At 69.9% G+C, this 52911-nt stretch carries 42 protein-coding genes and 3 pseudogenes; 20 read left to right on the top strand and 25 right to left on the bottom strand.

All coding sequences use genetic code 11. The annotated features are described in order from the left end of the window. Positions 1 to 220: 220 nt before the first annotated feature. Positions 221 to 331: pseudogene (locus ACZ4WS_RS34765) on the bottom strand (DUF779 domain-containing protein); the annotation flags it as partial. Positions 332 to 625: 294 nt separating this feature from the next. After that, positions 626 to 775, bottom strand: a pseudogene (locus ACZ4WS_RS34760) (DUF6336 family protein); the annotation flags it as partial. Positions 776 to 1138: 363 nt separating this feature from the next. Between ACZ4WS_RS34760 and ACZ4WS_RS34755 the strand changes: the two are divergent. Then, positions 1139 to 1495 carry a response regulator transcription factor gene (locus ACZ4WS_RS34755; RefSeq protein ID WP_467986781.1) on the top strand — a complete coding sequence of 119 codons (357 nt, stop codon included), beginning with the start codon at positions 1139 to 1141 and terminating at the stop codon, positions 1493 to 1495. A gap of 17 nt (positions 1496 to 1512) precedes the next feature. Here ACZ4WS_RS34755 and ACZ4WS_RS34750 read toward each other — a convergent pair whose 3' ends face one another. Next, positions 1513 to 2535, bottom strand: a complete 1023-nt coding sequence (locus tag ACZ4WS_RS34750; protein ID WP_467986780.1) for a LacI family DNA-binding transcriptional regulator — start codon at positions 2533 to 2535, stop codon at positions 1513 to 1515. Positions 2536 to 3024: 489 nt separating this feature from the next. Between ACZ4WS_RS34750 and ACZ4WS_RS34745 the strand changes: the two genes are divergently transcribed. From ACZ4WS_RS34745 to ACZ4WS_RS34725, 5 genes are all read left to right on the top strand, one after another. Continuing rightward, positions 3025 to 4293, top strand: coding sequence for an ABC transporter substrate-binding protein (locus ACZ4WS_RS34745; RefSeq protein ID WP_467986779.1), 1269 nt, complete (start codon positions 3025 to 3027; stop codon positions 4291 to 4293). A 91-nt stretch (positions 4294 to 4384) separates the two neighbouring features. Then, positions 4385 to 5257, top strand: a complete 873-nt coding sequence (locus ACZ4WS_RS34740; RefSeq protein WP_467986778.1) for a carbohydrate ABC transporter permease — start codon at positions 4385 to 4387, stop codon at positions 5255 to 5257. Between the two features lie 29 nt (positions 5258 to 5286). Continuing rightward, positions 5287 to 6213: a carbohydrate ABC transporter permease gene (locus tag ACZ4WS_RS34735; RefSeq protein ID WP_467986776.1), complete on the top strand. Its 927-nt coding sequence runs from the start codon at positions 5287 to 5289 to the stop codon at positions 6211 to 6213. Between the two features lie 683 nt (positions 6214 to 6896). Beyond that, positions 6897 to 7754, top strand: a complete 858-nt coding sequence (locus ACZ4WS_RS34730; RefSeq protein WP_467986775.1) for a glycoside hydrolase family 43 protein — start codon at positions 6897 to 6899, stop codon at positions 7752 to 7754. A gap of 211 nt (positions 7755 to 7965) precedes the next feature. Beyond that, complete coding sequence (locus ACZ4WS_RS34725; RefSeq protein WP_467986774.1) at positions 7966 to 10446, top strand: carbohydrate binding domain-containing protein; 2481 nt, start codon at positions 7966 to 7968, stop codon at positions 10444 to 10446. Between the two features lie 533 nt (positions 10447 to 10979). On the opposite strand, the gene ACZ4WS_RS34720 is transcribed toward ACZ4WS_RS34725, so the two are convergent. The 5 genes from ACZ4WS_RS34720 to ACZ4WS_RS34700 form a co-directional block, all read right to left on the bottom strand. Continuing rightward, complete coding sequence (locus tag ACZ4WS_RS34720; RefSeq protein ID WP_467986773.1) at positions 10980 to 11900, bottom strand: carbon-nitrogen hydrolase family protein; 921 nt, start codon at positions 11898 to 11900, stop codon at positions 10980 to 10982. A 14-nt stretch (positions 11901 to 11914) separates the two neighbouring features. Further along, positions 11915 to 12301 carry a hypothetical protein gene (locus ACZ4WS_RS34715; protein ID WP_467986772.1) on the bottom strand — a complete coding sequence of 129 codons (387 nt, stop codon included), beginning with the start codon at positions 12299 to 12301 and terminating at the stop codon, positions 11915 to 11917. 83 nt (positions 12302 to 12384) lie between these two features. Beyond that, positions 12385 to 12627: a hypothetical protein gene (locus tag ACZ4WS_RS34710; RefSeq protein ID WP_467986771.1), complete on the bottom strand. Its 243-nt coding sequence runs from the start codon at positions 12625 to 12627 to the stop codon at positions 12385 to 12387. 279 nt (positions 12628 to 12906) lie between these two features. After that, positions 12907 to 13272, bottom strand: a complete 366-nt coding sequence (locus ACZ4WS_RS34705; RefSeq protein ID WP_467986770.1) for an MBL fold metallo-hydrolase — start codon at positions 13270 to 13272, stop codon at positions 12907 to 12909. Positions 13273 to 13600: 328 nt separating this feature from the next. Next, complete coding sequence (locus ACZ4WS_RS34700) at positions 13601 to 15046, bottom strand: purine-cytosine permease family protein (RefSeq protein WP_467986768.1); 1446 nt, start codon at positions 15044 to 15046, stop codon at positions 13601 to 13603. A 312-nt stretch (positions 15047 to 15358) separates the two neighbouring features. Between ACZ4WS_RS34700 and ACZ4WS_RS34695 the strand changes: the two genes are divergently transcribed. Beyond that, complete coding sequence (locus ACZ4WS_RS34695) at positions 15359 to 15943, top strand: TetR/AcrR family transcriptional regulator (RefSeq protein ID WP_467986766.1); 585 nt, start codon at positions 15359 to 15361, stop codon at positions 15941 to 15943. Positions 15944 to 16016: 73 nt separating this feature from the next. Continuing rightward, entirely contained in the window at positions 16017 to 17537 is a 1521-nt protein-coding gene (locus tag ACZ4WS_RS34690; protein ID WP_467986765.1) for a PucR family transcriptional regulator, read from the top strand. A 3-nt stretch (positions 17538 to 17540) separates the two neighbouring features. Here ACZ4WS_RS34690 and gabT read toward each other — a convergent pair whose 3' ends face one another. After that, complete coding sequence (gene gabT, locus ACZ4WS_RS34685; RefSeq protein ID WP_467986763.1) at positions 17541 to 18920, bottom strand: 4-aminobutyrate--2-oxoglutarate transaminase; 1380 nt, start codon at positions 18918 to 18920, stop codon at positions 17541 to 17543. Between the two features lie 176 nt (positions 18921 to 19096). Here gabT and ACZ4WS_RS34680 point away from each other — a divergent pair, with 176 nt between their 5' ends. The 6 genes from ACZ4WS_RS34680 (at position 19097) to ACZ4WS_RS34655 (ending at position 25290) form a co-directional block, all read left to right on the top strand. Next, entirely contained in the window at positions 19097 to 20605 is a 1509-nt protein-coding gene (locus ACZ4WS_RS34680) for an aldehyde dehydrogenase family protein (protein WP_467986762.1), read from the top strand. Continuing rightward, positions 20602 to 21759 (top strand): CaiB/BaiF CoA transferase family protein, encoded by a 1158-nt coding sequence (locus ACZ4WS_RS34675; protein ID WP_467986761.1) that lies wholly within the window; start codon positions 20602 to 20604, stop codon positions 21757 to 21759. The genes ACZ4WS_RS34680 and ACZ4WS_RS34675 overlap by 4 nt, the downstream gene beginning before the upstream one ends. 75 nt (positions 21760 to 21834) lie before the next feature. Next, on the top strand, positions 21835 to 23013 hold the full coding sequence (locus ACZ4WS_RS34670; protein ID WP_467986760.1) for an acyl-CoA dehydrogenase family protein: 1179 nt from the start codon (positions 21835 to 21837) through the stop codon (positions 23011 to 23013). Between the two features lie 47 nt (positions 23014 to 23060). After that, on the top strand, positions 23061 to 23960 hold the full coding sequence (locus ACZ4WS_RS34665) for a 3-hydroxybutyryl-CoA dehydrogenase (RefSeq protein ID WP_467986758.1): 900 nt from the start codon (positions 23061 to 23063) through the stop codon (positions 23958 to 23960). 251 nt (positions 23961 to 24211) lie between these two features. Continuing rightward, positions 24212 to 24952, top strand: coding sequence for a VOC family protein (locus ACZ4WS_RS34660; protein WP_467986757.1), 741 nt, complete (start codon positions 24212 to 24214; stop codon positions 24950 to 24952). Positions 24953 to 25167: 215 nt separating this feature from the next. Then, positions 25168 to 25290 (top strand): hypothetical protein, encoded by a 123-nt coding sequence (locus ACZ4WS_RS34655; protein ID WP_467986756.1) that lies wholly within the window; start codon positions 25168 to 25170, stop codon positions 25288 to 25290. Positions 25291 to 25589: 299 nt separating this feature from the next. On the opposite strand, the gene speB is transcribed toward ACZ4WS_RS34655, so the two are convergent. The 3 genes from speB to ACZ4WS_RS34640 form a co-directional block, all read right to left on the bottom strand. Next, positions 25590 to 26576, bottom strand: a complete 987-nt coding sequence (gene speB / locus ACZ4WS_RS34650) for an agmatinase (RefSeq protein WP_467986755.1) — start codon at positions 26574 to 26576, stop codon at positions 25590 to 25592. A gap of 277 nt (positions 26577 to 26853) precedes the next feature. Beyond that, entirely contained in the window at positions 26854 to 27678 is an 825-nt protein-coding gene (locus ACZ4WS_RS34645) for an MBL fold metallo-hydrolase (protein ID WP_467986753.1), read from the bottom strand. Further along, on the bottom strand, positions 27675 to 29087 hold the full coding sequence (locus ACZ4WS_RS34640) for a purine-cytosine permease family protein (protein WP_467986752.1): 1413 nt from the start codon (positions 29085 to 29087) through the stop codon (positions 27675 to 27677). Before ACZ4WS_RS34640 ends, ACZ4WS_RS34645 begins: the two co-directional genes overlap by 4 nt. A gap of 205 nt (positions 29088 to 29292) precedes the next feature. Between ACZ4WS_RS34640 and ACZ4WS_RS34635 the strand changes: the two genes are divergently transcribed. Continuing rightward, positions 29293 to 29910: a TetR/AcrR family transcriptional regulator gene (locus ACZ4WS_RS34635; protein ID WP_467986750.1), complete on the top strand. Its 618-nt coding sequence runs from the start codon at positions 29293 to 29295 to the stop codon at positions 29908 to 29910. Positions 29911 to 30310: 400 nt separating this feature from the next. Here the strand turns inward: ACZ4WS_RS34635 and ACZ4WS_RS34630 are convergent. Continuing rightward, positions 30311 to 30502, bottom strand: a pseudogene (locus ACZ4WS_RS34630) (transposase); the annotation flags it as partial. On the opposite strand from ACZ4WS_RS34630, the gene ACZ4WS_RS34625 reads away from it, so the two are divergent. After that, on the top strand, positions 30416 to 31072 hold the full coding sequence (locus ACZ4WS_RS34625) for a hypothetical protein (RefSeq protein WP_467986749.1): 657 nt from the start codon (positions 30416 to 30418) through the stop codon (positions 31070 to 31072). The pseudogene ACZ4WS_RS34630 and the gene ACZ4WS_RS34625 overlap by 87 nt on opposite strands. Positions 31073 to 31234: 162 nt before the next feature. On the opposite strand, the gene exaC is transcribed toward ACZ4WS_RS34625, so the two are convergent. The 7 genes from exaC to xylB all read right to left on the bottom strand — a co-directional run bounded on the left by exaC (position 31235) and on the right by xylB (position 40596). After that, positions 31235 to 32758: an acetaldehyde dehydrogenase ExaC gene (gene exaC / locus ACZ4WS_RS34620; protein ID WP_467986748.1), complete on the bottom strand. Its 1524-nt coding sequence runs from the start codon at positions 32756 to 32758 to the stop codon at positions 31235 to 31237. 338 nt (positions 32759 to 33096) lie between these two features. Further along, a complete protein-coding gene (locus ACZ4WS_RS34615; protein WP_467986747.1) occupies positions 33097 to 34398 on the bottom strand; it encodes a GAF domain-containing protein in 1302 nt (433 codons plus the stop codon). An 89-nt stretch (positions 34399 to 34487) separates the two neighbouring features. Further along, a complete protein-coding gene (locus ACZ4WS_RS34610; protein WP_467986746.1) occupies positions 34488 to 35087 on the bottom strand; it encodes an N-acetylmuramoyl-L-alanine amidase in 600 nt (199 codons plus the stop codon). A gap of 44 nt (positions 35088 to 35131) precedes the next feature. Next, positions 35132 to 36145: an acetamidase/formamidase family protein gene (locus tag ACZ4WS_RS34605; protein WP_467986745.1), complete on the bottom strand. Its 1014-nt coding sequence runs from the start codon at positions 36143 to 36145 to the stop codon at positions 35132 to 35134. Next, on the bottom strand, positions 36142 to 37626 hold the full coding sequence (locus ACZ4WS_RS34600) for an APC family permease (RefSeq protein WP_467986744.1): 1485 nt from the start codon (positions 37624 to 37626) through the stop codon (positions 36142 to 36144). Before ACZ4WS_RS34600 ends, ACZ4WS_RS34605 begins: the two co-directional genes overlap by 4 nt. Positions 37627 to 37894: 268 nt before the next feature. Beyond that, positions 37895 to 39103, bottom strand: a complete 1209-nt coding sequence (locus tag ACZ4WS_RS34595; RefSeq protein WP_467986743.1) for an ROK family protein — start codon at positions 39101 to 39103, stop codon at positions 37895 to 37897. A 47-nt stretch (positions 39104 to 39150) separates the two neighbouring features. Then, positions 39151 to 40596 carry a xylulokinase gene (gene xylB / locus ACZ4WS_RS34590; protein ID WP_467986742.1) on the bottom strand — a complete coding sequence of 482 codons (1446 nt, stop codon included), beginning with the start codon at positions 40594 to 40596 and terminating at the stop codon, positions 39151 to 39153. A 164-nt stretch (positions 40597 to 40760) separates the two neighbouring features. On the opposite strand from xylB, the gene xylA reads away from it, so the two are divergent. Both xylA and ACZ4WS_RS34580 read left to right on the top strand, forming a co-directional pair. Then, entirely contained in the window at positions 40761 to 41927 is a 1167-nt protein-coding gene (gene xylA / locus ACZ4WS_RS34585) for a xylose isomerase (protein WP_467986741.1), read from the top strand. 560 nt (positions 41928 to 42487) lie between these two features. Continuing rightward, positions 42488 to 43099: a hypothetical protein gene (locus ACZ4WS_RS34580; protein WP_467986740.1), complete on the top strand. Its 612-nt coding sequence runs from the start codon at positions 42488 to 42490 to the stop codon at positions 43097 to 43099. Positions 43100 to 43154: 55 nt separating this feature from the next. Here the strand turns inward: ACZ4WS_RS34580 and ACZ4WS_RS34575 are convergent, their stop codons facing one another. The 3 genes from ACZ4WS_RS34575 to ACZ4WS_RS34565 form a co-directional block, all read right to left on the bottom strand. Beyond that, positions 43155 to 44498, bottom strand: coding sequence for an esterase-like activity of phytase family protein (locus ACZ4WS_RS34575; RefSeq protein WP_467986739.1), 1344 nt, complete (start codon positions 44496 to 44498; stop codon positions 43155 to 43157). Positions 44499 to 44586: 88 nt separating this feature from the next. Beyond that, positions 44587 to 45879 carry an SWF or SNF family helicase gene (locus tag ACZ4WS_RS34570; RefSeq protein ID WP_467986738.1) on the bottom strand — a complete coding sequence of 431 codons (1293 nt, stop codon included), beginning with the start codon at positions 45877 to 45879 and terminating at the stop codon, positions 44587 to 44589. Then, positions 45876 to 48728 carry a DEAD/DEAH box helicase gene (locus ACZ4WS_RS34565; protein WP_467986736.1) on the bottom strand — a complete coding sequence of 951 codons (2853 nt, stop codon included), beginning with the start codon at positions 48726 to 48728 and terminating at the stop codon, positions 45876 to 45878. The genes ACZ4WS_RS34570 and ACZ4WS_RS34565 overlap by 4 nt, the downstream gene beginning before the upstream one ends. A 213-nt stretch (positions 48729 to 48941) precedes the next feature. On the opposite strand from ACZ4WS_RS34565, the gene ACZ4WS_RS34560 reads away from it, so the two are divergent. Next, the gene (locus tag ACZ4WS_RS34560; RefSeq protein ID WP_467986889.1) at positions 48942 to 49028 is read left to right on the top strand and encodes a DUF7144 family membrane protein; all 87 of its coding nucleotides are present in this window, start codon (positions 48942 to 48944) and stop codon (positions 49026 to 49028) included. 156 nt (positions 49029 to 49184) lie between these two features. Here the strand turns inward: ACZ4WS_RS34560 and ACZ4WS_RS34555 are convergent, their stop codons facing one another. Continuing rightward, positions 49185 to 50801, bottom strand: a complete 1617-nt coding sequence (locus ACZ4WS_RS34555) for an MFS transporter (RefSeq protein WP_467986735.1) — start codon at positions 50799 to 50801, stop codon at positions 49185 to 49187. Between the two features lie 817 nt (positions 50802 to 51618). Then, positions 51619 to 51765 (bottom strand): hypothetical protein, encoded by a 147-nt coding sequence (locus tag ACZ4WS_RS34550; protein WP_467986733.1) that lies wholly within the window; start codon positions 51763 to 51765, stop codon positions 51619 to 51621. A gap of 337 nt (positions 51766 to 52102) precedes the next feature. Here ACZ4WS_RS34550 and ACZ4WS_RS34545 point away from each other — a divergent pair, with 337 nt between their 5' ends. Beyond that, entirely contained in the window at positions 52103 to 52435 is a 333-nt protein-coding gene (locus tag ACZ4WS_RS34545; RefSeq protein WP_467986732.1) for a carboxymuconolactone decarboxylase family protein, read from the top strand. The last annotated feature ends 476 nt before the right edge of the window (positions 52436 to 52911 follow it).

The raw sequence follows: 52911 nt of genomic DNA, 5'->3' as shown, positions 1-52911 counted from the left end.
AACCCAGGGGGGCGGCTGCTCCCCCCCCCCCCCCCCCCCCCCCCCCCCCCCCCCCCCCCCCCCCCCCCCCCCCCCCCCCCCCAGCGCACTCCATGCCGCGACAACCGTCAATACCGTTCTGAACCGTCCGCTGCGACGCGTCACCGTGCCTCCTGATGTCTCGTCAGCTCTCATAGGACTCAAGGGGAGTGCACCAGATGACCGATGGCCATCGCGATGGCTAGGCGCCGACGAGACGGGAACGGATGAGGAAACGCACTCCTTCGGGTGCTTCGAGCGAGAAACCGCTGCCCCGGCCCGCCACGACGTCGACGATCAGCCGGGTGTCGCTGGAAGTGGTTGCGCAACCGCCGTCCGCGCCTGGCTGCGCACGTGCCTCTCCCTCGGTGCGCACGAGCAACAGCCCTCACCCTGCAACCCGGAGGCGGTTGCGTACGAGGGCCGCGCACAGCTGCGGGGTGGGGCCGGGGGTGCGTGGTCGGGGCCGACCACAGACCCGACCACGGCAGTCCGGAGGCCAGTGCCGCGGACGCACAGCCACTGCCGCCCGGCGACGGCCAGCTGCCCCGCTCACCTGGCGCGCATAAGAATCTCAAGTGGAGCCGGCACCCCTACTTCGCGGTGCTTACCTCCCATACAGGCAGCTGTCGTACGCAGCGTTGTCGACCAGGTGGTGGAGCCCGAGGGCGCCGAGAAGAGCACAAGGGCGATGGCGCAGAGCCCATATGAGAACTGGCGCATTCATCGTGACGCCGTCCGTCTGACCGGTGACTGTGTGCCAGTCGCGTCAATACCTGATGCCACCCGGGCAAGCCGTCCTCGGCTCCACGCCCCACAGACGAAGAGACAACACCGATGCGGCGGCCGCCGGTCTCGTCCTCGAGCAGAGGCATCGCGGCCAGCCGCGGTGCCCGTCGACGTCCTTTCGCGCACGGCGCCCGGAAAGCCGACGGCCGCTCGCCAGCGAGCCGCCGCACAGCACATCTCGTGCAGCAAGGGATGCGCCATCTCTTGCGGCAACTCCTTCGACTTCGGTTGCCCTCACCAGAATTTGCCCTCTGCATCACTGCTGGTCACGACACGAAATACGCGTGGTCGGGGGCCTGACTACTCCGACAGCAGCGCGGATCACAACGCGATGACCGGCCGTCCCAGCCATGGCCGCACCCGGTCGAACATCGCCGAAGCCGTCCGACGCGGTATCCCCCTGCGCGTCGGGGTGACCGCAGGCAGCGAAGCGCAGCGCGTCAGCGAGGCACAGCAAGACCTGACCATGCGCGAACGAGAGGTGCTTGCGCCGGCCACCCAGGGTCTGCCCTCCAGCGAGATCGCCTCCCGCCTGTTCACCGCGGGGGCGGCCGTGAAGACCCACTTCGGAAAGGCCCTGACCAAACTGGGCCTGTGTGACCGTGTGAAGGCGGTCGTATTGCCTACGACTCGGGCCTCACGAGCCCCGTCGGCTGCCCACTTGTCAGGACTGCGACTGCGGTCGTAGTCCCGCCCTCACGTAGGTCACGCCGCACCGCCGCCGGGTGGCGGGGCGGTCGAGTTGCGTACCACGAGATGGGTGCCCACCTCCATGTGCTCCATGAGCAACCGCTGCCCTTCGATGACGGAGAGCAGCGCTCGGGCTGCCTTCTGGCCCATGTCGTGCAGCGGCTGATGCACGGTGGTCAGACCGGGGAAGCTCTGCGCCGCTTGCGGGAGGTCGTCGAAGCCGACGACCGAGAAGTCAGTGGGCACCGTGAGACCGCACGCCCGTGCGGCGTCGATGGCTCCGAGCGCCATCAGATCGGCACCGGCGACGACAGCCGTCGGACGGTGATCGGCGATCAAGCGAGAGGCGGCGCGGAAGCCGCTGGCATAGGAGAAGTCGCACGAGGCGACCAGCTGCTGGTCGACTTTCAGCCCGGCCAGCCGCATCGCGTCCTCGAAGCCCTGGAAGCGGATGGACGTGCTCTCGAGGTCCTCCTCGCCGCGGAGGTAGGCGATCCGGGTGTGCCCCAGGTCGATCAGGTGCTGCGTGCCCTGGCGCATCCCGTGGTAGTTGTCGACGCTCAGCCGAGGCAGTGGTACGTCCAGGCGCCGAGGATCGATGATGACGCAGGGCAGTTTCTGCCGGCGCAGCAGCTCGACCGTCTCGTCCTCCAGGACGGGCGCGATCATGAGCACACCGTCGACGAGGCCACGCGCCAGGAACTCGATCCGGTCCTTCTCCCGCACCGCGTCGTGGTACGAGGCGTTGACGAGTAGCTCTTGTTCGGCACCGGCCAGTTCGTCGGCGACGCCGCGGAGGATCTCCAGTCCGTACTGGCTGGTCAGATCCAGGGCAATCAGGCCGACGAGCCCGCTGCGGCCGGCCTTGAGATTACGGGCCGAGACGTTCGGCCGGTATCCGAGCCGCCCGGCCACCTCCATGACGCGGCGCCGGGTCTCCTCGGAGGCCCCCGGCTTGCCGTTCATGACATTGGACACGGTCATCGCGGAGACGCCGGCCTCCTCGGCCACCTGCGCGATGGTCACCCGCCCTGCCACCCAAACTCCTTCTGCCTGCCGACTTCGGTCGAACCGAAGGCCGTTCATCGAATCCCCGGGCGAGGTGCCGCCTCGTCGAACCGCGCTCGGCCGCTCGGAGCCCGGCACGCGAAGACCTTAGGGCCTGGTCTTCCTCCGTCGTCGCCACATACTCAGGGAAACTTTAACGATAACGCGAGTGGGGCGTCAACGAGGCTTCTGTGGGCGCGAGCCTCAGCCCCGCCATCAGGGAAGGCGTGAGGGCTGCGCGGGGAGCCCGGAAGGGCGCGGCGACTTCAATCGGCGAGTCGGCCACGGAAAGTTACGTATAGATGTCCTCTAAGTTTTGCGTTACAGTCCCCGCCATCGGCACGCAACGTTCGCCGCAACTCGGGTCGACCGGCCCCTTTTCCACACGTATCAGCGCTGTACCCACACGGCACAGGCTGATCGATTCAAAAACCCCTTCAGACATGACAAGTCGGTCCGTACCGACGGGTGAGGTGTGCAATGAAGCGTTCTGGGAGATGTCTCGCGGTCGCCACCACGGTCGCCGCCATGGCGATGTCGCTGGCCGCGTGCGGAGGCGGGTCGTCCGGTGCCGCCGCCGACGGCACGGTGACCATCCACGTGGAGGCGTGGAAGGGCGGCGGCGCGGAGCCGGCGAATGTCGCGGAGATCAACAAGGCGTTCGAGAAGGCCCACCCGAAGATCAAGGTCGACTTCGAGTACATCACCGCGAACGACACCTACACCCAGAAGCTCCAGCCCGAGCTGCTGGGCGGCAAGGCCGGCGACGTGATCATGGTCGACACGGACAGAATGAAGAAGTGGGGTGCCTCCGGGTACCTGGCCGACCTGTCCGGGGAGTCGTGGGCGAGCAAGATAGCCCCCGACGCCAAGCCCTTCGCGCAGTCCGACGGCAAGACGCTCGCCATGCCGATGGAGCTGATCGGCATCGGTCTGTACGCCAACATGGACCTGCTGAAGAAGGCGGGCATCACCGAAGTCCCCGCCGACTGGCCGACGTTCCTCGCGGACCTCGCCAAGGTCAAGAAGGCCGGCATCAACCCCATCGCGCTGCCCGACAAGTCCGGGTGGACCGGCAGTTCCGTCTTCCAGGCGAGCGGATCGACCCTCGTCTACGACAAGAACAAGCAGTGGGACGCCGACTTCCTGGACGGCAAGGCGTCCTTCGACCCGGACTGGAAGAGCTCGCTGGAGCAGTTGAAGACCCTGGAGGACAAGGGGTACGTCGACTGGAAGAACCAGATCGGTGTCGACGAGTGGTCGCAGGGCCCGCAGGACTTCAGCGCGGGCAAGAGCGCCTTCTGGTACCAGGGCGCGTGGCAGGTCTCCAACGTCAAGAAGGCCGGCTTCCCGGTCTCCTTCGCGCCCTGGCCGGGCGGTGCCGCGGGCACCAAGCCCAACAGCATGCTGTTCTCCGGCACGATGTGGGCCGTCAACTCCCAGTCCGAGCAGGGTGACGCGGCGCGCGAGTACGTCAAGTTCTGGTCGCAGAGCGAGAACCTCGCCAAGTACCTCGAGGCCGAGCACGCGGAGTCGCCGTTCACGGGCGGCACGACGCCGGAGAGCACCGAGACGACGGCCTTCACCACGGCCTTCAAGGACGGCCGTTACCGGATCCTCCCGTCCAACTCCTGGTACGCCGCCGCGGCCGAGACCACGACCGGCTCCAAGCTCCAGGCGTACCTGCTGGGCAAGGCGTCCGCCGCGCAGACCCTCAAGGACATCCAGACCGCGGCGTCCGCCAAGTAACCCGGCCACCCCCGGTCAGCCGTGGTGCGGGCGCGGTAGACGGCTCACGACCCGCCCCACCACGGCCGTTCCCGGCAAGAGGAGGATCCCCGTGTTCCACCGACGGCGCGCCACCATGGCCGCCTTCCTGCTTCCGGCGATCGTCGTGTACGGCGTGTTCATGCTGTATCCGCTGGCCCGAGGCGTCTATCTGAGCATGACCGACAGCCTCGGCGGCCCGATCGCGAACTTCGTCGGCACCCAGCAGTACCGTGCCATGGTCGACGACCCGACCGTCACCGACGCCCTGTGGCACACCGTCCTGTACGCGGCGGTCGTCGTGGTCGTACAGAACGGCCTCGGGCTGCTCTTCGCGAGCATGCTGTTCCGCCGCCCCGGGGTCCGCAAGGTGCTCAACGTCGTGCTGCTCACGCCGACGCTGATCTCACCGGTGATGGCCGCCTTCATCTGGTCGTACCTGTTCGCCCCGACCGGCGGCATCAACGCGCTCCTCGACATGGTCGGCCTGCACAGCCTCAACCACGTCTGGCTCGGCGACACCTCCACCGCCCTGTACTCGGTGGCCGCCGTCAACATCTGGATGTTCACCGGCTACTCCTGCGCGATCTTCCTCGCCAGCTACATGAGCATGCCGACCGAACTGCTGGAGGCGGCCGCGCTGGACGGCGCGAGCGGCTGGCGGCGCTTCCTCAGTATCGAATGGCCGCTGCTCGCCCCCGCGCTCACGGTCAACGTGACGCTCAGCCTCATCGGTTCGCTGAAGGTCTTCGAGTTCCCCCTGGTCCTCACCAACGGCGGCCCCGCCGGAGCCACGGACACACTGACCCTGCTCGTGTACCGGAACGTCTTCGGCGGCGGGAAGTTCGCCTACGGCGTCGCGCTGTCGGTCGTCCTTCTCGTGACCGTGGTCGTCCTGTCCAGCGCCACCTCCTCCCTGCTCCGGCTCCGCGAGCGACGAATCTGAAATCTGACGGAAGCTGACGGATCGCCACCATGACTTCAGACATCACCTCGCCGCCGATCGGGGCCCAGCCCTCTCCCGTCGGCAAGCCCCGGGTCCCCACCCGTCCTCGTACGACATCCGGGACGTCCCGCAACCCGCTGCGCCGGCTGACCAGTGGCCTCGGCACGGTCCTGCTGTGCCTGGGCACGCTCCTGTTCGTCCTGCCGTTCCTCTTCACGGTCGTCACCTCGCTGCGCACCGCGGCCGACGTGGCCCGCTCCCCGCTGGGCATCCCGCACTCGCTGACCCTGAAGAACTTCTCCGACGCCTTCAGCCAGATCCACTACGGGCGCAGCACCCTCAACACCCTGCTCATCACCAGCCTTTCGTGCGTGGCCGTCACCGTGATCGGCTCGCTCGCCGCCTATCCGCTGGCCCGGATCACCCGGCACTGGTCCACCGCGGTGTACCGGCTGTTCATCCTGGGCACGTCCGTCCCCGTGTTCGTCGTGGCGGCGCCGCTGTACCTGCTGATGCGTGACCTGAACCTGCTCGACACCTATGCGGGAGTCATCCTCATCTACACGGCCCTGAACCTCCCGGTCGCCGTGTTCTTCTACACCAGCTTCATCCGCTCGGTCCCGACGGACCTGGAGGAGGCGGCGGCACTCGACGGCTGCGGCGCCTTCCGTACGTTCTTCACGATCATCCTGCCGCTGCTGCGACCGGTCACCAGCACGCTTCTGACCTTCGTCTCCCTGCAGATCTGGAACGACCTGCTGGTTCCCCTGGTGTTCCTCCAGGACCCGGGCAAGCGGACCGTCATGGTGAACGCGTACTCCTTCATGGACCCGCATACCGTGCAGCCGACCACCCTGTTCCCGGCCGCCCTGCTCGGTGTCCTGCCGCTGCTGCTCATCTTCGTCTTCTTCCAGCGCCAGGTGGTCGCCGGCATGTCCGCCGGCGCGGTCAAGTGATGAACCCGGGCACGTCCATGTCCCTTGCCCGGTGCCCAAGACGAAGCCGGGCCATGGCCGTCGGCCGGTCCCACATCGCTTTGGGCCCGGCAGACGTCCGGTCCCCACGCCGAGCGCGGAGTCAGCGCCATGACCACCGCCGACCGGGTACGGAACGCCCTCTCGGCCGTAGCCGCACTCGATCCAGCGGCGGGGATCGTCAAAGGACGGCGCGTTCTGCCGCCCCTGCGGATCAGCGTCCAGGTGTCCGCTCCGGAGCCGGATGACCGGCCGACACGCCTCGAGCCCAGGGGTCCGGGCAACTCGCCCAGGGATCCGCGGCCCGGAACTCGGCGGGCCGGGATCACACCGGGCACCGCAGGCACCTCCGCCCTCTGCCACGGATGGCCGGACCGGCATCACGATGCGCCGGTCGGCCTGCACACGGTGGGAGCAGGACACGCCTCTGCCGCCCTACACCGGGCCGGACCACTCGCGGGCGACCCACAGGATCAGCCATTGAGAAGAGCGGCCCCGCTCAGCGCCGGCGTCCTCGACACCGGCCCCTCAACCGGCCTGTCCGATCGCACCCGTTCCCCCGGTCATCCACACAACTGCTGTTGATCCGCGGGTTCGAAGGCACACGACGACCTCACCGTCCAGGGGCACCCCCTGCCCCGATGTCCCGGAAGGACCATCCACCGATGTACGTGGTCTCATACTTCACCGACGCCGACGAGGCGCTCCACCTGGCCTACAGCCACGACGGCGAGGAATTCGCGACGGTGAACGGCGGCCGGCCCGTGCTGCGAGGCACGGTCGGCACCGGCAGACTGCGGGATCCGTTCATCGGGATGGGCCCCGACGGCCTGTTCCATCTGCTGGCCACCGACGGCTGGACGAGCCCCCGCATCGTCCACGCCACCTCGGCCGACCTTCTCACGTGGTCGGCTCAGGAACTTCTCCCGGCCATGGCCGACGTGGAGGGTGCCCTCAACGCCTGGGCGCCGGAGTTCTTCCTGGACCGCAGGACCGGGCTGTACCACCTCATCTGGTCCTCGGTCGTCGAAGCCGGAAGCACAGCCGAGGGCCGCGACTTCGAGCACGTCGGCCAGAACCACCGCATCTGGCACTGCACCACCGAGGACTTCAGAACATTCTCGGCCCCCGGTCTCTTCTTCGACCCCGCGCACTCGGTCATCGACGCCACCGTGCAGGAACTGGACGGCGGCGGATTCCTCATGGCCTACAAGGACGAACGCGGCACCAATGACCTCGCCACCGCTCACAAGGACATCCACCTGACCACCTTCGAAACCCCCGGTGGTCCGTACACCTCCCTGACAGGACCGGTCACACCCTCCGTGGTGGAAGGACCGTCGATCTTCCACCGCGGAGACGAGATGATCATGATCTTCGACCACTTCCTCGAAGGGAGGTACGGAGCGACCCGCAGCAAGGACGGCGTGGACTGGGAGCCCGTCTCCCTGGCTCTGCCGCCGGGCATGCGACATGCCTCCGTCCTCGAAACGCCCCTCCTGACATCACTCCCACCGCGGTAAGGCGACCGCTCATCGCGGTCGGGGCGAGTCCCGCGCGATCTGCCGGGGCTCAGCTCCTCCTGCCCCATGAGCCGCTCGCGCAGGGCCGACCACCGCGACGGCCGCGCCACAGACTCCGGGCGTAACCGCTTCGGGCGGCCCGCCCGGTGCAGGAAGATCCGCTTCGCATCCCGCGGCGCGGAGGACACTTCACCCACCAAGGAGCGTCGCAATGAAGCGTCGCAGAACGGACCGCCCGGTCCTCAGGGCGTCCCGGATCCTCACCCTGCTCGCCACCCTGGCGGGCGTCCTGCTCCTCCCGGCCCCCGCCGCCCTGGCCGCAGGCACCTCCTACTACGTGAACTGCTCCGCCGGGACCAACGGCACCGGCACCCAGTCCAGCCCCTGGAACTCGGTCGGCAGCGTCAACAGCGCCACCTTCGCCGCCGGCGACAGCATCCTCTTCGCCGCCGGCACCACCTGCACCGGCCAGCTCACCCCCGCCGGCTCGGGCACCTCCGGCAGCCCCATCACCATGGGCGCGTACGGCAGCGGCGCCAAGCCGGTCATCGACGCGAACGGCGCCACCGGTCCGGTCATCCACCTGCTCAACCAGCAGTACTGGGAGATCGGCGGCCTGGAGCTGACCAACGCGGCGTCCTCGCCCGCCTACCGCTCCGGCGTCCTCGCCGAGAACAGCTCAGGCGGCGTCCTGCACCACATTCGGGTGCACGACATGAACATCCACCACATCAGCGGCTGGGCGGGCGGCTGGTACGGCACCAACGCGGGCGTCGGCGTCCAGACCGACCACACCACCCCCCTTTCCACCTGGGACGACGTGGTGGTCGAGAACAACATCTTCGACCACGTCGACCGCATCGCCGTCGCCGTCACCCCGGACGGGGACGGCCAGGGCACCGGCCTGACCACGGGCACGGTCATCCGCGGCAACACCATGACCTATGACGGTGCCGACGACATCCTCGTCGTGAAGAACGACGGCGCCCTCATCGACGGCAACAAGGCCGGCTACGGCGGCGCGAAGAACACCTGCCCGCCCTCCGGCCAGTACTGCAACGGAGCCTCCGCCGGCATCTGGATGTCCGGCAGCTCCAACACCGTGGTCCAGAACAACGAGGTCTACTGCCACGTCAACGGCGCCGACGGCACCGGCTACGACGTCGACTGGGGCAACCACAACACCACGTTCCAGTACAACTACAGCCACCAGAACCTCGGCGGCTTCATGCTGGTGATGCCGCCCTTCACCATCGCCAACGAGCCCACCTCGACCGTCCCCAGTGACGGCACGGTGATCCGCTACAACATCAGCGAGAACGACGGCACCAACGCGGGCTGCCCTGCCGCCGGCACCCCGACCCACGGCACCGGCGTCTTCCACTTCGTCGGCAACATCCCCAACCAGAGCGGCAGTTCGGTCGCCGTCCCGCTCATCTACAACAACAGCGTCTACGTCAACAAGAGCGGTCTGAACACCCCCATCCTGTACTCGCGCCGGGGCGGGAGCGTCACCGGAACCCTCTCCTTCCGCAACAACGCGGTCTTCAACTACGGCACCGGCGGCTACTTCACCACCAGCTCAGGTTCCGTCTACTCCAACAACCTCTTCTACGGCACCCACCCGTCCTCCGAGCCCGCCGACTCGGCCAAGGTCGTGACCGACCCCGAGTTCCGCAACCCCGGCAACGCGGACACCTCCTCGTCCTTCACCGGCACCAACGCCTACCAGGTCCACCCCTCCTCGCCCGTGATCCGGGCCGGAGCGGTCATCAGCGACAACGGTGGCAAGGACGCCTTCGGCAACACCGTCTCCGCGACGGCCGCGCCCAACATCGGCGCCTACAACGGCACCGGCGGCAACCTCGTCTCCAACGCCGGCTTCGAGACCGGCTCGATGAGCCCCTGGACCAACAGCGGCGCCGCCCCCTCCGTCACCTTCTCCGGTGCCCGCACCGGCGGCTACGCGCTGACCACCCAGGCCAGCGGCAGCGGCGCCAACCAGAACCTGACCGGCCTCAGCCCGAACACCACCTACCTCCTCACCGGCTGGGCCAAGGTCGCGAACGCGGGGGAGACCCTCGCCATCGGCGTCAAGAACTACGGCGGTACGGAGACGTTCACCAACGTGGCGACGACGTCGTACTCCCAGGCCGCGGTGCTGTTCACCACCGGCAGCACCAACACCTCGGCCCTCGTCTACTGCTGGAAGAACACCGGCGGCACCGGCACCGGCAACTGCGACGACCTCGCGGTGGAACGGATCTCCACGCCGTCCAATGTCCTGACCAACGCGGGCTTCGAGACCGGTTCCCTGAGCCCGTGGACCCGCAGTGGCAGCGGCGCCCAGTCCGACGTGGTCGCCTCCAACGCCCGCACCGGCACCTACTCACTGCAGACCGGCGCCGCCACGAGCGGTGTCGAGCAGTCCGCCACCGGTCTCGCGTCCAGCGGTACCTACCTTTTGGCCGGCTGGGCCAAGGTGGCCAGCGGCAGTGAGCAGGTCGCCGTCGGTGTGAAGAGCTTCGGCGGCACCGAGACCTACCTGCGCACCTCCACCACCGCCTACTCCCAGCAGCCCGTCTTCTTCACCACCGGGAGCACCAACACCTCGGCCGCCGTCTACTGCTACAAGGACGCGGGCGCCTCGGCCGGTTACTGCGACGACTACACCCTGATCAAGCTTTCCTGACCACGACCGATTTCCTGGAAGGAAGGTTTCAGCGAAGGTGGGCGGGTCGGTGCATCCGATCCGCCCACGGGCCGTCCGAGGGCGGACGCGCAGGTCGTTCTCCGCAGCCGCTGCCGCGGCCCATCGATCTGGCGATCGCGGCACTGCTGTTGGCGCTCGCCGAGAGCACGACCGAAGGCAGCTGCCGGTGTCGGGGTCGGAACCGGGCGGCGACAATGCCCGTGGCGTCGGCGCCCCGCACGATGAGCGAGGAGCCCCCGCGTCGGCGGGGAGGACCTGCACCGCGGTCACGCGTACAGCGTGGGGCTCGGCGCACCCCCGCGCCGACGGGGACGAGCTCGCCGGCGCGGTCACCCTCGCCTGGGTCGGGGAACCACCCCCGCGGGTGCGGGGACGAGTTCCTCGTGGTGGGCGCGGTTCTGCGCCGTGATGTCCGTGCGGACGGTCGGTGGTACGCAGCGTGGCCTCTTCAAGGATGCGCCGGTGTGTGCTCGGCGAGCCGGTGGTGTTCCTTTTTGGCGCGGGGCATCCGGTCAGCGCATCCGCGCGTCCTGGATCGACCATTGGAGAAGGTCGGGCCGGTCGTAGTGTCCGGTGACATCGAGGTCGTGCTTGTAGGCGACGGTCTCCGCGAGGTCGATGTCCGCTACGACCATGGCGGGGCCGAGGACCGGCCCTGTGCGCCACTCACCGTCGGGACCTACGACGCCTGATCCGCCCGGGAACATCGTTTCGCCGTCGAAGTCCGGGCCGACCCCTCGGGCGTACGCTTCCCTGATCTCTTCCGGTACGTCGTCCACCGGCAGCCAGGTCGCGGCGCAGGCCACGAAGCAGCGGCCCTCGAAGGCGTACGAGCGGGAGGCCAGTTGGTGTGCGCCGGGCATGTCGGGCCAGAGCGCGACGTGGATCTGCTCATCGCTGTGGTGCATCGCGTGCCGGGCGATGGGGTGCCAGTGTTCCCAGCAGACCAGGTTGCCGACCCGGCCGGCCGATGTGTCGTACGCACGCAGGCCGTGAGCGTCGCCCGGGGTCCACACCAGGCGTTCGGTGTGCGTGGGGAGCATCTTGCGGTGCACACCCAGGAGTTCCCCGTCGGCGCTGATGGTGGCGCTGCTGTTGTACAGGGTGGCCGAGTTGGGTCTGCTCCGTTCGTTGAAGCCCATGACCACGTTGATGCCGTGGGTGGCGGCGGCTTGGCGCAGGGCCTGCATGTGGTCGCCCTCGGCTGTGGCGCTTGCCGTGGCCAGCCGCTGGAACCAGTGGCGGGCTTCGGCGTCGTTCCAGCCGGCGAGCGTGAACACCCAGGCGGGGTAGCCGCCGAGCCAGGTTTCGGGAAAGACGGCGAGGTCCGCGCCGAGCGCCGCTGCTTCGGCGATGTGCCGTACGGCGGCCTCGGTACCGGCGTCGAGGTCGAGGATGTGCGGGGGCTGCTGGACGATACAGATACGGGTCATGGGAAGAAGGCTCCTTACCAGTCGGCGATGGTGCGCACGGCAACCCAGGTCAAGGCGATGGCGAATGCGGTGAGGCAGGCGAGATCGACGCGGGCGGCCCAGGGGCTGCGGACGGGCAGGTCCGGCCACCAGGCCAGTGCACCGGTGGAGATCGCGATGTAGTACCCGGAGACCAGCAGGGCTGCCGAGGTGACGGGCCCGGTCGTGGAGAGGGCGTCGGTGGCCATGAAGACGGCGCCGATGACCAGGGCGTCTACGTGGCCCTGCCGCAGCCGGGTCCACTCCTTGATGCGGGCCCAGCCCTTCGGCTTGCCGAGTGAGACGGAGAGGAAGAGTCCGGACCAGTCTCCGATGACGAGCAGGAGCATGCCGCCCGCTCCGAGGATGCCGATGTCGTTCACAGAACGCTCCCGGCAGGTGTATCGCGGAGAGGGCGGGCGATCGTCAGGTAGAGCCCAGCGAGGACGGCGAGGACGGCGAAGACTCAGACGACCGCCCTGACCTGCCACGTGGGCGCGCCGGGTGGAGCGAGGCTTGTGCGGGGCCAGGCGATGTTGCCGGTCTCGAAGGTGAGCCGGCAGAAAGCCAGTCCGTTGACGGGCATGCCCTTGCGACCGGGTTGCAGGGTTCCGCCCGGCTGCCATCGGCCGGTGAGCAGGGCCGACAGGGCCGCGGCGACCACGAGGAGGAACGTGACATACGGTCCACCGGTACCGAAGGTGATCATGGCGCCGATCGCGCCGTCGTCCCAGCCGAGCAGGTGCCGGAGTCCGTCATGCCATCACTGACCGCGAGTGACGCTCCATCAGATCTTTCCCGGGCGGGCTGAAGGCTCTCGCGGATGTCGACGTCCTGGGCATGAACGGTTCCGAAGTGTCCTGGCAGGACCTGACTCTTCGCGGGAATCATGGTGTTCGTCGAGTCGGCTCTGCACGGTGCGCGAGTCGACGTAGGCGTGGAGCAGTTCGAGCAGGCGCCGGCGGCCGAAGGGTTGGCCGTGTCCGGGTTAGACCACGGAGACGGGCAGGTCGCCGAGCCGGGTCAGTGAGTCGACGTAGTCCGGCACGTTCGCGCCGCTGATCGCGTCGAGGAGTTCCGCGCCCTCACGGAGGTCGTAGACCACGTCTCCGGAGAACAGAGCACCCTGGTCCGGCTCGAACAGCGCGATGCTGCCCGGGCTGTGGCCGGGGAGGTGCAGGACGGTCAGCGTGCGGTCGCCGAGGTCGATGACATCTCCGTCCTCGACGGGCAGGTACGACGTCGGCGGGCGCAGCACGTAGGAGTCCGGGTCGAACCCGGGGACGGGCGCGGCGTCCACCAGAAGCTCTGGAAACTCCTCGGCGTACGCCGCCTCCAGACCGAGCGTGCCCACGAGCCGCTCGCCCCGCAGGGTGCCGGGGTGTGGACGGCCTCCGCCGCATGGGCGTAGCAGCTGTCGAACTCGTGGGCGCCGCCCAGGTGATCCAGGTGGGCATGGGTCACCACTAGTGCCGGGTCCCGCTCGAAGAGCTGTGGGACCCCCTGCCGGAGGGAGAGCATCCCCAGGCCCGCGTCCACCACGAGATCGCGATGGCTGCCGCGGAGATGCCAGATGTTCGCTCGCAGGAACTCGTGCACGTGCGGCTCGGTGACGACCGAGAGCCCGTCGTCGACCTGCGTGACCTGGAACCACTGGTCCGCGACAGGGAGGCAGTCCGCCGTCACAGGTTCCCCTTGCGGTGGTTGTCCAGCAGCAGGCTGCAGCCGGTGTAGACGAGGGCGGCGACCGCCGTCCCCGCGAGCGCGGAGAGGTCCCCGCCGCCGATCGCGGATGCCACCGGCCCGACGAAGAGCGTTGTGTTGACGCACAGCAGGGCAGCCGCCGCCCCGGCGGCCAGGGCGATGACGCCGGACCAGTTGACACCGTTGCGGAACCAGAACGGGCCGGACGGAGAGGTGTCCTGCAGGGCCGGACCGTCGTAGCGGTTGCGGCGCAGCAGGATGTCGGCGCCGTAGATCGCGGCGAACGGGCCGAGGAGCGCGACCGAGAGCGCGAGTACGTTGCTCATCGACGTGAGGAAACTGCTGGAGGCCAGCGCGGCCACGCAGAGGGCTCCGCCGAGCACCGCGTCGGCGATCACCGACCGGGCCCGGCTGATCCGCACGCCCATCGCCTGCAGAGCCAGCCCGGATGAATAGACGGTCAGGACGTTGTTGGTGATCGACCCGACGACCAGGACGAGGAGGAAGACGGCGTAGAACCAGGAAGGGAGAATGGACCGCATGTTGGTCTGCGGGTCGGACATGTCGATCGCGGACCCGGCCAGTATCCCGATGCTTCCCAGGGCCATGGCCGGCACCCAGCCGCCGAAGGCGGTCCATCCGGCCACCGCGCGCGGCGAGGCGGTCTGCGGAAGGTAGCGGGCGTAGTCGGAGCCGCCGGGCCACCCCAGGGGCAGTGCCGCGACCGCGGTCAGGCCGATCAGCAGGGACGCCCACAGCTTGCTGCCGTCCAGTGAATGGAAGCCCGCGGGATGCATCGTCGCGTGCTGCACGACGAAGAATCCCAGGGCCAGAGTGCCGGCTCCCAGGAGCGCTGAGAACCACACGCTCAGGCGGACGATCGTCGCGTGCCCGTACACGCCCATGGTGAAGGTGACCGCGGCGACGAGCACGGCCACGATCACCTTGGCCAGGAACGATGTCTCCACTCCGACGAATGACACCAGAGCGAATCCGGCGAGTGCGCCGACCGCGAGGTTGAGCCCCTCATAGGCGATACAGAGGGCCCATACCGCGCCGGCTCCGAAGACGCGGTTGCCGCGGACGCCGTACATCGCTCGTGTGGTGATCGTGCTCGGCGCACCCGTGCTCGGTCCGCTGACGGCCAGCAGGCCGACGAGCGCCCAGAACAGGTTGCCCACGAACAGCACGGCGAAGGACTGCAGCATTGACAGCCCGAGGACGGGCAGGAGGCCGCCCACCAGGATGTAGAAGTAGGCGAGGTTCGACGACAGCCACACCGCGAACAGTTCGCGTGGGCGGCCATGGCGGCCCTCCGGACCGATGTGCTCGATGCCGACGCTTTCGACCTTGCCGAATCTGTCGACGGCTTCCAGCGGCTGCATGGGGCCGGCTTCTGCGGCGACGTGCGATGTGTCAGACATGAAGGTCACCATGCCTTGCGTTGAGCGAATGCCCAATAGGACTGTTGGGCAGGGAGCCAACAGCAGGACACTTGGACCTGTCAATGGGTCGCGCACGGCATCTTGGGATATGGATGATCGAAGCAATAGACCCGCTGCCACCTCGAGGATCCGCCGACTCGACGGGATCCCCACCTCGATCTAGAATGTTGGCCGTATGGTCAATAGTGGTTATTTGACGGTCTGGATAGACTGACCGCCCGGGACCGAGGGGTGGATTGCCGAGTGGGGACCAAGGGGCGGCGGCTGAGACCGCAGGAGCGACGCCAGGAGATGATCGATGCCGCCCTCGACCAGGCGGACGCGGTCGGGCTCGACCGACTGACCTCCCGGGACATCGGCGCATCCGTCGGCGTGGCATCGGGGCTCGTCCATCACTACTTCTCGTCCATGGACGAGCTGATCATGGAGGCGTTCGCCCAGTTCGCCACGGCCGAACACGACGATGTGCGCTCGCTCATCGAGTCACTTCCAGCCCTGCCGGCACTGTGCGCACTGGTGGGCCGGCAGCTCAACGCCCCCACCAGGCACGCACGCATCTGGATGAGCGCATGGGTGGCGGCCCCGCGCCGCCCCGAACTGGCCGAAGAGGTCGACCGGCAGATGGTCGTAGGGCTGGACCTGCTGACCGGCCTGCTCGCTCGGGGCGCGGACGAGGGCGTGTTCGAACTGTCCGATCCCCGCGCGAGCGCCTTCCGGATTCTCGTTCTGCTGGACGGGGTCCTCGTGCAGATCTCCATGCGCGCCGAGAAGTCCTACGGCGACGTGACCAAGATTGTCTGGGAGGCGGTCGAACGCGAGGTCGGACTGACCGCGGGCACCCTCAGCGGCCACGGCGGGCCGGCGCCGACATCCTGACGAACGACACTCGCGGTGCTCCTGCGCCGGCCGAGCACGAAGGTCTCCTTCACGCATCCTGGAGGTGAACGGCATGGGCGTGCCCCTCAGCTGGCTGCTGCGGCGCCAGGGACTCCGGCTGAAGTTGCTGGCCGGGCGTGGTGGCCTGGACCGCGAGGTTGATTGGGCGCACAGCATCGAGCTCGCCGACCCGGTGCCGTGGCTCGGCGGTGGAGAACTCGTCCTCACCACCGGCCTGCGGCTGCCGGGCTCGGACGAGGCCCGCAGGGACTACGTACGGCACCTGGCGAAGGCCGGGGTGGCCGCCCTCGGCTTCGGCGTGGGCCTGTCGCACGCGCGTGTGCCCGACGTCCTGATCGAGGCGGCCGAGGCGGCCGGTCTGCCACTGCTCGAAGTGCCTCTGCCCACACCGTTCGTGGCCGTCACCAAGGCGGTCATGGAGCGGTTGGCCGAGCAGCAGTACGAGGGCGTGGTCCGGGCATCACGCCTCCAGCCCCGGATGACCCGGGCCGCACTGCACGGCGGCGCCCAGGCCGTCGTGCGGGAGCTGGCCGTCTCCACCGCGACCTCGGTCGTCTTCCTGGACCACGACGGCACCCCACGCGCCTCGCACCCTCCCGGCACCAGCATCCCCGGACCCGAACTGCTCGCCAGGCTGGGCCCGGCGGATCAGGCAGCGGCGGTGGTGAGCAGCGGTCCCGACGGAGTGGTGGCGGCGCAGCAGGTGCGGGTGGGCCCCCGGGTGCACGGCCGGCTGGTCCTGGTCACGGACCGGCCGCTCACGCCGGTCGACCACCTCCTGCTCGGGCACGCCGCGTCGCTGATCGCCCTGGAGGCGGAGAAGCCCTCGCGGTTGCGGGACGAGCAGGGCCGCGTGAACGGCCTCTTCCTGCGGATGCTGCTGGACGGATCCCTCCCGGCCGCGTCCGCCGTGGACCACCTCACCGAGGCGGGCTTCCCGGTCCGTGACGGCGTGCGCGTCCTGGTGCTGCGGGGCGGGAGCCCTCGGCGGGCTCTGGAGCGGGCGGGGGAGGAGCTGGACCGGCGCGGGCTGCCCCTGTTCGGCGTCGTGCACGAGGGGAGCGCGGTGGTGCTGCTGCCCGGCGGCCACACGGAGACGGCGCGAGCCCTCGCCGGCGGTGCACCGGCCCACCCGCGCTCCCGCACCTGGGCCGGGCTGAGCGACGTACAGGATCCGGGAAGTGGGCCGGTGGCTCTTCGGGAGGCGCTGAACGCCGCTTCGGCGGCACAGGCGCGTGGGGTTGCGGACCTCGTGTCCTTCGAGTCGCTGGCCGGACAGACGCTGGCCACCAGCCCCGAGGTGAGAGCGGCACTGGAGTCCCTCGCCGAGGCCCGACTGGGCCCGCTCTCGGCGTACGACACCCGGCAGGGCACCGAACTGGTCGCCTCGCTACGGGCGTTCCTCGAACACAACGGTCAGTGGGAGGCGGCCTCGGCGGCCCTGTCCGTGCACCGGCACACCCTGCGCAGCCGCGTCGAACGGATCCAGCAGGTTCTCGGCATCGACCTCGACTCGGCGCACGTCCGCGCCGAGCTCCTGCTGGCACTGTCGGTGTGGCAGGAGCCCGGCTAGGGGTCATACGGCGGCGGACGCGGTCTCCTTGGCGAGGGCCTCGCCGAGGATGGCCAGGCCCTCCTCCAGCAGGGTGTCGGAGATCGACAGCGGCGGCAGGAACCTCAGTACGTTTCCGTAGCTGCCGGCGGTGAGGACCAGCAGGCCCTCCGCGTGGCAGCGCCGGGCGATCCGGGCGGCGAGGTCGGGGGCCGGGACCCGGTCGCCGAAGGGTTCCACCAGCTCGACGGCGACCATCGCACCCCGGCCGCGTACCTCCCCGATCACCGAGTGCACGTCGCTCAGCTTGCTCAGATGTTCGAGCATGGCGTCGCCGATCTCCAGGGCCCGTTCCAGCAGACCGTGGGCCTCGATCTCCTCGAAGACACCGAGAGCGGCCTCGCAGGCCACCGGATTGCCGCTGAACGTGCCGCCCAGTCCGCCGGCCGGTACCGCGTCCATCAGCTCGGCGCGGCCGGTCACCGCGCCCAGCGGCAGACCGCCGGCCAGGCCCTTCGCGGTGGTGATCAGGTCGGGCCGGACACCCTCGTACTCGCAGGCGAACATCCGTCCGGTGCGCGCGATGCCCGCCTGGATCTCGTCGACGATCAGCAGGATGCCGCGGGCCCGGCAGATCTCGGCGACCCGGGGCAGGAACCCGGGCGCGGGAACGACGAAGCCGCCCTCGCCCTGGATCGGCTCCACCAGCACAGCGGCCACATTGTCCGCGCCCACCTGGCGGTCCAGCAGGTCCTCCAGGGCGTCGGCCGCCTCCTCGGCACAGTTTTCGGGGCCGGTGGGCCAGCGGTACGGGTATGCCATCGGCGCGCGGTGGACCTCGGGCGCGAAGGGGCCGAAGCCCTGCTTGTAGGGCTTGTTCTTGGCCGTGAGGCTCATCGTGAGCAGGGTGCGGCCGTGGAAGGCGTGGTCGAAGACGACGATGCCGGGTCGGCCGGTGGCGGCCCGCGCGATCTTGACGGCGTTCTCGACGGCCTCGGCGCCGGAGTTCACCAGGATGGTGCGCTTCTCGCCGGGGACCGGCGCGAGCTCGTTGAGCTTCTCGCACACGTCCAGGTACGACTCGTACGGGTTGACCAGGAAGCACGTGTGGGTGAACCGGCGCAGCTGCGCGGCGGCGCGCTCCGCCACGCGCGGGGCGGAGTTGCCCACGGTCGTCACGGCGATACCGCTGCCGAAGTCGATGAAGGAGTTGCCGTCCGCGTCGACGATCACACCGCCGCCGGCCGCCTCCACGAACACCGGCAGGGTCGCGCCGACCCCGGCCGGGACCAGGGTCCGCTGACGGGCCAGCAGCTCACGCGAGCGCGGGCCGGGGATCTCGGTGACGATCCGCCGTACCTGTTCGAGGTCGGGACCGCCGACCGGTCGGGAAGCACCGGGCATGGGACGTCCTCCGGGGATGTGCGGGGATGGGGAGGCCGAGCCAAGCACCGCGCGACCGCCGGGGCCATGGACGGATCGGCGTGCCCGGACCCTCTAACGCGGGACATTCCGTCCAGTGCGCCGCCGTCCGCCCGCTCCCCACAATGACGGCCTCCACGTCCACGGAAAGGAATCCGATGCGACAGAGCACGGACAACAGCCCGACGGCGGGCGGAGTCCCCCCGTCGGTCCGGTCCCTGCGGCACCTGGTCGCGGGGCAGTGGCGAGAGGGCGACGGCGACGAACTGGTCGACGTCAACCCGGCACTTCCCCGCGAGACGGTCGCGGTCGGCCGGCTCGCCCGGGACCACGACCTGGACCGGGCCGTCGCCGCCGCGCGCGACGCCTTCCCCCACTGGGCGGCCACTCCGCACCACGTACGCGGCGCGATCCTGGACCGGGCGGCCGGCATCCTCGACGCGCACGCCGGGCAGTGGGGCGAGGAACTCTCATGGGAAGAGGGCAAGACCCGGCCCGAGGGGATCGGCGAGGTACGGCGGGCCGCGGAGATCCTCCGCTACTACGCCGGTGAGGCGTCCCGTCCCGTCGGCGAGGTGTTCGCCTCACCCCGGCCCGGCGAACAGATCCAAGTGATCCACCGCCCGGTCGGCGTCGTGGCGGTCGTGACCCCGTTCAACTTCCCCGTCGCGATCCCGGCCTGGAAGATCGCCCCCGCGCTCGGCTACGGCAACACCGTCGTGTGGAAGCCCGCCAGCGTCGTTCCCCTGCTGGCCGTGCGGCTGGCCGAGGCACTCGTCGAGGCCGGGCTCCCGGAGGGCGTGCTGTCGCTGCTCATCGGTGACGGGAGCCTCGGTGGCCGACTGGTCGAGCACCCGGGCGTGGACGCCGTGACGTTCACCGGGTCGACCTCGGTCGGCCGGGGTCTGATCGCCGCCTGCGGTCGGCTGGCCCGGCCTGTACAGGCCGAGATGGGCGGCAAGAACGCGGCGGTCGTGCTCGCCGACGCCGACCTCGAACTGGCCGCGGGGGAGGTGCTGGCCGGGGCCTTCCGCTCCTCGGGCCAGAAGTGCACCGCCACCTCCCGGCTCGTCGTGGCGGAGCCCGTCGCCGACGAGTTTCTCGCCCTGCTCACCAAACGCGCCACCGCGCTGCGGGTCGGCGACCCCCTCGCCGAGGACACCGAGATGGGCCCCGTGATCTCCCTCCAGGCCCGGGACGGCATCCAGCAGGCCGTGGACGCCGCGGCCGCCCGCCCGGGAGCCGACGTCCTCACCGGTGGCCGCCCCTATGACGACGACCGCATGACCGGCGCCTTCCTGCCGCCCACCGTGATCGAGCTGGCGGGGGAAGACCCGTTGTGGCGCGAGGAGTTGTTCGGCCCCGTGCTCGCGGTCCGCCGGGCAGCGGATGTGAGCGAGGCCCTGGCCCTCGCCGACGACGGCGACTTCGGCCTGTCGGCAGCCGTCTTCACCGACGACCTGCGGGCCGTCACCGCCGCCGTGGAGCGGCTCGACGTCGGCATACTGCACATCAACTCCGAGACGGCCGGGGCCGATCCGCACGTTCCCTTCGGCGGCGCCAAGCAGAGCGGCTACGGGCCGAAGGAACAGGGGCGAGCCGCCCGCGACTTCTTCACCCGCACCAAGACCGTCTACCTGCGCGGCTCGGGCGGGCGGGAACGGTGAGCGCGCTGCCCGGGCTCCCGCTGTCCGGGGTGCTGGTCGCCGACTTCGGACGTGTGCTGGCAGCCCCGTACGCCACGATGCTCCTCGCCGACCTCGGCGCCGACGTCATCAAGGTCGAGCAGCCCGCGACCGGGGACGACACCCGGGCCTGGGGACCCCCGCACGCTCAGGGCGAGGCCACCTACTACCTCTCCGTCAACCGCAACAAACGCTCCCTCACGCTCGACCTGCGTGACGAGCGCGACCGGCGACGGGCCGTGGAACTGGTCCGCCGGGCCGACGTCCTGTTCGAGAACTTCCGTCCCGCGACGATGGAGAAGTACGGCCTCGACTACGACCGCGCGCGGACGCTCAACCCCGGCCTCGTCTACTGCTCGGTGACCGGTTTCGGCGCGGACGCGGGCGCCGACCTGCCCGGTTACGACCTGCTGATCCAGGCGGTCGGCGGCCTGATGAGCCTCACCGGGCCGGCCCCCGGGCAGCCCGTGAAGACCGGCGTGGCCGTCGTGGACGTCCTGACCGGACTGCACGCGACGATCGGTGTCCTGGCCGCACTGCGGCACCGCGACGCGACGGGCGAGGGCCAGCACGTCGAGGTCAACCTCCTGTCCTGCCTGCTGTCCAGCCTGGTCAACCAGGCGGCCGGCTACACCCTGGCCGGGAAGGTGCCGGGCATCCTCGGCAACCGGCATCCGTCCATCGCGCCGTACGAGGTGTTCCAGGCCCAGGACCGGCCGCTCGTCGTCGCCGTCGGCAACGACCGGCAGTTCGTGGCCCTGTGCCAGGGGCTGGACGCTCCCGATCTCGCCGCCGACCCCCGCTTCACCACCAACACCGACCGCGTCGCCCATGCCGATGAACTGGCCGAGCGACTTGGCGAGCTGCTGTCCGCCCGGACCGCGGCCGACTGGTTCGGCCGGCTCACCCCGCTGGGCGTGCCCTGCGGCCCCGTGAACGACCTCTCCCAGGCCTTCGACCTGGCCGAGCAGCTCGGCCTCCGCCCGCGTACGACGCTCTCCGCACCGGACGGGCCCCCGATGGACCTGGTGTCCAACCCCATCGGGCTTTCCAGCACCCCGCCCCGGTACGAGCGCCGTCCGCCCCGGCTCGGCGAGCACACCGACGACCTCACGGCCTGGCTGGACGCCACTTGACTCGACACCGCCTGGCTCGACACCGCTTGGCTCGACTCGTAACACCACCCTCGACCCGATCACCAGGAGCACATGATGAGCGGCACCAAGCCGATGAAGGACCCCCTCGATCTGCTCGACCTCTCCTCCGTCTTCACCGACGAGGAGCGCGAGATCCAGGCCACCGTCGCCAAGTTCCTCGCCGACCGGGTGCGCCCGCACCTCGGCGAGTGGTTCGAGAACGCGTACTTCGCCCGCGAACTCGCCCCGGAACTCGGCAAGTTGGGAGTCCTCGGCATGCACCTCGACGGGTACGGCTGCTCCGGGACGAACGCGGTCAGCTACGGCCTTGCCTGCCTGGAACTGGAGGCGGCGGACTCCGGCTTCCGCAGCTTCGTCTCCGTGCAGGGCTCGCTGTCGATGTTCTCGATCTGGAAGTGGGGCTCGGAGGAGCAGAAGAACGAGTGGCTGCCCCGACTGGCCGCCGGTGAGGCGATCGGCTGCTTCGGGCTGACCGAACCCGACTTCGGCAGCAACCCCTCCGGCATGCGCACCAGGGCCGTCCGCGAAGGCGCCGACTGGATCCTGAACGGCTCCAAGATGTGGATCACCAACGGCGGCATCGCCGACGTGGCCACCGTCTGGGCGCAGACCGAGGACGGCGTCCGCGGCTTCCTCGTGCCGCGCGGCACGCCCGGCTTCACCACGCAGGACATCAAGCAGAAGATGTCGCTGCGCGCGTCCATCACCTCGGAGCTGTACTTCGACAACGTACGGCTGCCCGACGCGGCGCGGCTGCCCCTCGCGGAGGGTCTGCGCGGCCCGTTGTCCTGCCTGAACGAGGCCCGCTTCGGCATCCTGTTCGGCGCGGTCGGCGCGGCCCGCGACTCGCTCCAGGCGGCCATCGAGTACGCCGACTCCCGCGTCCAGTTCGACAAGCCGATCAGCGCCTTCCAGCTCACCCAGAAGAAGCTCGCCGACATGAGCGTGACCCTGGGCAACGCCGCCCTGCTCGCCGTGCACCTGGGCCGGCTCAAGGACCAGCACCGCATCAGGCCCGAGCAGATCAGCGTCGGCAAGCTCAACAACGTACGGGAAGCGATCGCCATCGCGCGGGAGTGCCGCACCATTCTCGGGGCCAACGGCATCTCCCTGGAGTACTCGCCGCTGCGGCACGCCAACAACCTGGAGTCCGTCCTCACCTACGAAGGCACCAGCGAGATGCACACGCTGGTCGTCGGCCAGGCGATCACCGGCCAGGCGGCCTTCCGCTGACCGCCGTCTTCTGTCCCCGTCCGCCTCAGTCAGGGAAGTAGGCCTCCATGGCCATGCCCACGTCCATGTCCCCTTCCACCACCGACGACATCCGCCGCGTCGGCGTCGTCGGCGCCGGACTCATGGGCAGCGGTATCGCGGAAGTGTGCGCCCGCGCGGGACTGGACGTGGTCGTCGGCGAGACGGGCCCCGCAGCCGTCGAGGACGGACACCGCAGAATCGCCGCGTCCCTGGACCGCGCCGTACGCCGCCACAAGCTCACCGAGGCCGAACGCGACACCACGCTCCGCCGGATCCGGTTCACCACGGATCTGGCGGACATGGCCGACCGCGACGCGGTCGTCGAGGCGGTGGCGGAGGACGAGCAGGTGAAGACCGAGGTGTTCGCCGCCCTCGACAGGGTGGTCACCCACCCGAGCGCGATCCTCGCCTCCAACACCTCCTCCATCCCCGTGATGAAGCTCGCCATGGCCACCGGGCGGCCCGAACAGGTCATCGGCGTCCACTTCTTCAACCCGGTGCCGGTGCTGAGCCTCGTCGAGCTGGTGCCTTCCCTGCTGACCAGCGAGCAGACCCGCACACGGGCCCGGGACTTCGTCACCGGCGCACTCGGCAAACAGGTCATCGGCGCCCAGGACCGGGCCGGCTTCGTCGTCAACGCCCTTCTCGTGCCGTACCTCCTCTCCGCTGTCCGCATGCTCGAATCCGGCTTCGCCTCCGCCGCCGACATCGACGACGGCATGGTCCTCGGCTGCGCCCACCCGATGGGTCCGCTCCGCCTGGCCGACCTCATCGGCCTCGACACCCTCAAGGCCATCGCCGAGTCCATGTACGAGGAGTTCAAGGAACCTCTGCACTCCCCGCCACCGCTCCTGCTGAGGATGGTCGACGCCGGTCTCCTCGGCAGGAAGACCGGCCGGGGCTTCCACGACTACACCCCCCGCTGACGAGGGCTGGTGACGATGGACCGACCCGGGAAAAGACGGGATTTCGGGACGCCGGCCGCCACGAGTGAGTGCCTGGCCCTGGGCGACGGCCGCCTTTTGTGACCTGGCGCTTCATCTGGCGAGTGAGCAGTTGACCTGGCGGGAGCGAGCGCTCTGGCCGGCGAGCTGAGCCGCTGTGGTCGGTGAGCGAGTTGATCTCTGTTTGCGACGGTACCTGCGGATGTCGTTGCAGAGTCCATAGGATCACCGGCATGGCACTGCGACCTGTTCAGGTGAACATAAAGGCTCTTGATGGCTTGGCGGTCGGCCGGTTCTGGGCGGAGGCGCTCGGCTGGAGTGCTTACAGCCCCGGCGTGACCACCTACGTGGGACCCGTCGGCGGCATCGTCTGGCCGGACCCGGTCGCCGTCTGCATCGACGTCGTTCCCGTCCCGGAACCCAAGACAGCAACAAAGAACCGTGTGCACCTCGATCTCGCCACCACCTCTGCGGCCCATCAGGCGGAGTTGGTCGCGCGCCTCCAGGCTCTCGGTGCGACGCCCGCCCACGTGGGCCAGGGCGACGTGCCGTGGACGGTCCTCGCCGACCCCGAGGGCAACGAGTTCTGCGTGCTGGAGCCTCGGGAGATCTACCAGGACACCGGTCCGATCGCCGCGGTGGTGGTCGACTGTGCGGATCCGCGGGCCATGGCCCGGTTCTGGGGTGAGGCGATGGACTGGACCCTGCACGAGGTGACCGACGATCAGGCGGTGTTGCGCTCTGCCAAGGGTGTCGGCCCGTACCTCGAATTCCTCCGCACGCCCGGCGTGAAGACCGTGCCGGACCGCGTCCACCTTGACCTGCTGCCGTACCCCGGTGACGACAAAGCGGCGGAGGTGGCCCGGCTGCGGGCCCTCGGCGCCACCGACCTCGACCTCGGCCAGGGCGACGTCCCTTGGACGTGCCTGGCCGACCCGGAGGGCCACGAGTTCTGCGTCCTCGCCCCGTCCTGACGCGGAGCCTCAACGACACCCCGACACGTGTGCCTTGTGTGCTCATGCGCCATGGACCCGGGTGGGTTGGGCTGTGGCGTCTCGGTCGATTCGGGCGGCGAGAGCTTGCGTGTGGGGCGAGATCAGCTCGCTCGCCGACCACAAAGCTCAACTCCCTGGCTGGCCACGCACGTCGCCCGCCACGGTTCGAGTGGGAACCGACCGACTTGGTGGGTATGCCGGTGTGGCTCCATCCCCGCGACAGGTGGTCCGACAAACAGTTCGCGCTCGGTCCGCAGCACGATCCGCTGCGCAAGGCGATCGGGGACGAGCTGGACCGTCCGCGCTCGGCGGACTGACGGCGAGCAGATCATGACGCGGCTGCCTTCAGCACGCGCGGCAGGTGGATGTGAAGGTGCTCGACTTCGACTTCGGAACCTCCGCCCTCACCCCGCCTGTCTCGCCCGTGCACCCAAACCCTCACGACCAGGCCCAGGACGACCGCTCGGCTCGGAAAACCGAGGGCAGCCGCCCGCTACGACGTGGGTAAGACCGTGCAACATCCGGCGACCATCGCCGAACGCGACCCGCTCAGACCACGAGCAGGCTGCGGCACGCATACTGTCGGGCCAGGCCACAGCTTGGGCGGGTGCAGGGCTCATCGGGATCCTCGAGCGCACAGGGAGACGAACTCGTAGGCGAGGTTGGCTGCGGCGACGCTGGTGATGTCGGCGTGGTCGTAGGCGGGGGAGACTTCGACGACGTCGGCGCCGACGAGGTTGAGGCCCTTGAAGCCGCGGATGATGCCGAGGAGTTCCCGGCTGGTCATGCCTCCTGCCTCCGGGGTGCCGGTCGCAGGGGCGTGGGCGGGGTCCAGCACGTCGATGTCGACGGACACGTACAGGGGCGCGTCGCCGATCTGCTCCCGCAGACGGGTCACGATCTCGCGGACGGTCAGGGTCTCCAGGTCGGCGCAGTGCACGATGGTGAATCCCAGTTCCGCGTCGCTGATGAGGTCCTGAGGATCGTGCAGGGATCCGCGTATGCCGACGTGCGCGCTGGAACCGGGGAGGAAAAGGCCCTCTTCCGCAGCCCGGCGGAAGGGGGTCCCATGGGTGAGGGGCGCGTCCCAGAAGGTGTCCCAGGTGTCGAGGTGGGCGTCGAAGTGCACCAGGGCGACCGGCCCGTGGACCCTGTTCATGGCACGCAACAGGGGATAGGCGATGGTGTGGTCGCCGCCGAGGGTGACCAGAGGGGCGCCGTCGCGGATCAGCTCGTAGGCGCCGTCCTCGATCTCTTTGCTCGCTTTGGCGATGTCGAAGGGGTTGCAGGGCAGGTCTCCCGCGTCGACGACCTGCTGGTCGCGGAACGGCAGCACGTCGAGCCGGGGGTTGTAGGGGCGCAGGAGCCGCGAGGCTTCCCGGATGGCTGCGGGGCCGAAGCGGGCTCCGGGGCGGAAGGTCACGCCGGCGTCGAAGGGGACGCCGACCACGGCGACGTCGTGGCCGGGCACGTCTTCGATCCGGGGGAGCCGGGCGAAGGTGGTCAGGCCGGCGTAGCGGGGACTGCTGTGGCCGTCGGTCTGGCCGACGGGCCGAGTGGCGGTGTGGCCGGAGTCTGCCTGGGGGTCGTTCACGTGTGGCATCGGATGGATCCTCCGTTGATCTGGATGGTCTGCCCCACGGCGGAGCCGATTCGAGGGGCGGTGAGAAGCGTGACCGCGGAGGCGGTCTCCTCCGGTTGGCCGGTCCTCCCGAGGGGGATGGTGTCGGCGTAGTGCATGCGCATGTCGTCGGGGGTCAGTCCCGCGCTGTCGGCGTCGACATGGAGCTGCGGGGGTGTTGATGACCCCGGGAGCGGTGGCGTTGACGCGGATGTCTTCGGGCTCCGGCTCCCGGCCAGGGGGTTCCCCGACTGCGCCATCACGCCACGTCCTGGGTGACGCGACGTGAGGCGATGTATGCGCTGGTGAGTTCGCGCAGGCGCGCGCCGTCGAAGGACGGGCCGTGGCCGGGGTGGACGACGCGGACCGGCAGCTCCGTCAGACGGCCCATGGTGGCTACGTACGCGCGTGGGTCGGCGCCGTGGATGTCGTCGAGCAGCCGGCCGTCGTAGACGACGTCGCCGGAGAAGAGGGTCTGGGTCTCCGGCTCGTACAGGGCGATGCTGCCGGGGCTGTGGCCGGGCAGGTGGAGGACGGTGAGGTCGCGGTCGCCGAGGCCGATGGTGTCGCCCTCGACCAGATGCCGGCTTACCCGGGTTGGACGCAGCCGGTAGGTGCCCGGGTCGTAGTTCTCGTGCGGAAGGGCCGAGACCAGCAGGTGCGGCACGGTCCCGGCGTCGGTTGCCGCCATGCCGAGCTCGTCGAAGAGGGCGGCGGAGGCCAGGGCTCCGGGCGGTGGGGTCTCGATGGGGTCGGCCCGGTGTGCGCGGCAGTCGGCGAACTCGTGGGCGCCGCCCATGTGATCGAGGTGGCCGTGGGTGATCACGACGATGGGTTCGTCGGCGAACAGCTGCGGAAACGCTGGGCGCAGTGGTGCCACGCCCAGGCCTGTATCGATGAGGAGACTGCGGTCTCGGCCCCGGATGTACCAGGTGTTGGCCTGCAGGAAGGGGTGCACGTGTGGTTCGTGGATCCGGGTGATGGCGTCATCGATCCGTGTGGTGGTGAACCAGGTGTCGGCAACCGGCAGTGCGGGGGAAGACGCTGGTGTGGCGGGGGTGCCGTGCGGGCGCTGGGGAGTCACGGGCGGGCCGTCTCCCGGTTCTTGCTGAGCAGGCAGTAGACGGCGGCGGAGGTGAGCGGGCCGAGCAGCGCCGACAGGTCGAGACCGCCCAGAGCACTGGTGCCCGGCCCCACGAAGAGCGTGGTGTCGACGAACAGGAGCGCTACGACGGTGCCGGTGACCAGCGCGATGATGCCGGCGGGGTGGTAGCCGCGTCGGTACCAGAACGGGGCGCCGGGGTGCTCCTGGTGCAGTGCGAGGCCGTCGTAGCGGTTGCGTCTCAGGACGATGTCGGTGGCGTAGATGGCCATCTGCGGGCCCAGGAAGGTGACGGTGAGGGCCAGGATGTTGTTGAGGGACGTGAGGAAGCTGGGGGAGAGCAGGGCGTAGGCGCACAGGGCGCCGCCGATGAGCGCGTCGATGTACACGGAGCGCGCGCGGCTCATCCGGACGCCGAGGGACTGCAGCGCCAGCCCTGAGGAGTAGGTGGTCATGACGTTGTTGGTGACCGAGCCGACGACGATGACCGCGAGGAAGACGGTGTAGAACCAGCCGGGGACGATGGCGCGCATGGAGTTCTGCGGGTCGCTCATGTCGACTGCGGTCCCGGCGAGGATGCCGATGCCGCCCATCACCACGGAGGGCAGGAAGCCGCCTGCGGCCGTGCTGAGGGCCACCTTCCATTTGCTGACGTCGCGGGGCAGGTAACGGGCGTAGTCGGCGCCGTTCGACCAGGACAGCGGCGCGGAGGCGATGAGGGCCAGGCCGATGCAGGCCGCCGCCCACAGGGCGTGGCCGTGCAGTGCGGTGAAGTGGGCCGGGTGGAGGGTCGCGTGCTGGGAGACGAAGCCACCGAGGACCAGCCCGCAGGCGCCCAGCACGACGGAGAACAGCACACTGAAGCGGACGATCGTGGCGTGCCCGTACAAGCTGAGGGCGAAAGCGGCGACGCCGATCACCACGGTGAGCGTGACCTTGGTCCAGTCGGCGGGGTGGAGGCCGAACGAGTCCAGCAGCGTGAAGCCGGCCAGGGCACCGATGGCGAGGTTGATGCCCTCGTAGGTGACGGCGACCAGCCACTGGAAGCCGGCACCGAAGATCCGGTTGCCCCGGATCCCGAACAAGGCACGGGTGACGACTTGGCTCGGTGTGCCCGAGGCGGGACCGCTGACGGCGAGGAGCCCGACCAGCCCCCAGAACAGACTGCCAAGGATCAACACGGTGAACGACTGGGCGACGCTCAGGCCCAGGACCGACAGGGCGCCGCCCAGCAGGATGTAGAGGTAACCGACGTTGGACGACAGCCACACCGGGAAGAGCTCGAAGGGACGCCCGTGCCGTTCGTCCTCGGGGACGTGGTCGATGCCTCGGGTCTCGATCCTGCCGAAGGCGTCCTGTGGGGCTGATCCGCCGTTCGGGCCGGATGGCATTGCTGTTCGTGTCCGGGTGTCTCCCGAAGCGGACATCTCGACACCTCCTCGTTGAACATGTGCTCAACTGCTTGTTGAGCGGATATTCAACAGAGTGGGGTTGGGGGCGTCAATACCTGCGACTGCCTTTCCCGGCGGTGATCGCCGCGGAGCGGGCCCGGTCGGCACGTTTCGCGTTGAGCGGGAGATCAATAGACTGTCCGGCATGCTGAAGAAGGGCACCCGCCGATCCCCTGAGGAGCGCCGCCAAGAGATCATCGACGCGGCCCTGTCACTGGCGGACACCGTGGGTCTGGACCGCATCACATCCCGGGACGTGGCCAACGTTCTCGGCGTGACCTCCGGGTTGATCCATCACTATTTCCCCACGGTCGACGACCTGGTCGTCGCCGCCTTCGCCCAGGCCGCGGCCGCGCATACCGGCCTGAACCGACAAGCTCTGCACGAACTGCCTCCCGCCGAGGCGCTCACTGCGCTCGTAGGCAGGGCGCTGGCGATGGGGAGGGAAGCGGCTCGTGTCTGGATGAGCGCCTGGGTGGCCGCCCCGCGCCGTCCCGAACTCGCGGTGGAAGTGGACCGGCGCATGCTCGACGGTCTCGACGTCCTGGCGGAGATCCTCCGGCGAGGCCAGGCAGAGGGCGCCTTCCAGCTGGCCGACCCGGTCGTCAGCGCCCTGCGCATCCTCGTCCTCGTCGACGGAGTCCTGGTCCAGATGTCCATGCGAGCCGACACCCCCTACGGTGACGTCCACACCCTCGTCTGGGACACCGTGGAACGCGAGGTCGGCATGCCCGAGGGAAGCCTGCGATCCGCGCCCGCATGACCCGGGCGGGCGCTCTGGAACGCGGCGTACGAAGCAGGCACTCGGCGAATTGCCCCAGCTTCAGGAGGGCTGCAAGGCGCCGGGTTGCAGCCCCGACTCGATGGGGAAGAATCGTCGACTGCGATTCCAGCCAGGAGCCCGCGAACCAGCTTCCCCCGGCTTCCAATGAACCGTTAAGGCTCGTAGCATGATCATGATCGGTGTTTCTTGAGGCGTCTCCAGCAGATGAGGCTGCAGGCCAATGAGATGAAGGCGTCGTGGAGTTCGGGTCGGCGTTCCCGGCGGGCGGCGAGGCGTTTGAACTGGTGGAGCAGGGCGACGGTCTACTCGACGACGTAGCGGAGTTTGCCCAGGCCCTGGACGTTCGGGGCGGCCCTTGCGGGAGATGGCCCCGGCGCTTGCGCGGTTCTTCGCGGTGGGGGTCGGAGTCGTAGCCCGTGTCGCCGAGGAGTGAGTCCGGGCGGCGGCGTGGCCGGCCGGGGCGGCCTGCGATGGGCGGGATGCCGTGAATGAGGGCGAAGGTCTGGGTGACGTCGTTGACGTTGGCCGCGGTGGTGATGATCTTGAACGGGGTGCCGCGTCCGTCGCAAATCAGGTGGTGTTTGCTGCCCGTCTTCCGCCGGTCGACCGGCGACGGACCGGTGGCGGGGCCCCTTTTCTCGCGCGGATGTGGGAGCCGTCCACGCGTGCGCGGGGCCAGTCGAGTTCGCCGGCGGCGTTCAGTTCGGCGTTGCAGGATGCGGTGCAGCTGGTCGAAGACCTCGGCCTGCTGCCACCGCTCCAGGCACAGCCGGCAGGTCTGTCCGGAGTCGAACCCCAGTTCCAGTGGCGGCAGTTGTCAGGCTATGTCGTTGCGGAGGACGAACGGGATGCCTTGGCGGCACAGCCGGTCCGCAACCGGCCGAGGTCCCGGCGACTTCTCCGGCCACGGCGGCAGCAGCGGCTCGATCAGCATCCGCAAGTCGTCGTCCATGATCCGCGGCCGAGCACTCGCACCCGCCCGAACGGCCGAATCGTCACATTGGTCACGCCCGACCAGGGCACTTCAACAAGATCGTGTCACGAGCTCTACGCGAAGTTCCTGGCCGGAACACGCGACTGTGCCAACCAGCTGATCGAGCAGTCGATGAACCAGTGGGAGGCACCCGGGACGCTGGGTTAGGCGCAGGCTGGTCCGGAAATACTCCGGACCAGCTGGTCAGGACTGGGATGACGGTGGGACGAACTGAGATCAAGAAAGTATTTCGCCTCGCTACTTGCTCGCGACCATGAAGGGCGCCTGAACTGGGAGTTTTCCCAGTTCAGGCACCCTTTTCCATGCCCCCTAGAAGAAGCCCAGCTTCTTCGGCGAGTACGACACCAACAAGTTTTTCGTCTGCTGGTAGTGCTCCAGCATCATCTTGTGAGTCTCGCGGCCGATTCCGGACTGCTTGTAGCCGCCGAACGCCGCGTGTGCCGGGTACGCGTGGTAGCAGTTCGTCCACACCCGGCCCGCCTGGATCGAACGGCCCGCCCGGTAGGCGGTGTTGATGTCCCGCGTCCACACGCCGGCTCCGAGCCCGTACAGCGTGTCATTGGCGATCTTGATGGCGTCGTCGAAGCCGTCGAACGACGTGACCGAGACGACCGGGCCGAAGATCTCCTCCTGGAAGATCCGCATCCGGTTGTCACCCTCGAAGATCGTCGGCTGGACGTAGTAACCGCCCTTCAACTCCCCGTCGTACTCGATCCGCTCACCGCCGGTGAGAATCCTGGCGCCCTCCTGCCGACCGATGTCGAGATAGGAGAGGATCTTCTCCAACTGGTCGTTGGAGGCCTGCGCGCCGATCATCGTGTCGGTGTCGAGCGGATGGCCGGGCTTGATCAGCTCGGTGCGGGCGACCGCCGCCGCCAGGAACTCGCCGTAGTGGCCGCGCTGGACGAGCGCCCGCGACGGACACGTGCACACCTCGCCCTGGTTGAGCGCGAACATCGTGAAGCCTTCGAGCGCCTTGTCGCGGAAGTCGTCGTTCTCGGCCCAGACATCGTCGAAGAAGATGTTCGGGGACTTGCCGCCCAGTTCCAGTGTGACCGGTTTGATGTTCTCCGCGGCGTACTGCATGATCAGCCGCCCCGTCGTGGTCTCACCCGTGAACGCGACCTTCGCCACCCGCGGGCTGGACGCGAGCGGCTTGCCCGCCTCCACGCCGAAGCCGTTGACGATGTTCACGACACCCGGCGGCAGCAGGTCCGCGATCAGGCTCATCCAGTAGTGGATGGACGCAGGGGTCTGCTCGGCGGGCTTGATGACGACCGCGTTGCCCGCCGCCAGCGCCGGGGCGAGCTTCCATACGGCCATCAGGATCGGGAAGTTCCACGGGATGATCTGCGCGACCACGCCGAGCGGCTCGTGGAAGTGGTACGCGACGGTGTCGTCGTCGACCTCGCCGAGCGAACCCTCCTGGGCGCGGATCGCGCCCGCGAAGTAGCGGAAGTGGTCGATCGCGAGCGGGATGTCGGCCGCCAGGGTCTCGCGTACCGGCTTGCCGTTCTCCCAGCTCTCGGCGACCGCCAGCTTCTCCAGGTTCGCCTCCATCCGGTCGGCGATCCTGAGCAGGATGTCGGCGCGCGCGGTGACGGACGTGCGCCCCCAGCCGGGCGCGGCCGCGTGTGCCGCGTCCAGCGCGCGCTCCACGTCCTCGGCAGTGCCCCGCGCGATCTCCGTGAACGGCTGCCCGTTCACCGCACTCGGGTTCTCGAAGTACTGTCCGCGGGCCGGCGGAACGTACTCCCCGCCGATGAAGTGGTCGTAGCGCGACTGGTAGGAGACGATCGCGCCCTCAGTGCCGGGTGCCGTGTAACGAGTCATGCGGGTCTGCCTCCCGGAGAAGCGCTGCCCGCCGTTGGGCAGCTCTCGCCGCGAGGCTAGAAGCGCGGACGTTGCGACGACGTTGCGCGTCTCGGTAGCGGTCTGTCCGGCAGCCGTCCGTCTCAGCCGTGCGTCAGGGGCCCGTGCGTCCGGCACGCGTCCGTTCGGCAGCTGTCCGTCTCGCAGCTGTCCGTCAGGCGTACGCCGTCGGGTATCCGTCTGTCCGGCGTACGCCGTTCGGCACCTGTCTCTCCGGCCTACGTCGGTCGACTTGGGCGCTTGGCTCGGCCCGCCTCGGTCTGGCTCGGTCTGGCTCGGCTCGGCCCGGCTCGCATCCGTCAGCGCGGCGTTGGTCGCGTCCGGGCGTGCGGTGCGGGACGTGTCCAGTCCGGGGGCGCCGCCTGCTCGGACTCCAGGGCGTCCAGGCGCGCCCGCACGGCCGCCGACGGGCGTACCGCGGCCAGCGCCCGCCATACGTCGAGATCGTCCTCACCCCACGGCGTGTGCGCCCAGTCCGCCAGCAGGTCGGGGTCGCGGCGGGCGATGAGCGCCGTACGCAGCCCGTCGGCGAGCCTGCGCCGCAACCTCACCACCGCCGGGGCCCCCGAACCCGGCAGCAACGGACCTGCGTACCCCGACATGGCCGCCGTGACCGCGCCGGTTCCGAGCCGCCGCTCCACGACCGCGACGTCGGACTCGACCGGCGCCGTGATCCGATAGGGGCGCGAACCCAGCAGGCGCGGGCCGAGGAGTCGGCGCAGACGGGTCAGTTCGGCGCGCAGCGTCACCGGAGTCACCGACTCGTCCTCGTACAGCGCGCACAGCAACTCGTCGCCTGTCAGGCCTTCCGGGTGCCGGGCCAGCAGCACCAGGATCTCGCTGTGCCTGCGGCTGAGCCTGATTTTCCGGCCGCCCGCGAGCAGTTGAGCCTCGTCGCGGCCCAGCGCGGTCAGCTCGACGGTGTCGGCCGTGGCCTTGGGCGGTGCGAGCAACGCCAACTGGGACTCGGCCGCGCGCGCCACCGCCTGGACGAAACCGAGACTGTGCGGATGGGCGAGCCCGTCCCCACCGGTGATGTCCACCGCGCCGAGCACCCGTCCGGTACGCGGATCATGCACCGGTGCCGCCGCGCACGTCCAGGGCTGGACGCGCCGGATGAAGTGTTCGGCCGCGAACACCTGCACCGGCCGGTCGACGGCGACGGCCGTGCCCGGCGCGTTCGTACCGACCGATGTCTCCGACCACCGCGCACCCGGTACGAAGTTCATCCGCCCCGCCTGCCGCCGTGTCACCGGATGGCCCTCGACCCACAGCAGCCTGCCCTGCGCGTCGCACACCGCCAGCAAATGCTCGCCGTCCGCCGCGAACGTCCCCATGAGTTCCCGGAACAGTGGCATCACCCGCGCCAGCGGATGCTCCGCCCGGTATGAACCGAGGTCGCCGTCCGTCAGCTCCATGCGCGCGGTGCCGTCCGGTACGACACCCGCCCGCGCCGAACGCCGCCACGAGTCGGCCACCACCTCACGCACCGGCCGCGGCACCGTGCCCGCCTCGGTGAACGTCTCGTGGGCGCGACGCAGGGTCCGCACCCGTTCGACGGGATCCGTCCCCGGTTCGAGGGCCACCCATGGATCGGTCAACTCGGCCTCCCGGAAGGCGATGCGGCTGGGACCATCGTCACTCCCGGTGCGGGCCCGGACAAGCTGTGTGACCGTGTGAGGCCCTCATGTCAGGCGAAGTTGACGAGTCTTATGTAGCGCGTCCAGTCCCAGTTCGGCCCGGGGTCGGTGTGGTCCGTGCCCGGTACCTCGTAGTGACCGATGATGTGGGCCCGGTCCTTGGGGATGCCGTACCTGGTGCAGATCGCCGCGGTGAGCTTGGCCGACTCCTCGTACAAAGCGTTGGTGAAATACGCGGGCTGGTCCACCCAGCCTTCGTGCTCGATGCCGATACTGCGCGTGTTGTAGTCCCAGTTCCCCGCGTGCCAGGCGATGTCGTGTTCCCTGACGCACTGCGCGACATGCCCGTCGGCCGACCGTACGAGGTAGTGGGCGGACACGTTCTTCTGCGGGTTCTGGAAGATGGACAGCGTGTTGGGGTAGGTCTCCTGCGTGACATGGATGATCACGTAGTCGAACGGATAGCTCGTCGGCCGGTTGGACTCCGTGTAGTTGGACGTGCTCGCCGGTGTCCACTCGGCGAGCGGGTAGTCGACGGCCGCGGCTTGAGCCGTGGCCCGTGCGTCGGGGAGTAACGCGTAGGGGAGGGCGGCGAGTGCGGCGCCCTTGAGCAGCCGTCGCCTGCTCGGGAACGATCTGGCCCGTTCCATGGAGTATCTGCCTTTCGATGGTGGGGGGTTGAGGCGCCGTCCGCTCAGGGGCGGAGTGCCGCTGCTGTCTCGCGCAACTGCGCGTGCAGCCCGCGATGCGTCTCACGTGCGGGCAGCCATTCCTTGCGGAGCTTGGCGACGCATGTGTAGTTGGTGTCGCAGACGTTGGCCAGCGGCGACTCGACCGCCTGGGTCGCGAACTGGTACGCGTCCAGCTCGCTGAACCCGAAGTCGCGTACCAGCCATTGCACCAGATCGAGCTGGGATATCCGGAACGCGTCCTCCAGCGGGCGCGCCGAGCCGGTGGAGATGATGTGGGTATCGGACTCGATACGCGGCCAGGGGGTGGCGACCCCCTTGAGCAGCTCGACGATCACCACCGTGTTCATCGCGCACTCGACGGCGACTCCACAGGTCTCGCCCTCACCCTGGCGCGCATGCCCGTCGCCGAGGCTCAACAGAGCACCCTCAACGTTCACTCCGAGATAACAGGTCACGCCGGCCCGCATCTCCGGAGTGTCCATGTTCCCGCCGTGCGCATCGGGCACCAGTGCTGAGCGCACCTCCAGATTGGCGGGCGCCACACCCACGGTGCCGTGCATCGGATCCATGGGCAGCTCGACCTGGATGTCACTGTCCCGCGCGCTGAACAGCGCGGTGCGTCGCTCCCGGTCGAGCTGCCAGATCCACACGGTCTCCGGCAGTGGCGGCTGCAGCGTGGCCGTGGTGTGCGTGGACGTGAGCGCGCCGAACAGCGGCACGGTCGTCGACGCCGCCCAGTCACGGGCCGGTTCGATTGACACGAAGTGGACCGCGACCGTGTCGCCCGGCTCCGCTCCCTCCACATGGAAGGGTCCCGTCTGCGGATTGAGGAACGGGAACTCGCACACCTCGGAGACGAGGTCCTTCTCAGAGCGGACCCGCCCGGCGAAGCAGTCCTCCGTGTACAGATCGAGCACCGTGCCCGGCGCGATGCGCGCCACGGGTGGCGCGCCGCCGAACGTCCACGCGTATTCGCCCGGTTCGGGCCGCACGGTCAGGATCCGGGGGTCGCTCATGGCTGCACAGCTCCGCTCTGCCGAGGGCCGGGGGTGGAGGTCTCGTCGAGGTGGACACGGGCGGTCTCGGCTATGCGCCCGGGGTGGCGGCGCAGCAGGACGATCAGCACCACGACTCCGGCCGTCATCCAGACACCGACGACCGGTCCCGCGTACGACACGGGCGCGGTCAGCTCGGACACGAAGTCGAAGACCGGCAGGCCCGCCGCGGTCAGCAGTGCGGGGACGAAGGCCACGATGCCCAGCAGTGGGAACAACAGGTGCCGCACCGGTTTGAACAATGCGCGCCTGCGGCGCAGGAAGTAGCCCGCGCAGGCGAGGTTCACCACGATGTACACACCGATGACAACCGTGACGATCACCGTCGCGAGCAGCAGGAACGCCGTCACGGGGTCGTAGTAGAAGCCGAGCCCGAGCACGGCTGCGACCGCCACCGCGCACTGCACGGCGACGCCGGCGACGGGGGAGCGGTGTCTGGGGTGCACGCGTGCGAAGAGCTGTGGGAACACACGGATCCGGCCCAGGGCGAAGGCCGTCCGTGCGGAGACATTGGCGCAGGCATTGGCGTTGGCGATCGTCGAGTTGACCACGGCCAGGAACACGAGCACCCAGAACAGGCCGAACGCAGCGCGTGCCACGCCCTCCCAGGAGGCGGCGCCGGAGGCGCCGAACCCGGCGAAGCGGTCGGGGCCGAAGTACACGGTCATGGCGTAGGTCGTCAGGACGTAGACGAGACCGATCGCCAGCGCCGCTCCGAGGACCGCGCGATGCATCGTCCGGCGCGGATCCTTCGTCTCCTCCGCGAGCGGTGCCGCCGCCTCGAACCCGGCGAAGGCGAGCACCGTGTACACCGATCCCGCGAACACACCGCTGATGCCCTCGTAGCCCTTGGCGGTGTGCGACGTCCCGAACACCGACAGCGTGTTGTCGCCGCCCGCCTTGGCGATCAGCCATACCGCGAAGACGAGGAAGACCAGCACCTCGAACACGCCGAGGACGGTCCCGAAGCGGGCCGAGGCGCGCACTCCGAAGTAGCCCGCCATCGCGATGATCACCGCGCCCGCGAGCGACCACGGCCACCACAGGTCGTCCGGATACGAGGACCACTCCTGGTGCAGCGTCCCCGCCGTGGTGAACCCGAGCTGCAGGAGCAGCAGCGGCGGCACCAGCGCTTCGACGAACACATAACCCCAGCCCACGAGGAAACCGACGGCCGGGTGCAGCCCCTGCGCCGCATAGGTGGCCACCGAACCGGCGGCGGGCAACTGCCGTGCCAGCTCGGCCACGCACGACGCGGTGAACAGGCACGCCACCAAGGCGATCAGCACGGCCAAGGGCAGACTGCCGCCGGCGAAGCCCGCGCCGGACGGAATGGACGCGGCGACCGCCGCGGCCGGCGCCATGGCCGTGATGCTCTGGAACAGGACCTCGCGCAGCCCGATGGCCTCACGCCCCAGTCCTGGAGCCGTCTCCCCCGACATGTGAACCCCCCGATTCGCCCGGATCCGCTGCCACCGGCCCGACGGCTGCGCCTCGCGTGAATTACGGTACGGCGCTTGCCGGTTGGGCAGGAAGAGCGAGGCCTGCGTTGGTGGACAAGTCCGGGACTGTGGACAACTCCGCCACCCGAAAGGGGGGAAAGGGGCTCAGCGGTGCGGGCACTGACGCACGTCGACTGTCATGCGCCGCGTGTCCCGACGTACGTCGACTCTCCTACGGCCGCGTGTCCCGACGTACGACTGAGGCCCGCTACGACCGCCCCGCCACCGCCGCCGGATCGTCGAGCACCGCCCGTACCACCGAGTGCGCCGCGCCCAACAGCGGGCCCTCCGGCCCCAGTCGCGAGACGGTGACGGCACAGGCAGGCCCTGCCGTGCGCCGCGCCAACTCGCGTTCCAACGACGGCAGCAGCCATGGCGCGAGGCCGGAGAGGGCTCCGCCCAGCACGACGGTCTCCGGATCCAGCAGATTGACCGCCCCGGTCAGCGCGATGCCGAGGGCGGTTCCGGCTCCGCTCAGGGCACGTCGTACCTTCGCGTCGCCCTCGGCGGCACGCTCGGCGAGCAGTCCCACGCGGTCCGTGCCCGGTTCCAGACCGGCCGCGCGCAGGACCGCCTCCTCACCCGCGTACTGCTCGAGGCACCCGCGTCCGCCGCACGGGCACTCAGGCCCCTCCGGACGTACCGGCACATGCCCCAACTCGCCCGCGAAACCTCGTGTTCCGCGCAGCAGCCGCCCGTCCACGAGCACCGCCGCACCAATGCCGATCTCGGCCGACACATGGAGGAAGTCACGCGGAGTCGCGTCGCCGAGCCAGAGTTCCGCGAGGCCACCGAAGTTGGCCTCGTTGTCCACGGTCAGCGGCAGTTCCCCGGGCAGCAGCACGCCGAGGTCCGTGTCGTGCCAGTCGAGGTTGGGGGCGCGGACCACGGTCCGGGCGTCGCGCGCCACCAGACCGGGCACGGCGATCGCGAGGCCCGCGGGCCACAGCCCCTCCCGATCCGCCTCGGCGATGACCTGACGCACCAGCGCGCTCAGTTCCTCTATGACCGGCTCGGGCGCCCGGCCGCGGTTCGTGCCGTGCCGCACCGCCCGCGCCCGAACCTCACCGCGCAGGTCGACCGCGCACACCGCCAGATGGTCGACGCCGACCTCGGCGCCGATTCCGGCGGGACCGTGCCCGCTGACGGCGAGTGCCGAGCCCGGCCGTCCGACCCGGCCGGGCCGTTCGGGGCCCAGCTCTTCGAGGAGCCCCGAGCGGATCAGCTCGTCCACCAGCGTCGAGACGGCCGCCCGCGTCAGACCTATGCGCGAGGCGACGGCGGCACGCGACAGCGGCCCCTCGGCATTGACGGTGTGCATCACCCGGGAGAGGTTGCGGCGGCGCATGCCCTGCTGGGTGTCGGGCAGCCGACGGCCGGAACCGGTCGGGTGGGCCTCGTGCAGCGGTGCGGTCATGCCTCCGTCAGTCCTCGTCCGGCCCGGTCCCCTCGGGGCGGTCCACGTCAGTGCTTGTCCGGCTCCCGCTCCAGCAGCGGGGCCGCGTCGGAGAGTACCCCGGCGATCCTCGCGAGCGTCTCCTCGTCCCGCTCCACGGCGTCCAGCACCGGCCCACGGGCCGTGTTCCAGCGGCGGGCGACCGCGGCCGGATCTTCGCCGGTCAGCAGGCCCGCCGCCTGCGCGGCCGCTCCCAGCGCGACCAGCTCCTTGGCCTCGGGCACCTGAACGGGCCGCCCCGACAGACGGCGAACGGTGTGCTGCCAGGCCGTGCCCCGGGCGCCTCCGCCGATGAGCAGCAGCGGCGCGGTGCGGTCGGCATCCGCGTCGAGCACCAGGTCGAGGGCGCCCAGCAACGAGTGCACCGCGCCGTCGTACGCCGCCTGGAGCAGCTGCCCGCCCGTCGTGTCATGCCGGAGCCCGTGCAGCAGCCCCGAGGCGTGCGGCAGGTTCGGGGTGCGCTCACCGTCCAGGTAGGGGAGCAGTGTCACGCCCGTGCCGGGTTCGACGGCCTCGCGGTCGAGGCCCAGCAGCGCGGCGACGCGGTCGACGGCGAGCGTGCAGTTCAGAGTGCAGGCCAGCGGGAGCCAGTCGCCGCGCGCGTCCGCGAAGCCCGCCACGGTGCCCGTCGGGTCGGCGGGACGCCGCGTCGAGACGGCGTACACCGTGCCGGAGGTGCCGAGGCTCAGCACGGCGGTGCCGGGGCGCAGCCCGAGACCGAGCGCGGCGGCCGCGTTGTCACCGGTGCCGGCGGCGACCAGCGTGCCCCTGGAGAAGGGCAGCTCACCACTGGCGTGCACGGTTCCGGCCACCTCGCCGGGCCGCACGACGCGAGGGAGCAGGGCCGGGTCGAGGCCGACATGCGCGAGGACCTCTTCGTCGTACGACTCGGTCCCGGACGCCCACCAGCCCGTACCGGAGGCATCTCCGCGGTCGGTCGTGCCCTGTCCGGTGAGGCGTTCGGTGAGGTAGTCGTGGGGCAGGCGCACGGCCGCGGTCGCACGGACGGCATCGGGCTCGTTCTCGGCCAGCCAGGCCCACTTCGTCACCGTGAAGGAGGGGCCCGGCACACTGCCGGTGCGCTCGGCCCAGGCCTTCGGGCCGCCCAGCTCATCGACCAGCCGACGGGCCTGCGGTGCCGAGCGCACGTCGTTCCACAGCAGGGCCGGGCGCACGGGATCACCCTGGGCATCGAGCGTGACGAGCCCGTGCTGCTGGCCGCCGATCGACACCGCCGCGGCCTCGTGCGCCGCGTCGCCGCACTGGTGCAGTGCCTCGCGGAGCGCGTCCCACCATTGACGCGGGTCGCTCTCGCGGCCCGCCCCCGTGGAGACGGTGTGCGGCGCCTGTCCGCTCGCCACCACCTGTCCGGTCGACGCGTCGACGACCAGGGCCTTGGTGGACTGGGTGGACGTGTCCACCCCGACGACGAGCGGACCCTCGGCTGCTGACATCGGGCTCTCCCTCTTCCGCGGCTCCGCGGGATCTGTCCTGGTTGTGGGGCTCCCCGGACCACCACGGCCCGGGTTTCGCACTTCGTCTCTTCCCAGAGATGCGTCCGCATACTAATTTGTAAACTGCCATGACGAAATAGTCGGAGCTAGCAAGGAGCCGCCGCATGAACTACCAGCCCACCCCCGAGGACAGGTTCACCTTCGGCCTGTGGACCGTCGGCTGGCAGGGAAGGGACCCGTTCGGCGACGCCACCCGGCGCGCCCTGGAGCCGGTCGAGTCGGTGCAGCGCCTGGCCGAGCTCGGCGCCTACGGAGTGACCTTCCACGACGACGACCTGATCCCCTTCGGGTCCTCGGACAGCGAGCGCGAGTCGCACATCAAGCGGTTCAGGCAGGCCCTCGACACGAGCGGCCTGAAGGTGCCGATGGCCACCACCAACCTGTTCACGCACCCCGTCTTCAAGGACGGCGCGTTCACCGCGAACGACCGTGACGTACGCCGCTACGCGCTGCGCAAGACGATCCGCAACATCGACCTGGCGGTCGAGCTGGGCGCCGAGACGTACGTCGCCTGGGGCGGCCGTGAGGGCGCCGAGTCCGGCGCCGCCAAGGACGTACGCGTCGCGCTTGACCGCATGAAGGAGGCCTTCGACCTCCTCGGCGAGTACGTGACCTCCCAGGGCTACGACCTGAAGTTCGCGATCGAGCCGAAGCCGAACGAGCCGCGCGGCGACATCCTGCTGCCCACGGTCGGCCATGCGCTGGCGTTCATCGAGCGCCTGGAGCGCCCGGAGCTGTACGGCGTCAACCCCGAGGTGGGCCACGAGCAGATGGCCGGGCTGAACTTCCCGCACGGCATCGCGCAGGCCCTGTGGGCGGGCAAGCTCTTCCACATCGACCTCAACGGCCAGTCCGGCATCAAGTACGACCAGGACCTGCGCTTCGGGGCGGGCGATCTGCGTTCCGCGTTCTGGCTGGTCGACCTTCTGGAGAGCGCCGGCTACGCGGGCCCGAAGCACTTCGACTTCAAGCCGCCGCGGACCGAGGACTTCGACGGCGTGTGGGCGTCGGCGGCGGGCTGCATGCGCAACTACCTGATCCTGCGCGAGCGTTCGTCGGCCTTCCGTGCCGACCCCGAGGTCCAGGAGGCGCTGCGCGCCTCGCGCCTGGACGAGCTCGCGCAGCCCACCGCGGCGGACGGCCTGAAGGGGCTGCTCGCCGACCGCGCGGCCTTCGAGGACTTCGATGTCGAGGAGGCCGCCGCGCGCGGGATGGCCTTCGAGCGTCTGGACCAGCTGGCCATGGACCATCTGCTGGGGGCTCGGGGCTGATCGCGTTCTCTGGGAGGTGCGGGGCTGCCCTTCTGGTGCGTTGTGGGGTGTGGGTCTGTCCCCTGGCGCGTCGGGAGGCGCGGGCCGACCCGGCGCGTGCGGTGAGGCGAGGGCCTGCCGCTTGGCGGGCCCGGGTCTGACGGCCGCTTCGATAGATCTCTCGGCGGCGGCCGCCTCGGCGCTGCCCTGCGCGGAATTAGCCGGAATCATGCGATCCATGGCATGAGTCCGTATCAACTTCCGTGCAGGGGTCGCGTCATGACCGGTTCGAGGCGACTCTTGACGGTATGGCCATGCCGCCCTTACCGCCCCAGCCTCCTCGACCGCCGGGAGACACGCCTCCTCCTGGAGGCGGTGGCTTCGGCCCGCCGCCAGGAGGCTACGGACCTCCACCCGGTGGCTACGGTCCGCCTCCTGGGGGCTACGGTCCACCGTCGCAGGGCGGCAGCTGGCCTCCCGGGCAGGGCGGGGGCGGAGGCTGGCAGCCACCGCCGCCTCCTGGACCGCCCGGTGGGGCCGGAGGTCATCGTGGAGGACCGCGCCGCAACACCCTGTTCATCGTGCTTGCCGCGATCGTGACCGTCGGAGCCATCGTCGCCGTGGCCCTGGTGGCCACCAGCGGCGGCGGTAAGGGGGGAAAGAAGTCCCCGACCGAGAGCAGCGGGAGCACGGGGCGCTCACCCAGCCCCTCGCTGAGCATCCCCTCCGGACTGCCGTCCTTGCCCTCGGACGTGCCCAGCGTCGTGCCGACGCTGCCCTCGGAGGTGCCGAGTGGTGTACCGAGTGACCTCCAGTCGCTGTTCCCGACCGTGGCGAACGACGAAGTGCCGTACTACATGCTCAAGAAGGGCGATTGTTTCAACACGAACGATGCCTTGCCCGGGCAGGCGGCCAAGCGCTCGTGCACCAAGCCGCACGACGCCGAAGTCGTGAAGGTGGCCGAACTCAACGGCAGTTACACGACCGACGCTGCTCTGAAGAAGGCGGCGTCGGCGCTGTGCAAAGCACCCCTGGAGCGCAAAGCGGCCCAGCAGTCCGCGGGCACCGTGCGCGGCACCCTTGTGCAGTACCCGGACTCCAGCGGCTACAAGATCGGCATCGACAACGTCGCGTGCAGCCTGGCGGCGGACGTCGGCAGCGGCACCCACAAGCTCACCAGGCCACTGACCTAGCTCGCGAGCGCGTGTGCCGGGTTTTTGGGTGGCACGCGCGCGTGCCTGTCGGCGCTCAGATCCCGCGCGGCAGCCGCACGTAGGTGACCGTCGTCTCGATTCCGCTGTCCACCAGCCGGCCCTGCGCGTCGAAGGCGCCCGCCCCGTCCGTCATCCCGAAGTCGTTGTCGTTGATGAGCGCGAGCGTGTCGCGGCGCACGCGCGCGACGCCCTCGATCTTGCCGGGCACCCCCGCGACCGTGCCCAGGTCCACGACCAGCCGCTTGCGCAGCACCGGGACGCCGACCGCCGCCGGGTCGTCGAGCTGCTCCAGGGAGGGGGACGTGGTGTCGGTGTCCCACTGGTCGCCGAGGATGTCCGCGTCACGCGTGAGCGTCACCGACTGGAGCCGCGCCGCCTTGTCGGTGCGCTCCTCGACGAGCAGCCGATCGCGGCCGACGGCCACCACGGAGGAAATCTTCAGCTCGGACGTGTCGTCCTCGCTCGGGTCGACGACGTTCACCGGGTCGAAGCGGTAGGCGTACTCGGCGGTGACGACCCGCTTCTTGGGCGAGAAGCGCAGCAGCCGCGTGGTGCGCGAGGCGTCTCCCGCGTCGCCGTCCGGCAGGGAGAGCGGGCTCTGTACGGCCATCACCAGGTCACCGCCCGGGAGTTGGGCGAGCCCTTCGAAGCCGCGGTTGATCTTCCGGTGCAGCAGGACGGAGGGCAGGGCCTCGACCACCGGGTAGTCCGTGCCCGTCAGGTTCAGTCCCTTGGGCACATAGCGCGTGAGCACCTTCCCGCGCGCGGAGACGTGGATCAGCGAAGGGCCGTACTCGTCGACGAGCCAGAAGGTGCCGTCCCCGGCCCGCACGATGCCCTCGGTGTCCACACCGTTCGGGTTGTACGCGAGCGGGGTCTTGGCGTCATAGGAGTACGGCGTCTCGTCACGCCCCTGCTGGTCGGGCAGGCCGGTGACGGGCTTCCCGGCGGACGTGGTGATCGGGATCGCGTCGAGCACCTTCACGGTCTCGCCGGACACCCGGATCTTCACGATCGCCGGGTCGAAGCCCGGCACCGGAAACGTACGCCGCTTCGTGCCGTCCACCTTGATCTGGCCGTTGGGCCCGCGGTCGGTGACCGTCCAGAACTCGCCCGCGCGCCCGGCCGGGTAGATGTCGCTTCCGATCCCGCCGAGGTCCACGCCCCGGTCGTCGTCCACCGTGCCGGGCAGCAGCGTGTTGCTGAACGTGCCCAGGGGGAGGTCGCCGAGCGTCGCGGTGCGCGTCACCCGTGGCTGCGACGGATCGCCCTCCGCGCTCGCGGTGCCGGTCACCACGAAGGCGGCCAGCACGGCGAGCGGCACACCCGCGGCGACGGATCGGTGGACGCGGCGCCGGCCGAGGGCGTGCGGGGACATCGGGCCTCCTGGGACACAAGTTCGGTGACAGCGGCCAGAGTTCGCCCCGGCACCGAACGCCACGTGACCCCGAGATGAACGCGGAGCGTCAACCACTCATCGGGTCGCCGCCCGCATCACCTTCCGCCGTGGCGAGGGCCGTGGCCGGATCCCGGACCGCCGGTCCCGCGGGTGTCCAGCGGCCCCGCTCCTCGCGATATGGCCACCACCGGCCGTCGCGCCCGAGCCGCAGCTGAGTCGACCCGTCGACCACGGTCCAGCGGTTGTGCGCGGCGCGCAGCCTGGGCCGCTCGTCCTCGTCCCAGGCCGACTCCAGGGCGGCACGCGCGCGTGCCAGCGATTCCGCCTCCCTGGCCCACGTGTCTTCGTCGTCCTCAAGGACCGACAGGGCGGCCGCACCTCCGTACCGCCAGGCGCGTACGCCGAGCGCCAGTTCGTCGCGGTCGCGGCCCGAACCGTCGGCGAGCCGCAGGGCGATCGCCTCGTCCGGTATGCCCGCGGCCAGCCGGACCGCGTCCTCGGCGAGCGTCAACTCCGCCTCGACCGCCTGTTGTCCATGCCCGGGTCTGAGCGCCTCGGCGAGCAGCCGGTACGCCTCACCCGCGGCCGCGGCCGCCAGGAACTCCACGGCGGCCGGGTCGAATCCAAGTGCGGGCGCGGCCTCGGTGTCCAAGGAAAGCGGTTGTCCGGGCTCCTCGGGCAGCACCGGAAGGAGCGGCAGCGGCGGCAGGATGTCCCCGGCTGCGTACGCCTCGCAGGCGTCCACGCCGACCTGACGGGCGCCCGGCGTCTCCTGCGGGTCGTCCACGGTCGCGCTGCTGCGTACCTGGAGCTCGTCCAACAGCGTGCGCTCGCCGCGCCCGCGCATCAGCAGCAGCACGAACGGATCCTGGTCCAGCAACCGGGCCATCTGGTAGCACAGCGCGGCCGTGTGCCCACAGTGGTCCCAGGCACCGCAGTCGCACTCCGCCTCCAGATCGCCGAGTCCCGGCAGGAGTTCGACTCCGGCGGCCGCCGCGTCCTCGACCAGATGCGGCGGCATGTCGCGGTCGAGCAGTGCGGCGATGTGGCCGACGCGCTCGACGGCCATGCCCAGGAAGCGGTCCCACTGCTCCGCGGACAGTTCCTGAAGCAGCACGTCCGCGCGGTGCGTGGTGCGGTCGCGGTCCTGAACGACCGCCGTGATGCGCCCCGGACGCACCGACACGGCTCCCACCGCCCCCGCGCGCGCGAGCCTGCGCCCCGTCTTCACCTGTTCCGAGTCCAACGCCGCGTCCTCCAGGGCCTTCAGCCAGGCCCGGCCCCACCAGGTCTGCGCGAAGCCCCGCCCCTGCGCGGGTGCCAGCGCGGCAAACGTGCGCTCCTCGTTCCGGTCCGTCATCGTGCGTCCCCTCGCAGCTCGACCAGGTCAGCCAGTTCCGCATCGGTCAGCTCCGTGAGCGCCGCCTCGCCGGCGCCCAGGACCGCGTCGGCCAGTTGTTGCTTGCGCCGCAGCATGTCGGCGATACGGTCCTCGATCGTCCCCTCGGCGATGAGCCGGTGCACCTGCACGGGCCTGCTCTGGCCGATGCGGTACGCGCGGTCCGTGGCCTGGGCCTCGACGGCCGGATTCCACCAGCGGTCGTAGTGCACGACGTGTTCGGCCCGTGTCAGGTTCAGTCCGGTGCCCGCGGCCTTCAACGACAACAAGAAGACAGGGATTTCGCCCTCCTGGAAGCGCTGCACCATCGCCTCGCGCTCGTTGATGGCAGTTCCTCCGTGCAGGAACTGTGTCGACACCCCGCGCGCCGCCAGGTGACGCTCGATGAGGCGCGCCATCCGCACGTACTGCGTGAAGACCAGAACGCTCGCTCCCTCGGAGAGGATGGTGTCGAGCAGTTCGTCCAGCAGCTCCAGCTTCCCGGACCTGCCCGGGATCTTGGGCCGGTCCTCCTTGAGGAACTGCGCCGGGTGGTTGCAGATCTGCTTCAGCCCGGTGAGCAGTTTCACGATCAGGCCGCGCCGCGCCATGCTGCCCGCGCCCGAGATCTCCGCGAGCGTCTCGCGCACCATCGCCTCGTACAGCCCCGCCTGCTCCGTGGTGAGAGCCACGGCACGGTCGGTCTCGGTCTTCGGCGGCAGCTCGGGCGCGATGCCCGGGTCCGACTTGCGGCGGCGCAGCAGGAACGGTCGTACGAGCTGGGCGAGCCGTTCGGCCGCCGCGGGATCCTGGCCGCCCTCGATGGCCTGCGCATACCGCGTACGGAAGGTGCCCAGCCTGCCGAGCAGCCCCGGAGTCGTCCAGTCGAGGATCGCCCACAGCTCCGAGAGATTGTTCTCCACGGGGGTGCCGGTGAGCGCCACGCGCGCGCGTGCGCCGATCGTGCGCAGTGCCCGTGCCGTCGCGGAGTAGGGGTTCTTCACGTGCTGGGCCTCGTCCGCGACCACCATTCCCCACGGCATCTCGGCGAGCCGTGGCGCGTCGAGCCGCATCGTCCCGTACGTCGTGAGCACGAACTCTCCGTCGGCCAGGCCCTCCAGGCTGCGCCGGGAACCGTGGAACCGGCGCACCGGGGTGCCGGGAGCGAACTTCTCGATCTCGCGCTGCCAGTTGCCCATCAGCGAGGCCGGGCAGACCACGAGCGTGGGGCCCGCCGTCGACTGGTCGGTCTGCCGGTGCAGATGGAGGGCGATCAGAGTGATGGTCTTGCCCAGGCCCATGTCGTCGGCCAGACAGCCGCCCAGTCCCAAGGAGGTCATCCGGGCCAGCCAGTTGAGACCCCGCGCCTGGTAGTCACGCAGCGTCGCGTCGAGGGCGGCGGGCTGCCCGACCGGCTCCTGCCCCTCCGGGTCCGCCAGCCGCTCCCGCAGGGTCGCCAGCCATCCCGTGGGCCGCACCTCGACCCGACGGCCGTCGACCTCCGTGGAGCCCGTCAGAGCGGCGCTCAGCGCGTCGACGGGCGTGACCTTGCGGTCCTGCTGCGCCCGCGCGCGACGCACTTCCCCGGGGTCGACGAGGACCCACTGGTCGCGCAGCCGCACCATGGGCCGGTTCGCCTCGGCGAGCCGGTCCAATTCCTGCCGGGTGAGCTGCTGATCGCCCAGCGCGAACCACCAGTTGAAGGCGAGCAGCGCGTCCGCGGACAGGAACGAGGGCGTGTCCGACGAGACCTTGTCCGGACCGTCGCCCTCGTCCGGCGGGCCGATGACCGCCCGGGCGGTCAACTTCCGTGCCAGCTCCTTCGGCCAGTGCACGTCGACACCGGCGAACGCGAGCTTGCGGGTGCCTTCGCCGAGGAGCTCCGTGACCTCTTCGTCGGCGAGCTCGAGGGCGTCCGGCACGGCTGCCGAGAGCAGGGGAGTCAGCGGGGCCCAGGCCCCGGCGGCGCGGCGCAGTGCGAGCAAGGCATCCATCCGCGCGCGCGGGCCGAAGTTCGAGGATCCGGCCCAGACGGCGGAGGCGTCCGCGACGAGGGCCGGATCGCTCACGCTGTGCAGCTGCAGTACCGCGCGGAACGGCAGCCGCGTCTCGTCCGACACGGCCGACGCCAGCCCCGGCACCTCGATGCGCAGGGAGATCCGTACGTCCGCGTCGTGCACCGCGGCCACGTCCGCGGCCCAGGCACGCTGTTCGGGCACGTGCTGCGGCTCCGGCGCCGCGAAGGCAGGACCGCCCGCCGCGAGCGCTGCCGCGGGGGAGCGGGGCAGCGCGTCGGCGACCGTGTCGAGGAAGGCCCGCAGCAGGCGCTCGGGGTCGGGCAGCCGCAGCGGTTCGGCGCCGTCCACCGGCACCGCGTGGGCGTCGGGCGGCATCGCGGCGGCCAGCTCACGGATCCGCTCCACGTCCTCCGCGCGCAGTGGACCCGCGCGCCAGGCGTCGTGGTCGCCGGAGGTCAGTCCGGGCAGCAGCAGTCCGCGTGCGGCGAGCTGGAGGGCGAGTACGGCGGCCGCGCCCCAGAAGGCCGCCGCCCGGTGTGCCTGCGCGGCGGCACGCGCGCGCGTGAGGACCGGCAGAGCCGCACGCACAGGAAGCAGCACGGCGGGCACGGTCACGAGCTCGACACCCTCGTCCGCGGGCAGGACGACGGCCAGGTCCTGCGTCGAGCCGGACGCCACCAGGGGAGGGGCGTCGCCGCCGGGGTGCCAGAAGGCGACGCTGCCGGTTCGGGGCGGATCGGCGGGCACGAACACGGCACAGCAGCGGGCCAGTTCGGAGATCTCGGCGGGACTTGCCGCGGGAATCCTCTGCACAGCGATGGCGCGTTCCTCAAATTTGACTACTGGGGGCCGGGTCGCCGAGGGTACAGCACTTCGAGCGGCGGGCAAGAACGGCCGAGAACGGCCGAGCCGTGGGTCCTGGCGCACCAGGGGTGTAGCCAACCCCCCTGAGTCAAGGCGAGACCCTGAACGGACACGGGTGGTGGCGCCATGGTCGCCGAAGGTCACTGATTCGTACGTTTCGCTCTGCTGCAGGGCGCCACCTGGGCGAGGGTCGTCGGCGTGGGGCTGGCGGGCCTCGCCATGCTCGCGAACTTCGTGTGGCTTCCCTAAGCGCCGTTCTGGGCAATCGTCCTGATCGCGCTCAACGGCTTCGTGATCGGGGCACTGTGCGCCGCTCCCAGTCCGTCGGTGCGCTGACGCACCGGCAGGTGGTCACGGCAGAGGGGGACGAGCCGCGGTGGTGGCCCAACATGAGGCCCTTCGCGGCTATGACTCTGTCGAGCGGGGCTGGGTCGTCGGGATCCGGTGGGTGAAGAACATCGCGAGGAGAGCGGTGAGGGCGAGGATGGCGAGTGCGGCGCGCAGACCGTCGAGCCTGGCGGCTGCGTTCGCGTCCAGCGCGGCCTGGGTCACCTCCGTACTTGTGCCGGCTTCATCGAGAGCTGTCTTGAGCTGGGCGTCCGACATGAAGGGTGCGCCGCTTTGGAGCTCGACGGTCGCCTGGCTCTTGACCTCGGCCGGGACCGCCGGATTCTGCCCGACGCTGGTCAGGAACGAAGACGTGAGCGCGGCGATCATGATCGATCCGGCGAGTGCGGTACCGATCGAGGCACCGAGGTTGGTGACGGCGTTCTGGACGCCTCCGACTTCTGCGCTCTGTTCTTCCGGTACCGCGGACACGGTGACCGACCCGAGCTGGGACGCCAGCGAGCCCATGCCGAGCCCGATCAACAGGAGGGGGATGGTGACGATTTCCGCACCGGCGTCTGCGTCGAGCGCGGCCATCAGGACCACCGCGCCCGCGAGCAACGCGAGGATCCCGAGCCGCACCACCCGCCGCGGCGAGATGTTCGGGAAGAAGCGTGGGATCAGGATCGCGGCCGCGAGCAGGGTGAGCGAGAGCGGCAGGAGGCGGGCACCGGTCGCGAGCGCCGACAGGCCCAGGGCGACCGACAGATAGAGCGGTACGACGAAGAACACGCCCATCTGCACGAGGTACTGGAAGAAGAACATCGTCAGCCCGCCGGTGAGCTGCTTGTTCTGCAGCATGGCCGGGTCAATGAGTGGCTCCCTGTGCCGCTCCACGAGGCGGGCCTCCCAGCGGAGGAAGAGCCAGATCAGCAGCAGTCCTGCCAGCATCAGCCACACGACCAGCGAAACCCCGAGCCACGAAGGCGCGTCAGGCTTCGGCTTGAACCAGCCCCATTCGTCCGAGCGCAGTACCCCGTAGACGGAGATCCCGAGCCCGAGCGCGGAGAGGACGGCGCCGACGAGATCGATGCGCGGGCGTTTGTCGCTCGCAGTATCAGCGATGCGGCAGGCGAGGACCAGGATGCCGGGCACCACCAAGACCTCCCCGGCGAAGACCCACCGCCAGGAGAAATATGTCGTTGCGACACCTCCGATGAGCGGCCCGAGCGCGATCGCCACGGCCCCCGCGGCCGCGACGAGTCCGTAGGCGGCGGGACGGCGTTCGGTGGCGAAGTTGCCGGCAACGAGTGCCACGATCGCGGGCAGGATGAGCGCTGCTCCGACTCCCTCGAGGAACGCCCAGCCGATCAGCAGCACGGGCAGGTTCGGTGCAAGCGCCGTGGTGAGGGAGCCACAGCCGTAGATGCCGCAGCCGATCATGAACGCGCGTTTGCGGCCGATCAGCGCCCCGACCTTGCCGCCGGGGATCATGAACATCGCCATCACGAGGGTGTAGGCCGTGATTGCGCCTTGGATACCCGTCACCGTCGTGCCCACATCGTCGGCCACCGTCGCGATCGAGACGTTCATGACCGAGCTGTCGAGCGCCATCAGGAACTGACCGGCCGCGAGTGTCAGCAGGACGAGTCGCGCCGATGCCGCACTCTCAGCAGTGCCTGCCCCGGGTGCCATGGGCGAATCGTCCCAGCCGCCTCGGAGGGCGGATCCGCGACCCGCCACGGAGATCAACCGGTTGGCGGCGTGAGATCGGTTGACCGGCTACGGGCGGGCGTTGCCAAGGGGCGAGACAAACTGGGCCCGAAGTCACGTGAGTGGCCCGGCGCCGCAAACGGCGAAGGGCCAGTCTGGGAGGGGACCCCTCCTGGAGTGGCCCGCCCCCGGCAGGATTCGACCTGCGACACCCGCTTAAGGGGTTCGCCCGTTGCCTTGAAGCCCGTGAACGTGGGCTGAGTGCTCATTCCCGAGTCCGCGGATGGCCTTCCCGTCCACCGCCGTCCGGCGTTGTTGACGTCAGTCAGGGATGGATGCCAGGAAGCCTGGTGTTCCTCGGGCAGTAGGTCCCGTGCACGGGGACGCCCGGCGCTCGTCTCTAGCGCCCATGGCGGCGAAGTCGGTCGGGCTTGGATGAGGCTCAGTCCGAGGATTTCAGCCCTCCTCGGGACTTGGGGCGGCGCTCAGGAGGACGAGCCCGAGACTGCCTGGCCTTCGCCGCGGACCTTTTGGCGAGTGCTCTCAGCCTGGGAATCCCGGCGGGCGTGGAACCGGCGCTGCCCTGGGAGAACCGGCGGCTCGTGGTTCCTTGATGGGCCCGCAGCAGACCCGATGACCGTGATCTATTGCCGGACCGGGCACGCATCGGGCGCGGGCAGGACTCTGCTGCCCCCGGCAAGCGGCAGCGTCGCCAGCCGCTACGAGAAGTTCGAAGCTGTCCGTCGGGCTGGGCTCCTCCTGGCGGGCATCCTCCCGGGAATGCCCGGCGATGCCGTTGTCAGGAACTCTCGACGAAGCGGACGGACCAGGCGTAGCCGCTCAAGCTGTCGTGTGGGACCCGCCGGACTTCTCTGACCTGGCAGCCGTCGTGGGCGTACTTGCGGGCGAAGCGGTCGAGGCGCTGCGCCTCGGTGAGATCATCCATGGACAGCGGCGCTCCGACGACGAGTTCTTCGTGAAGGACTGTCTCCGGCGAGGCATCGTCGGAGCAGGCCGAGCAATGATGCGTTTTGGGTAGGGCCATAGGATCAGTGTCCTCCTCACCTGGACGGCCCGACGTACACAGCGCGCTTGGCCGCACCGCGCGGGCCCGCAGGTTCCGTCCCGTTGCCGCCCATCTGCCTCCCTCCTCGGACGATCCCCTCGACGGGCAGTCCGCGGGAAACGGACTTACGGTCGAGCGGTAGACGCTGCACCGAGATGCGGAGCCCTTGCGTACGCCCGCTGATCCTCGTCACGACATCAACTGGAGACGACCCGCCATGGCCACAGCATCTGAAACCCCGGTTCTGGACACCCTCGCCGCGATGACGGTCGACTCGGTTGAGCGGTGCGGGCTGACCCCGGACATGTTCATGCTCACCCGCATCGCGGCACTCGCCGCCTCGGACGCTCCGCCGATCTCCTACGTCGCCCACATCGACCCCGCCCTCCAGGCCGGCCTGACCACCGAGCAGCTGCAGGATGTCCTGGTCGCCATCGCCCCCATCGTGGGCACAGCCCGCGTCATGACGGCAGCCGGCAACATCGCCAAAGCACTCGGCATCGCGATTGCCGTTGCCGACGCCGAGGCCGAGGGCCAGGGCCGAGCGTAGAGACGCCGCCCGAGGTCTGGAGCCACCAGCCGCGCCCGGCATCGATGATTGGCGCGGCTGACAGATGAGCAGGACATGGCGCCATCCCGTGCCGCCGCCCATATAGCGCAGTCCCACGACGGCAGCGAAGTCTCCCTCGCCGCCTATCGCGTTGCTCTCAGGGCCTCCCAGGCCACCGCAGACGTCGCACAAGAGCCGGGTCACGCAGAGGCCGGGCGAAACGTCGGTGTAGCGGCATTGGGCGGGAGCTGCCATGGGGTGAGAGATCGGGGCCCGTGAGCTTCATGTCCGCTCAGCACCCCCTCTATCCAGAGTGCGTCCAGTCTGCGGGCCGCCCGCGCGAAGGCCCGGAACAGCAACGGGGGGTGGGGGGGGGGGGGGGAAAAACCCCCCAGGACGGGGGGGCAGCAGAAACAGGGGGGACGGGGAGATTGTTTTCGGCGTCCGGCGAGGGGGGAAACGATACCCCTTCCCCC

This window comes from Streptomyces sp. NPDC029292 (assembly GCF_055569295.1).
Note: the sequence above shows the minus strand (reverse complement) of the source record. Positions and strands in the feature narration are given on the sequence as shown.

Coding starts and splice junctions, on each gene's coding strand:
- ACZ4WS_RS34755 (WP_467986781.1), top strand. CDS start 1,139: ATGACCGGCCGTCCCAGCCATGGCCGCACCCGGTCGAACATCGCCGAA.
- ACZ4WS_RS34745 (WP_467986779.1), top strand. CDS start 3,025: ATGAAGCGTTCTGGGAGATGTCTCGCGGTCGCCACCACGGTCGCCGCC.
- ACZ4WS_RS34735 (WP_467986776.1), top strand. CDS start 5,287: ATGACTTCAGACATCACCTCGCCGCCGATCGGGGCCCAGCCCTCTCCC.
- ACZ4WS_RS34730 (WP_467986775.1), top strand. CDS start 6,897: ATGTACGTGGTCTCATACTTCACCGACGCCGACGAGGCGCTCCACCTG.
- ACZ4WS_RS34725 (WP_467986774.1), top strand. CDS start 7,966: ATGAAGCGTCGCAGAACGGACCGCCCGGTCCTCAGGGCGTCCCGGATC.
- ACZ4WS_RS34720 (WP_467986773.1), bottom strand. CDS start 11,900: ATGACCCGTATCTGTATCGTCCAGCAGCCCCCGCACATCCTCGACCTC.
- ACZ4WS_RS34710 (WP_467986771.1), bottom strand. CDS start 12,627: ATGATCACCTTCGGTACCGGTGGACCGTATGTCACGTTCCTCCTCGTG.
- ACZ4WS_RS34700 (WP_467986768.1), bottom strand. CDS start 15,046: ATGTCTGACACATCGCACGTCGCCGCAGAAGCCGGCCCCATGCAGCCG.
- ACZ4WS_RS34695 (WP_467986766.1), top strand. CDS start 15,359: ATGATCGATGCCGCCCTCGACCAGGCGGACGCGGTCGGGCTCGACCGA.
- ACZ4WS_RS34690 (WP_467986765.1), top strand. CDS start 16,017: ATGGGCGTGCCCCTCAGCTGGCTGCTGCGGCGCCAGGGACTCCGGCTG.
- gabT (WP_467986763.1), bottom strand. CDS start 18,920: ATGCCCGGTGCTTCCCGACCGGTCGGCGGTCCCGACCTCGAACAGGTA.
- ACZ4WS_RS34680 (WP_467986762.1), top strand. CDS start 19,097: ATGCGACAGAGCACGGACAACAGCCCGACGGCGGGCGGAGTCCCCCCG.
- ACZ4WS_RS34670 (WP_467986760.1), top strand. CDS start 21,835: ATGAGCGGCACCAAGCCGATGAAGGACCCCCTCGATCTGCTCGACCTC.
- ACZ4WS_RS34665 (WP_467986758.1), top strand. CDS start 23,061: ATGGCCATGCCCACGTCCATGTCCCCTTCCACCACCGACGACATCCGC.
- ACZ4WS_RS34660 (WP_467986757.1), top strand. CDS start 24,212: ATGGCACTGCGACCTGTTCAGGTGAACATAAAGGCTCTTGATGGCTTG.
- ACZ4WS_RS34655 (WP_467986756.1), top strand. CDS start 25,168: ATGCCGGTGTGGCTCCATCCCCGCGACAGGTGGTCCGACAAACAGTTC.
- speB (WP_467986755.1), bottom strand. CDS start 26,576: ATGCCACACGTGAACGACCCCCAGGCAGACTCCGGCCACACCGCCACT.
- ACZ4WS_RS34640 (WP_467986752.1), bottom strand. CDS start 29,087: ATGCCATCCGGCCCGAACGGCGGATCAGCCCCACAGGACGCCTTCGGC.
- ACZ4WS_RS34635 (WP_467986750.1), top strand. CDS start 29,293: ATGCTGAAGAAGGGCACCCGCCGATCCCCTGAGGAGCGCCGCCAAGAG.
- exaC (WP_467986748.1), bottom strand. CDS start 32,758: ATGACTCGTTACACGGCACCCGGCACTGAGGGCGCGATCGTCTCCTAC.
- ACZ4WS_RS34610 (WP_467986746.1), bottom strand. CDS start 35,087: ATGGAACGGGCCAGATCGTTCCCGAGCAGGCGACGGCTGCTCAAGGGC.
- ACZ4WS_RS34605 (WP_467986745.1), bottom strand. CDS start 36,145: ATGAGCGACCCCCGGATCCTGACCGTGCGGCCCGAACCGGGCGAATAC.
- ACZ4WS_RS34600 (WP_467986744.1), bottom strand. CDS start 37,626: ATGTCGGGGGAGACGGCTCCAGGACTGGGGCGTGAGGCCATCGGGCTG.
- ACZ4WS_RS34595 (WP_467986743.1), bottom strand. CDS start 39,103: ATGACCGCACCGCTGCACGAGGCCCACCCGACCGGTTCCGGCCGTCGG.
- xylB (WP_467986742.1), bottom strand. CDS start 40,596: ATGTCAGCAGCCGAGGGTCCGCTCGTCGTCGGGGTGGACACGTCCACC.
- xylA (WP_467986741.1), top strand. CDS start 40,761: ATGAACTACCAGCCCACCCCCGAGGACAGGTTCACCTTCGGCCTGTGG.
- ACZ4WS_RS34575 (WP_467986739.1), bottom strand. CDS start 44,498: ATGTCCCCGCACGCCCTCGGCCGGCGCCGCGTCCACCGATCCGTCGCC.
- ACZ4WS_RS34570 (WP_467986738.1), bottom strand. CDS start 45,879: ATGACGGACCGGAACGAGGAGCGCACGTTTGCCGCGCTGGCACCCGCG.
- ACZ4WS_RS34555 (WP_467986735.1), bottom strand. CDS start 50,801: ATGGCACCCGGGGCAGGCACTGCTGAGAGTGCGGCATCGGCGCGACTC.
- ACZ4WS_RS34550 (WP_467986733.1), bottom strand. CDS start 51,765: ATGGATGATCTCACCGAGGCGCAGCGCCTCGACCGCTTCGCCCGCAAG.
- ACZ4WS_RS34545 (WP_467986732.1), top strand. CDS start 52,103: ATGGCCACAGCATCTGAAACCCCGGTTCTGGACACCCTCGCCGCGATG.